Source organism: Microbacterium sp. USTB-Y (assembly GCF_023703415.1).
Classification (GTDB): Bacteria; Actinomycetota; Actinomycetes; order Actinomycetales; family Microbacteriaceae; genus Microbacterium.
Genome location: NZ_JAGMTU010000001.1, coordinates 1 through 56761, shown reverse-complemented (window position 1 = coordinate 56761; position 56761 = coordinate 1). Strand labels below are relative to the sequence as shown.

At 70.8% G+C, this 56761-nt stretch carries 51 protein-coding genes (1 of these 51 cut by a window edge); 29 read left to right on the top strand and 22 right to left on the bottom strand.

The annotated features are described in order from the left end of the window. The 3 genes from sdhA to sdhC form a co-directional block, all read right to left on the bottom strand. A protein-coding gene (gene sdhA, locus J8G10_RS00255; protein ID WP_251438471.1) for a succinate dehydrogenase flavoprotein subunit crosses the window boundary here: on the bottom strand, positions 1 to 1788 show its 5' portion. It extends 39 nt beyond the left edge of the window; the window shows 1788 of its 1827 coding nt (coding positions 1–1788); it begins with the start codon at positions 1786 to 1788; the stop codon falls past the left edge of the window. 156 nt (positions 1789 to 1944) lie between these two features. Next, positions 1945 to 2400, bottom strand: coding sequence for a succinate dehydrogenase hydrophobic membrane anchor subunit (locus J8G10_RS00250; RefSeq protein WP_251438470.1), 456 nt, complete (start codon positions 2398 to 2400; stop codon positions 1945 to 1947). Continuing rightward, complete coding sequence (sdhC, locus tag J8G10_RS00245; protein ID WP_251438469.1) at positions 2400 to 2834, bottom strand: succinate dehydrogenase, cytochrome b556 subunit; 435 nt, start codon at positions 2832 to 2834, stop codon at positions 2400 to 2402. Before sdhC ends, J8G10_RS00250 begins: the two co-directional genes overlap by 1 nt. A gap of 233 nt (positions 2835 to 3067) precedes the next feature. On the opposite strand from sdhC, the gene J8G10_RS00240 reads away from it, so the two are divergent. The 11 genes from J8G10_RS00240 (at position 3068) to J8G10_RS00190 (ending at position 13867) form a co-directional block, all read left to right on the top strand. Continuing rightward, a complete protein-coding gene (locus J8G10_RS00240; protein WP_251438468.1) occupies positions 3068 to 4183 on the top strand; it encodes a mannose-1-phosphate guanylyltransferase in 1116 nt (371 codons plus the stop codon). Between the two features lie 210 nt (positions 4184 to 4393). Then, a complete protein-coding gene (locus J8G10_RS00235; protein ID WP_251438467.1) occupies positions 4394 to 5512 on the top strand; it encodes a BMP family ABC transporter substrate-binding protein in 1119 nt (372 codons plus the stop codon). A gap of 115 nt (positions 5513 to 5627) precedes the next feature. Next, positions 5628 to 7142 carry an ABC transporter ATP-binding protein gene (locus tag J8G10_RS00230; RefSeq protein WP_251438466.1) on the top strand — a complete coding sequence of 505 codons (1515 nt, stop codon included), beginning with the start codon at positions 5628 to 5630 and terminating at the stop codon, positions 7140 to 7142. Further along, complete coding sequence (locus J8G10_RS00225) at positions 7139 to 8446, top strand: ABC transporter permease (protein WP_374208742.1); 1308 nt, start codon at positions 7139 to 7141, stop codon at positions 8444 to 8446. The genes J8G10_RS00230 and J8G10_RS00225 overlap by 4 nt, the downstream gene beginning before the upstream one ends. After that, complete coding sequence (locus J8G10_RS00220; RefSeq protein ID WP_251438465.1) at positions 8443 to 9729, top strand: ABC transporter permease; 1287 nt, start codon at positions 8443 to 8445, stop codon at positions 9727 to 9729. The genes J8G10_RS00225 and J8G10_RS00220 overlap by 4 nt, the downstream gene beginning before the upstream one ends. Before the next feature lie 10 nt (positions 9730 to 9739). After that, the gene (locus J8G10_RS00215; RefSeq protein ID WP_251438464.1) at positions 9740 to 10135 is read left to right on the top strand and encodes a cytidine deaminase; all 396 of its coding nucleotides are present in this window, start codon (positions 9740 to 9742) and stop codon (positions 10133 to 10135) included. Continuing rightward, a complete protein-coding gene (locus J8G10_RS00210) occupies positions 10132 to 11424 on the top strand; it encodes a thymidine phosphorylase (protein WP_251438463.1) in 1293 nt (430 codons plus the stop codon). The genes J8G10_RS00215 and J8G10_RS00210 overlap by 4 nt, the downstream gene beginning before the upstream one ends. Positions 11425 to 11522: 98 nt before the next feature. Further along, positions 11523 to 12638 (top strand): adenosine deaminase, encoded by a 1116-nt coding sequence (locus J8G10_RS00205; protein ID WP_251438462.1) that lies wholly within the window; start codon positions 11523 to 11525, stop codon positions 12636 to 12638. A gap of 38 nt (positions 12639 to 12676) precedes the next feature. Beyond that, positions 12677 to 13063 (top strand): multidrug efflux SMR transporter, encoded by a 387-nt coding sequence (locus J8G10_RS00200; protein WP_251438461.1) that lies wholly within the window; start codon positions 12677 to 12679, stop codon positions 13061 to 13063. After that, the gene (locus tag J8G10_RS00195) at positions 13060 to 13380 is read left to right on the top strand and encodes a multidrug efflux SMR transporter (protein ID WP_251438460.1); all 321 of its coding nucleotides are present in this window, start codon (positions 13060 to 13062) and stop codon (positions 13378 to 13380) included. Before J8G10_RS00200 ends, J8G10_RS00195 begins: the two co-directional genes overlap by 4 nt. A 49-nt stretch (positions 13381 to 13429) precedes the next feature. Next, on the top strand, positions 13430 to 13867 hold the full coding sequence (locus tag J8G10_RS00190) for a VOC family protein (RefSeq protein ID WP_251438459.1): 438 nt from the start codon (positions 13430 to 13432) through the stop codon (positions 13865 to 13867). 15 nt (positions 13868 to 13882) lie between these two features. On the opposite strand, the gene J8G10_RS00185 is transcribed toward J8G10_RS00190, so the two are convergent. From J8G10_RS00185 to J8G10_RS00140, 10 genes are all read right to left on the bottom strand, one after another. After that, entirely contained in the window at positions 13883 to 14836 is a 954-nt protein-coding gene (locus tag J8G10_RS00185; RefSeq protein WP_251438458.1) for an SDR family oxidoreductase, read from the bottom strand. Then, positions 14833 to 15786 (bottom strand): bile acid:sodium symporter family protein, encoded by a 954-nt coding sequence (locus tag J8G10_RS00180; protein WP_251438457.1) that lies wholly within the window; start codon positions 15784 to 15786, stop codon positions 14833 to 14835. The genes J8G10_RS00185 and J8G10_RS00180 overlap by 4 nt, the downstream gene beginning before the upstream one ends. Continuing rightward, complete coding sequence (locus J8G10_RS00175; protein ID WP_251438456.1) at positions 15783 to 17108, bottom strand: NAD(P)/FAD-dependent oxidoreductase; 1326 nt, start codon at positions 17106 to 17108, stop codon at positions 15783 to 15785. Before J8G10_RS00175 ends, J8G10_RS00180 begins: the two co-directional genes overlap by 4 nt. 97 nt (positions 17109 to 17205) lie before the next feature. After that, entirely contained in the window at positions 17206 to 17793 is a 588-nt protein-coding gene (locus J8G10_RS00170) for a GNAT family N-acetyltransferase (protein WP_251438455.1), read from the bottom strand. 50 nt (positions 17794 to 17843) lie between these two features. Further along, positions 17844 to 18995 carry a mannitol-1-phosphate 5-dehydrogenase gene (locus tag J8G10_RS00165; RefSeq protein ID WP_251438454.1) on the bottom strand — a complete coding sequence of 384 codons (1152 nt, stop codon included), beginning with the start codon at positions 18993 to 18995 and terminating at the stop codon, positions 17844 to 17846. After that, a complete protein-coding gene (locus J8G10_RS00160; protein WP_251438453.1) occupies positions 18995 to 19426 on the bottom strand; it encodes a PTS sugar transporter subunit IIA in 432 nt (143 codons plus the stop codon). Before J8G10_RS00160 ends, J8G10_RS00165 begins: the two co-directional genes overlap by 1 nt. Before the next feature lie 24 nt (positions 19427 to 19450). Next, complete coding sequence (locus J8G10_RS00155) at positions 19451 to 21061, bottom strand: PTS mannitol transporter subunit IICB (RefSeq protein WP_251438452.1); 1611 nt, start codon at positions 21059 to 21061, stop codon at positions 19451 to 19453. A 77-nt stretch (positions 21062 to 21138) separates the two neighbouring features. Then, the gene (gene ptsP, locus J8G10_RS00150; protein WP_251438451.1) at positions 21139 to 22791 is read right to left on the bottom strand and encodes a phosphoenolpyruvate--protein phosphotransferase; all 1653 of its coding nucleotides are present in this window, start codon (positions 22789 to 22791) and stop codon (positions 21139 to 21141) included. After that, positions 22791 to 23072, bottom strand: a complete 282-nt coding sequence (locus J8G10_RS00145; RefSeq protein WP_251438450.1) for an HPr family phosphocarrier protein — start codon at positions 23070 to 23072, stop codon at positions 22791 to 22793. The genes ptsP and J8G10_RS00145 overlap by 1 nt, the downstream gene beginning before the upstream one ends. After that, the gene (locus tag J8G10_RS00140; RefSeq protein WP_251438449.1) at positions 23069 to 23380 is read right to left on the bottom strand and encodes a PTS sugar transporter subunit IIB; all 312 of its coding nucleotides are present in this window, start codon (positions 23378 to 23380) and stop codon (positions 23069 to 23071) included. Before J8G10_RS00140 ends, J8G10_RS00145 begins: the two co-directional genes overlap by 4 nt. A 158-nt stretch (positions 23381 to 23538) precedes the next feature. Between J8G10_RS00140 and J8G10_RS00135 the strand changes: the two genes are divergently transcribed. Continuing rightward, entirely contained in the window at positions 23539 to 25473 is a 1935-nt protein-coding gene (locus J8G10_RS00135; RefSeq protein ID WP_251438448.1) for a PRD domain-containing protein, read from the top strand. Positions 25474 to 25480: 7 nt separating this feature from the next. Here J8G10_RS00135 and J8G10_RS00130 read toward each other — a convergent pair whose 3' ends face one another. The 3 genes from J8G10_RS00130 to J8G10_RS00120 are packed head-to-tail and all read right to left on the bottom strand — an operon-like array spanning position 25481 to position 28259. Beyond that, positions 25481 to 25735, bottom strand: coding sequence for an HPr family phosphocarrier protein (locus tag J8G10_RS00130; RefSeq protein ID WP_251438447.1), 255 nt, complete (start codon positions 25733 to 25735; stop codon positions 25481 to 25483). 2 nt (positions 25736 to 25737) lie between these two features. Beyond that, complete coding sequence (locus J8G10_RS00125; protein ID WP_251438446.1) at positions 25738 to 27432, bottom strand: phospho-sugar mutase; 1695 nt, start codon at positions 27430 to 27432, stop codon at positions 25738 to 25740. Then, the gene (locus tag J8G10_RS00120; RefSeq protein WP_251438445.1) at positions 27429 to 28259 is read right to left on the bottom strand and encodes a purine-nucleoside phosphorylase; all 831 of its coding nucleotides are present in this window, start codon (positions 28257 to 28259) and stop codon (positions 27429 to 27431) included. Before J8G10_RS00120 ends, J8G10_RS00125 begins: the two co-directional genes overlap by 4 nt. A gap of 95 nt (positions 28260 to 28354) precedes the next feature. Between J8G10_RS00120 and J8G10_RS00115 the strand changes: the two genes are divergently transcribed. Then, positions 28355 to 29803, top strand: coding sequence for an NAD(P)H-quinone dehydrogenase (locus J8G10_RS00115; RefSeq protein WP_251438444.1), 1449 nt, complete (start codon positions 28355 to 28357; stop codon positions 29801 to 29803). An 85-nt stretch (positions 29804 to 29888) separates the two neighbouring features. Here the strand turns inward: J8G10_RS00115 and J8G10_RS00110 are convergent, their stop codons facing one another. Both J8G10_RS00110 and J8G10_RS00105 read right to left on the bottom strand, forming a co-directional pair. Next, positions 29889 to 31658 carry a biotin carboxylase N-terminal domain-containing protein gene (locus J8G10_RS00110; protein WP_251438443.1) on the bottom strand — a complete coding sequence of 590 codons (1770 nt, stop codon included), beginning with the start codon at positions 31656 to 31658 and terminating at the stop codon, positions 29889 to 29891. A 127-nt stretch (positions 31659 to 31785) separates the two neighbouring features. Further along, positions 31786 to 32445, bottom strand: a complete 660-nt coding sequence (locus J8G10_RS00105; protein ID WP_251438442.1) for a nucleoside triphosphate pyrophosphatase — start codon at positions 32443 to 32445, stop codon at positions 31786 to 31788. A 56-nt stretch (positions 32446 to 32501) separates the two neighbouring features. Here J8G10_RS00105 and J8G10_RS00100 point away from each other — a divergent pair, with 56 nt between their 5' ends. From J8G10_RS00100 to J8G10_RS00085, 4 genes are all read left to right on the top strand, one after another. Next, positions 32502 to 33761, top strand: a complete 1260-nt coding sequence (locus tag J8G10_RS00100; RefSeq protein WP_251438441.1) for a TRAM domain-containing protein — start codon at positions 32502 to 32504, stop codon at positions 33759 to 33761. Positions 33762 to 33834: 73 nt separating this feature from the next. Next, positions 33835 to 34500, top strand: coding sequence for a response regulator transcription factor (locus tag J8G10_RS00095; RefSeq protein ID WP_251438440.1), 666 nt, complete (start codon positions 33835 to 33837; stop codon positions 34498 to 34500). Positions 34501 to 34543: 43 nt separating this feature from the next. Next, the gene (locus tag J8G10_RS00090) at positions 34544 to 35770 is read left to right on the top strand and encodes a sensor histidine kinase (RefSeq protein WP_251438439.1); all 1227 of its coding nucleotides are present in this window, start codon (positions 34544 to 34546) and stop codon (positions 35768 to 35770) included. Then, entirely contained in the window at positions 35767 to 36777 is a 1011-nt protein-coding gene (locus tag J8G10_RS00085) for a hypothetical protein (protein WP_251438438.1), read from the top strand. The genes J8G10_RS00090 and J8G10_RS00085 overlap by 4 nt, the downstream gene beginning before the upstream one ends. A 306-nt stretch (positions 36778 to 37083) precedes the next feature. Here the strand turns inward: J8G10_RS00085 and J8G10_RS00080 are convergent, their stop codons facing one another. Together J8G10_RS00080 and J8G10_RS00075 are read right to left on the bottom strand one after the other, a co-directional pair. Next, the gene (locus J8G10_RS00080; RefSeq protein WP_251438437.1) at positions 37084 to 37308 is read right to left on the bottom strand and encodes an acyl-CoA carboxylase subunit epsilon; all 225 of its coding nucleotides are present in this window, start codon (positions 37306 to 37308) and stop codon (positions 37084 to 37086) included. Beyond that, positions 37305 to 38894 carry an acyl-CoA carboxylase subunit beta gene (locus tag J8G10_RS00075; RefSeq protein WP_251438436.1) on the bottom strand — a complete coding sequence of 530 codons (1590 nt, stop codon included), beginning with the start codon at positions 38892 to 38894 and terminating at the stop codon, positions 37305 to 37307. The genes J8G10_RS00080 and J8G10_RS00075 overlap by 4 nt, the downstream gene beginning before the upstream one ends. Before the next feature lie 169 nt (positions 38895 to 39063). Between J8G10_RS00075 and J8G10_RS00070 the strand changes: the two genes are divergently transcribed. Together J8G10_RS00070 and J8G10_RS00065 are read left to right on the top strand one after the other, a co-directional pair. Then, positions 39064 to 39831 (top strand): biotin--[acetyl-CoA-carboxylase] ligase, encoded by a 768-nt coding sequence (locus tag J8G10_RS00070; protein ID WP_251438435.1) that lies wholly within the window; start codon positions 39064 to 39066, stop codon positions 39829 to 39831. Positions 39832 to 39891: 60 nt separating this feature from the next. Then, entirely contained in the window at positions 39892 to 41715 is a 1824-nt protein-coding gene (locus tag J8G10_RS00065) for an ABC-F family ATP-binding cassette domain-containing protein (RefSeq protein WP_251438434.1), read from the top strand. Here the strand turns inward: J8G10_RS00065 and J8G10_RS00060 are convergent. Then, positions 41696 to 42667: an NAD(P)/FAD-dependent oxidoreductase gene (locus tag J8G10_RS00060; protein ID WP_251438433.1), complete on the bottom strand. Its 972-nt coding sequence runs from the start codon at positions 42665 to 42667 to the stop codon at positions 41696 to 41698. The two genes, J8G10_RS00065 and J8G10_RS00060, sit on opposite strands and share 20 nt — an antisense overlap. A 69-nt stretch (positions 42668 to 42736) precedes the next feature. Between J8G10_RS00060 and J8G10_RS00055 the strand changes: the two genes are divergently transcribed. From J8G10_RS00055 to J8G10_RS00045, 3 genes are all read left to right on the top strand, one after another. After that, complete coding sequence (locus J8G10_RS00055) at positions 42737 to 43297, top strand: helix-turn-helix domain-containing protein (RefSeq protein WP_251438432.1); 561 nt, start codon at positions 42737 to 42739, stop codon at positions 43295 to 43297. 40 nt (positions 43298 to 43337) lie between these two features. Further along, positions 43338 to 43967 carry a TetR/AcrR family transcriptional regulator gene (locus J8G10_RS00050; protein ID WP_251438431.1) on the top strand — a complete coding sequence of 210 codons (630 nt, stop codon included), beginning with the start codon at positions 43338 to 43340 and terminating at the stop codon, positions 43965 to 43967. A gap of 553 nt (positions 43968 to 44520) precedes the next feature. Then, on the top strand, positions 44521 to 45897 hold the full coding sequence (locus J8G10_RS00045) for an NAD-dependent succinate-semialdehyde dehydrogenase (protein WP_251438430.1): 1377 nt from the start codon (positions 44521 to 44523) through the stop codon (positions 45895 to 45897). A gap of 93 nt (positions 45898 to 45990) precedes the next feature. On the opposite strand, the gene J8G10_RS00040 is transcribed toward J8G10_RS00045, so the two are convergent. After that, entirely contained in the window at positions 45991 to 47469 is a 1479-nt protein-coding gene (locus tag J8G10_RS00040) for a CdaR family transcriptional regulator (protein ID WP_251438429.1), read from the bottom strand. Positions 47470 to 47609: 140 nt separating this feature from the next. Here J8G10_RS00040 and J8G10_RS00035 point away from each other — a divergent pair, with 140 nt between their 5' ends. The 7 genes from J8G10_RS00035 to J8G10_RS00005 all read left to right on the top strand — a co-directional run bounded on the left by J8G10_RS00035 (position 47610) and on the right by J8G10_RS00005 (position 56597). Next, positions 47610 to 48722 carry an alcohol dehydrogenase catalytic domain-containing protein gene (locus tag J8G10_RS00035; protein WP_251438428.1) on the top strand — a complete coding sequence of 371 codons (1113 nt, stop codon included), beginning with the start codon at positions 47610 to 47612 and terminating at the stop codon, positions 48720 to 48722. Between the two features lie 61 nt (positions 48723 to 48783). Beyond that, complete coding sequence (locus J8G10_RS00030; protein WP_251438427.1) at positions 48784 to 50214, top strand: APC family permease; 1431 nt, start codon at positions 48784 to 48786, stop codon at positions 50212 to 50214. A gap of 384 nt (positions 50215 to 50598) precedes the next feature. Next, on the top strand, positions 50599 to 51660 hold the full coding sequence (locus J8G10_RS00025) for a hypothetical protein (RefSeq protein ID WP_251438426.1): 1062 nt from the start codon (positions 50599 to 50601) through the stop codon (positions 51658 to 51660). 31 nt (positions 51661 to 51691) lie between these two features. Continuing rightward, entirely contained in the window at positions 51692 to 53233 is a 1542-nt protein-coding gene (locus J8G10_RS00020) for a pyruvate carboxylase subunit B (protein ID WP_251438425.1), read from the top strand. Further along, complete coding sequence (gene accB, locus J8G10_RS00015; protein ID WP_251438424.1) at positions 53223 to 53780, top strand: acetyl-CoA carboxylase biotin carboxyl carrier protein; 558 nt, start codon at positions 53223 to 53225, stop codon at positions 53778 to 53780. The genes J8G10_RS00020 and accB overlap by 11 nt, the downstream gene beginning before the upstream one ends. Positions 53781 to 53850: 70 nt before the next feature. Next, positions 53851 to 55212, top strand: a complete 1362-nt coding sequence (accC, locus tag J8G10_RS00010; protein WP_251438423.1) for an acetyl-CoA carboxylase biotin carboxylase subunit — start codon at positions 53851 to 53853, stop codon at positions 55210 to 55212. After that, positions 55209 to 56597: an aminotransferase class III-fold pyridoxal phosphate-dependent enzyme gene (locus J8G10_RS00005; RefSeq protein WP_251438422.1), complete on the top strand. Its 1389-nt coding sequence runs from the start codon at positions 55209 to 55211 to the stop codon at positions 56595 to 56597. Before accC ends, J8G10_RS00005 begins: the two co-directional genes overlap by 4 nt. Positions 56598 to 56761: the final 164 nt, after the last annotated feature.

The following is a 56761-nucleotide window of genomic DNA, read 5'->3' as shown; positions in this document are numbered from 1 at the left end:
CTGCTCGTTCTTGGTGAACACGACGGGCTTCCAGTCCAGCTTGATGTGGTCGCTGGCGTCGGACGAGTGCGGGTCGCCCACGAGGTACGCCATCGTGTGCTTCATGTACTTCTCGTCGTCGCGCTTCGGGAAGTCGTCGCGCATGTGGCCGCCGCGGCTCTCCTCGCGGTTCTGCGCGGCGTAGACGACGACCTCGGCGATGTCGAGCAGGAAGCCCAGCTCGACGGCCTCGAGCAGGTCGGTGTTGAACCGGCTGCCCTTGTCGTCGACGTGCACGTTCTTGTAGCGCTCGCGCAGCTCCTCGATGACGCCGAGCACGTGCTGGAGGGAGTCGTGCGTGCGGAACACCTGCGCGCCCTTGTCCATCTCCTCCTGCAGCTTCTTGCGGAGGACGGCGATGCGCTCGGTGCCGGTGTTGTTGCGCAGGCCCTCGAGCATCTCCTTGACCGCGGTCTCCGGCGCCTCGGGGAGGGGCAGGAACTCGGCGGTCTTGACGTACTCGACCGCGTTGCGGCCCGAGCGCTTGCCGAACACGTTGATGTCCAGCAGCGAGTTGGTGCCGAGGCGGTTGGCGCCGTGCACCGAGACGCACGCGCACTCGCCCGCCGCGTACAGGCCGGGAACGATCGTGTCGTTGTCGGCGAGCACCTCGCCGCTGTTGTTGGTGGGGATGCCGCCCATCGCGTAGTGCGCGGTCGGCATCACGGGGACCGGCTCGACGACCGGGTCGACGCCCAGGTAGGTGCGCGCGAACTCGGTGATGTCGGGCAGCTTGGTCTCCAGCACCTCGGCGCCGAGGTGCGTGCAGTCCAGCAGCACGTAGTCCTTGTGCGGGCCGGCGCCGCGGCCCTCCGCGACCTCCTGCACCATGCATCGCGCGACGATGTCGCGGGGCGCGAGGTCCTTGATGGTGGGGGCGTAGCGCTCCATGAACCGCTCGCCCGAGGCGTTGCGCAGGATCGCTCCCTCGCCGCGGGCGCCCTCGGTGAGGAGGATGCCGAGGCCGGCGAGGCCGGTCGGGTGGAACTGGAAGAACTCGAGGTCCTCCAGGGGCAGGCCCTTGCGCCACACGATGCCGACGCCGTCGCCCGTGAGGGTGTGCGCGTTCGAGGTGGTCTTGAAGACCTTGCCGAAGCCGCCGGTCGCGAAGATCACGGCCTTGGCGTGGAACACGTGCAGCTCGCCGGTGGCCAGCTCGTAGGCCACCACGCCGGCGATCCCGGTCTTGCCCTCGTCGTTCTTCACGGTGATGAGGTCGAGCACGTAGAACTCGTTGAAGAAGTTGATGCCGAGCTTCACGCAGTTCTGGAACAGCGTCTGCAGGATCATGTGCCCGGTGCGGTCGGCGGCGTAGCAGGCGCGGCGGACCGGGGTCTTGCCGTGCTCGGCCGTGTGGCCGCCGAAACGGCGCTGGTCGATCTTGCCCTCGGGCGTGCGGTTGAACGGCAGGCCCATGTTCTCGAGGTCGATGACCGCGTCGATGGCCTCCTTGGCCAGGATCTCCGCGGCGTCCTGGTCGACGAGGTAGTCACCGCCCTTGACGGTGTCGAAGGTGTGCCACTCCCAGCTGTCCTCCTCGACGTTCGCGAGCGCCGCGGCCATGCCGCCCTGCGCCGCGCCGGTGTGGGAGCGCGTCGGGTAGAGCTTGGAGATCACGGCGGTCTTCGCGCCCGGACCCGCCTCGATGGCCGCGCGCATGCCGGCGCCGCCGGCGCCGACGATCACGATGTCGAACTGGTGGTGGTGCACGCCGTTCTTGACGACGGAATCCTGGGTCTCAGTAGTCACTGGAATCTGCCCTAACTCTCTCTATGATCTCGCCGCTGTCGCCGGAGGCCGATCGCCGCTCGTCCCGGAGGTGTGATCCCGGGGCCGATGGAGCCCGATCTCACCGCCGGTGCCGGAGGGTGGTCGTCTCTGCCACTGATCGTCCGGATCCGCCGGCTACTTGCCCAGCGCCTTGCAGGTGTCCCACATGGCGCCGCTCTCGAACACGCCGTTGCAGGGGTCGAAGGTGAACACCACGAGGGTGCCGAGGAGGATCAGCAGCGCGGTGGCGAGTCCCAGCACGACGAGCAGCGTCTTGCGGACGCCGGCGTGGCCGACGTAGTCGTTGACGACCGTGCGCATGCCGTTCGCGCCGTGGATGAGGGCCAGCCACAGCATCAGCACGTCCCACCACTGCCAGAACGGGGTGGCGTACTTGCCGGAGACGAAGGCGAAGTCGAGGGCGTGGATGCCCTCGCCCAGCATGAGGTTCACGAAGAGGTGGCCGAAGATCAGCACGACGAGCACGACGCCCGACACGCGCATGTAGATCCAGCCCCACTTCTCCAGGTTCACGCCCTTGTTGCGGCGCGGCTCGGCGAGGTGCTGCGTGGTGAAGACGTCGGTGGCCATCAGTGCCCGCCTCCCACGTTCGAGAACACGTTGATCAGGTGGCGCGGCGCGAAGCCGAGCATGAGCACGGCCCACACCCCGATCACGCACCAGAACATCTGCCGCTGGTAGCGCGCGCCCTTCGACCACACGTCGACGAGGATGATCCGCAGTCCGTTCATCGCGTGGAACACGATCGCCGCGACGAGGACCGTCTCGCCGAGGCCCATGATCGGGTTCTTGTACGTGCCGAGGACGGCGTTGTACGCCTCCGGCGAGACCCGGATGAGCGACGTGTCGAGCACGTGCACCAGGAGGAAGAAGAAGATGGCGATACCGGTGATGCGATGCAGAACCCACGACCACATGCCTTCGCGACCCCGGTAGAGGGTGCCGCGCGGTGTCTTGGACGTGGTTTCCGCAGTCGAAGGTGTCAAGCGCGTGCTCGCGGACACAGTCGTCCTCCCTGATCTAAGCGGCGGATCGAGGCGCGCAGGCGTCCGATCTCCCTCATCCTATTCCTGTCAGCTCGCTGGGAGCGACGAAGGGCACCCTTAGCACGATGCGCATCGGCGATCGAGACCATGCGGATTCGCGATCGGCGGGACGCGTCCGCCACGGCCCGGCCCGCGGCGTCCGCCCGGCGCCGCTCGAGATGCGCCGGGGACGGCACCGATAGCCTGAACGCATGCGCGAGCCGATCCCCGACTTCTACGCCGTCATCCCCGCCGGAGGCATCGGGAGCCGACTGTGGCCGCTGTCCCGCGCCGATGCGCCCAAGTTCCTGCACGATCTCACCGGATCCGGGCAGTCCCTGCTGCGCGACACCTGGGACCGGATCGAGCCGCTGACCGGGCCGGACCGGATCGCCGTGGTCACGGGGCGGGCGCATCGCGCCGCGGTCGAGGGGCAGCTTCCCGGAATACACGACGGGAACGTGTTCCTGGAGTCGGAGCCGCGCGAGTCGGCGGCCGCGATCGGGCTCGCCGCGGCGATCCTGCACCGGCGCGATCCGGACGTGATCATCGGCTCCTTCAGCGCCGACCACGTCATCCGCAGCACCCGCAAGTTCGAGTTCGCCGTGCGCGACGCCGTCGAGGTGGCCCGGCAGGGATACATCGTCACGATCGGGATCACGCCGACCGAGCCGGCCGTCGGGTTCGGGTACATCAAGCAGGGCGAGGAGCTCGAGGTGGACGGGGTGCGCGAGGCCTCCCTGGTCGAGCGCTTCGTGGAGAAGCCGGATCTCGCCACCGCGAAGACCTACTACGACGACCGCAGCTACCTCTGGAACGCGGGCATGTTCATCAGCCGGGCCGACGTGCTCCTGGCCGAGCTCGAGCGCCACCAGCCCGAGCTGCACGCGGGTCTGCTCGAGCTGGCCGAGGCCTGGGACGACCGGGAGCGCCGCGGTCCGGTCGTGGACCGGGTCTGGCCCGCGCTCCCGAAGATCGCGATCGACTACGCCGTCGCGGAGCCGGCGGCCGAGAGCGGGCGCCTCGCCGTGGTGCCGGGCCATTTCGACTGGGACGACGTGGGCGACTTCGCGTCGCTGACGAAGCTCATCCTGAACGGCCGCAAGAACGACCTCGCCGTGCTGGGCCCGTCTGCGCGCGTGCTCTCGGACGCCGCGAGCGGGATCCTGGTCAGCCAGACCTCGCGGGTGATCAGCCTGGTCGGCGTGCAGGACATCGTGGTCGTCGACACCCCGGACGCGCTCCTCGTGACGACGACCGAGCACGCGCAGCGGGTGAAGGGCGTCGTGGAGTCGCTCAAGCTCAACGGCCGCGACGACGTCCTCTGACGCCCCGTCGTCGCCCGCAGATGCGCACGGAGGTGCACGAAAGCGGGGAACGCCCGATGGCACTGCTCATATGAGCACGGACGAGCGCATGTGATCTCATGTTTGTAACCATTGACTCCAGCGACACGGACGAGGATGCCCGATCTTCGTCATAGTCGGTAACTTTCAAGTGACCCGCGATGGCCGCGGGCTCGTTTTCTGGAGGCCCGAGTGACCATCTCCCTCACCAAGAAGCTGATCGGCGCGACCGTCGCGGCCGGTGTCATCGTCGCCCTGGCAGGTTGCGGTTCCGCTCCTGCCCCTGCGAGCACGAGCGGCGGGGCGAAGCCCGCGGACGCGAACTTCAAGCCCTGCCTCGTCTCCGACAGCGGCGGCTTCAACGACAAGTCCTTCAACGAGTCCGCCAAGAACGGCATCGAGAAGGCGGGCAAGGACCTCGGCGTCAAGCCGATCACGGTCGAGTCCAAGTCCGACAACGACTACGAGAACAACATCTCGTCGCTCATCAGCGGCAAGTGCACGCTGATCATCGGCGTCGGCTTCAAGCTCGACGCCGCGATCGCGAAGGCCGCGATCGCCAACCCGAAGCTCAACTTCGGCATCATCGACTCGATGGCGGACCCGGACAACACCGGCAAGCCGGCCTCGACCAACATCAAGCCCCTGCTCTTCGACACGGCTCAGGCCGCGTACCTCGGCGGCTACGCCGCGGCCGCATGGTCGGCGCAGTCCGGCGCGAACAAGGTCGGCACCTTCGGCGGCATGAAGATCCCGCCGGTGACGATCTTCATGGACGGCTACGTCGACGGCGTCAAGAAGTACAACGAGGACAAGGGCGCGAACGTCGCGGTCGTCGGCTGGGACAAGGACAAGCAGGACGGATCCTTCACCGGAGCCTTCCAGGCGAACGACGTCGCCAAGCAGACCGCGAACTCGGTTCTCGACCAGGGCGTCGACCCGATCCTCCCCGTCGGCGGTCCGATCTACCTCTCCGCGAGCGCGGCGATCAAGGACAGCGGCAAGAAGACGGTCATGCTCGGCGTCGACTCCGACCTCGCCGTGGCCGACCCGTCGGTCGCCGACCAGATCCTCGTCTCGATCATGAAGCGCATCGACGACGCCGTGTACACGACGGTGACCGAGACGGCCAAGGGCTCGTTCGACGCGACCCCGTACGTCGGCACGCTGGAGAACAACGGCGTGGGCCTGTCGTCCTTCCACGACTTCGAGAGCAAGCTCCCGAAGGGCCTGACGGACGAGCTGAAGGCGCTGCAGGAGAAGATCGTCAAGGGCGAGATCAAGGTCGACTCGCCCAGCTCCCCGAAGTAATCCCTTCGACGCGGGACGTCCCGGTCCGTCCGCCGAGCCCCAGGGCTCAGCGGACGGGCAGGGCGTCCCGCGCTCTTCTTCTTGAGTCACCCCTTCCCGGATAGGGTCAACAGTTATGAAGCTCGAGCTCCGCGGCATCACCAAACGCTTCGGATCCCTGGTCGCCAACGACCACATCGATGTGGTCGTCGAACCCGGCGAGATCCACGCCCTGCTGGGCGAGAACGGGGCCGGCAAGTCGACCCTGATGAACGTGCTCTACGGCCTCTACCAGGCCGATGAGGGCGAGATCCTGCTCGACGGGGTGCCGCAGCACTTCCGCGGCCCCGGCGACGCGATGGCCGCCGGCATCGGCATGGTGCACCAGCACTTCATGCTGATCCCGGTGTTCACGGTCGCCGAGAACGTGATGCTCGGCCACGAGCAGTCCAAGGCGCTCGGCGTGCTCGACATCGCCGCCGCGCGCGAGCACGTCCGCGAGGTCGCCTCGCGGTTCGGGTTCGAGGTCGACCCCGACGCGATCGTCGGCGACCTCCCCGTCGGCGTCCAGCAGCGCGTGGAGATCATCAAGGCGCTGAGCCGCGACGCGAAGGTCCTCGTGTTCGACGAGCCCACCGCGGTGCTCACCCCGCAGGAGACCGACGAGCTCATGGAGATCATGAAGCAGCTGCGCGACGAGGGCACGGCGATCGTGTTCATCACGCACAAGCTGCGGGAGGTGCGGGCGATCGCCGACAAGATCACGGTGATCCGTCTCGGCAAGGTCGTCGGCGAGGCCGACCCCAAGTCCTCCAACACCGAGCTCGCCTCGATGATGGTCGGCCGCGCGGTCGAGCTCACGGTGCACAAGGGCCCGCCCACCATCGGCGAGGGCGGCCTGCGCGTGAAGGATCTGCGCGTCATCGCGCCGGACGGCGTCGTCGTGGTGGACGACATCAGCTTCGAGGTGCGTCCCGGAGAGGTGCTCGCGATCGCGGGCGTGCAGGGCAACGGGCAGACCGAGCTGGCCGAGGCGATCATGGGGCTCGGGGCGCGCAGCACCGGCTCCATCTCGCTGAACGGCGTCGAGCTGATCGGGCGCAACGTGCACCAGGTGCTCGACGCGGGCGTCGGCTTCGTGCCGGAGGACCGCAACGAGGACGGCCTGGTCGGCGCCTTCTCGGTCGCCGAGAACCTCATCCTCGACCGCTCGGACGACCCGGCGTTCAGCCGGTTCGGCACCATCCTGCGGGGCGTGCTCGACACGTTCGCGAAGGAGCGCATCGCCGAGTTCGACATCCGCACGCAGGGCCCGGGCCAGGCCGCGGGATCCCTCTCCGGTGGAAACCAGCAGAAGGTGGTGATCGCGCGCGAGCTCAACCGCGACCTCAAGCTGCTGCTCGCGTCGCAGCCCACCCGCGGCGTGGACGTCGGATCCATCGAGTTCATCCACAAGCGCATCGTCGCGACGCGCGACTCCGGGATCCCGGTGATCGTGGTGTCGACCGAGCTGGACGAGGTCACCGCCCTCGCCGACCGCATCGCGGTCATGTACCGCGGCCGCATCGTCGGGATCGTCCCGGGGAACACCCCCCGCGACGTGCTCGGCCTGATGATGGCCGGCGAGAACCCGACGGAGGCAGCCGCATGAGCACCGCGACCGAACCTCAGGCTCCGGCCCCGGAGCCGCCGATGACCCGCAACATCCAGGAGATCCCGGTCTCGAACCGGGTGCTGCGGGAGATCCTGCGCGGAAGCGCGGTCACCACCGTGCTCGCGATCGTGCTGGCCCTCGTCGTGGGTGGCGTGCTGATCGCCGCCACCAGTCCCGATGTGCAGGCCGCGGCGGGATACTTCTTCGCGCGCCCCGGCGACACCCTGGGTGCGGCGTGGACGGTCGTTTCCGGCGCCTACGCGGCGCTGTTCAACGGATCCGTCATCGACTTCAGCGCCCCCGACTTCTGGTCCGCGGTGAAGCCCCTGGGCAACACGATCGGGTTCGCCGGCCCCCTCATCGCGGCCGGTCTCGGCATCGCCGTCGCCTTCCGCGTGGGACTGTTCAACATCGGCGCGCGCGGCCAGATGCTCATCGCCTGCGCGGCGGCGGCGCTGGTCACGTTCCAGCTGAACCTGCCCCCGATCATCCAGATCCCGCTCACCCTCATCGTCGGCATCGCCGCGGGTGCGCTCTGGGGCGGTCTGGTCGGACTGCTCAAGGCGCGGACCGGCGCCCACGAGGTCATCCTCACGATCATGCTCAACTACGTCGCGTTCTACCTCGTGACGTGGATGGTGCAGGTGCCGCAGCTGCTGCAGCGCCCCGGCCAGATCCAGCCGATCTCGCGGCCGACGCCGCCGAACGCCGTCCTTCCCAAGCTCCCGGGTCTCGACCTGATCGACTGGAGCTTCCCGATCGTGATCGTCGCGACGCTGTTCGTCTGGTGGCTCGTCGAGCGCTCCAGCCTCGGGTTCCGGATGCGCGCCGTGGGGGAGAACCCCAGCGCGGCACGGGCTGCGGGGATCAGCGTGCCGCGGGTCTACATCTACGCGATGCTGTTCGCCGGAGGTCTCGCGGGTCTGGCCGGAATGTTCCAGATCCAGAGCACGATCACGAGCGGGTTCGACGGCGGCATCGACGCCGGCATCGGGTTCACGGCCATCACGGTGGCGCTCCTCGGTCGCAGCCGCGCCTGGGGCACGTTCTGGGCGGGACTCCTGTTCGGCGCCCTCAAGGCCGGGTCGTTCCCGATGCAGGCCCTCCAGTCGATCCCGGTCGACATCGTGCTCGTGGTGCAGTCGCTCATCGTGCTGTTCATCGCGGCGCCCCCGCTGATCCGCACCATCTTCTTCCTGCCCAAGGACGACTCCGAGCGCTCGCAGCGCTCCAAGGCGCGGATCGCGCGCCGGGCGGGCAAGAACACCGATTCCTCCGACACGAAGGCGGCGGCAGCATGAGCACCTCCCTCACCTCCGCCCCGGCGATCGAGGCGCCGACCGTCGTCAAGGTCCGCTCGCTGAAGGTGCCGATCACCCTGCTGGCGATCGTCGTCCTCCTCGGCCTGCTCTTCCTGCTCGCGCCGCGTTACGGGACCACGACGTTCCGCCTCTCCGAGGCGAGCGCCGCGATCCATCTGGGCGACATCGGGATCCCCGCGGGTCCCGTGCTCTGGGTCACCTGGGCCCTCGCCGCGGCGCTGGGCGTTCTGGCGCTGCTCGTCGCCCTGCAGTACCGCCGGATCCCGCTGTGGCTGCCGATCGTGTACGCGGTGCTCGCGATGACCGCGTTCCTCACCTGGGCCGGCGCCGGAGCCGCCGGGGCGATCACGCTGACGGGCTTGCTCGGCGGATCGATCTCGCTCGCGGTCCCTCTCGTGTTCGGCGCCCTCGCCGGCGTCATCGGGGAGCGCGCCGGCGTCGTCAACGTCGCGATCGAGGGCCAGTTCCTGCTCGGCGCGTTCACCGCGACGATCCTCGGATCCCTCACGCACAACCCGTTCGTGGGCCTGATCGGCGCGATGTTCGGAGGCATCCTCATCTCGCTCGTGCTCGGCGCCTTCGCGATCAAGTACCTGGTCGACCAGGTCATCGTCGGCGTCGTGCTGAACGTGTTCGCCTCGGGCCTGACCGGCTTCCTGTACCAGGGCGTGCTCGCCCCGAACGCCCAGGCCCTGAACAGCCCCACCCGGTTCACGCTCATCAAGATCCCGATCCTCGGGGACATCCCGGTGATCGGCCCGGCGCTGTTCAACCAGACCTTCCTCGTCTACCTGATGTACGTGGTGGTCGCGCTCGTCGCCTGGGCGATGTACCGCACCCGCTGGGGACTCCGCGTCCGCGCCGTCGGCGAGCACCCGCACGCCGCCGACACGGTCGGCATCAAGGTCAACCCGACGCGGTTCTGGAACCTGCAGCTCGCGGGCGCGATCGCCGGCATCGGCGGCGCCTACTTCACGCTGGTCTCGGTGCCGCAGTTCACCAAGGACATGACGGCGGGCCTCGGCTTCATCGCGCTGGCCGCGGTGATCTTCGGGCGCTGGGACCCGGTGCGCGCGGCGCTCGCCGCCCTGCTGTTCGGCTTCGCGACGAACCTGCAGAACCTGCTCGTCGTGCTGCGCACGCCGATCCCCGGCGAGTTCATGCTGATGCTGCCGTACGTCGTGACGATCCTCGCGGTCGTGGGCTTCGTCGGACAGATCAAGGCGCCGGCGGCCGACGGCAAGCCCTACATCAAGTCCTAGGAGGGCTGGAGTGGACATCGACTGGGATGAGCTGCGTCGCGTCGCCGACGAGGCTCAGCAGAAGGCGTATGCGCCGTACTCGCACTACCGTGTCGGCGCCGCCGCGCTCGTCGACGACGGCCGGATCGTTTCCGGCTGCAACGTCGAGAACGCGTCCTACGGCGTGACGCTGTGCGCCGAGTGCGCGATGGTGGGCGACCTCTTCATGTCCGGCGGCGGGCGCCTGGTCGCCTTCCTCTGCGTGAACGGCGAGGGGGAGACGATCATGCCGTGCGGCCGCTGCCGGCAGCTGCTCTTCGAGCACTCCGCGCCCGGCATGCTGCTGGAGACCGTGTCCGGGATCAGGACGATCGACGAAGTGCTGCCCGACGCGTTCGGGCCGAGGGATCTGGAGAACGTGCGATGAGTGTGGAACCGTTCGACGCGGTGGACGTGATCCGCGCCAAGCGCGACGGCGGGGTCGTCCCCGAGCCGGCGCTGCGCTGGATGGTGGACGCCTACACCCGCGGCTACGTCACGGATCCGCAGATGGCCTCCTTCGCGATGGCGATCTTCCAGCGCGGCATGGAGCGCGACGAGATCCGCGTGCTCACCGACGCGATGATCGCATCGGGGGAGCGGATGAGCTTCGCGGCCCTCGGCAAGAGGACCGTCGACAAGCACTCCACCGGCGGGGTCGGCGACAAGATCACCCTGCCGCTGGCTCCGCTCGTCGCGAGCTTCGGCGTCGCGGTTCCTCAGCTGAGCGGCCGCGGTCTCGGCCACACCGGCGGCACCCTCGACAAGCTCGAGTCGATCCCCGGCTGGCGCGCCGCGCTGAGCAACGAGGAGATGTTCGCGCAGCTGCAGGGCGACGTGGGCGCGGTGATCTGCGCGGCCGGCTCCGGCCTGGCCCCCGCCGACAAGAAGCTCTACGCGCTGCGCGACGTCACCGGCACGGTCGAGGCGATCCCGCTGATCGCGTCGAGCATCATGTCGAAGAAGATCGCCGAGGGCACCGACGCGCTCGTGCTGGACGTGAAGTTCGGATCCGGTGCCTTCATGCAGGACATCGACCGCGCCCGCGAGCTCGCCCGCACCATGGTCGCGCTCGGCACCGACTCCGGCGTGTCCACGACCGCCCTGCTCACCGACATGAACGTGCCCCTGGGGCTCGCGATCGGGAACGCGAACGAGGTGCGCGAGTCGGTCGAGGTGCTCGCCGGCGGCGGCCCCGCCGACGTGCGCGAGCTCACGCTGGCCCTCGCCCGCGAGATGCTGGCGCTCAGCGGCCAGCCGGATGCGGACGTGGAGAAGGCGCTCGACGACGGGCGCGCGATGGACTCGTGGAAGGCGATGATCCGCGCGCAGGACGGCGACCCGGATGCGGCGCTCCCCGTCGCCCGCGAGACGCACACCGTCACGGCGGCCTCCGACGGCTTCATCACGCGCATGGACGCACTGCCCTTCGGCATCGGCGCCTGGCGTCTGGGAGCGGGCCGCGCCCGCGCCGAGGACGCGGTGGTGTTCGCCGCGGGCATCGACCTGCACGTGAAGCCCGGCGACGCCGTGCGCGCGGGGGATCCCGTGTTCACGCTGTCCGCCGACGACGCGGCGCGCTTCGACCGGGCGCTGGAGGCCGTGGACGGGGCATGGGAGATCGGCGCGACGCGGATCGAGCGCGCGCCCCTCGTGCGCGAGCGCATCACCGCCTAGGCTGAATCCGGGCGCGGCGTCCGCGCGGCGCCCGTGTCCGGTTCCTCTCGGAACATCTCTGACGATTCCATCGATCGACCGCTGAGGAAGGATCTGTCATGCCCATCGACGCGAACGGCGACCTGGAGGTCGAGGGCCTGTCCCTCCGGAGCCTCCCCAAGGTCTCGCTGCACGATCACCTCGACGGCGGGGTGCGTCCGGCCACGATCATCGAGCTCGCCGATGCGGCGGGCATCGAGCTGCCGCACACCGACCCGACCGGGCTCGCGATGTGGTTCCGCACCCAGGCGTCGGCCGGATCCCTGGTCGACTACCTGAAGACCTTCGACGTCTCCCTCTCGGTCATGCAGAGCGCGGAGAACCTCCGGCGCATCGCGCGCGAATTCGTCGAGGACCTGGTGCACGACGGCGTCGTGTACGGCGAGGTGCGCTGGGCGCCCGAGCTGCACCTCACGGGCGGGCTGAGCCTGCAGCAGGCGGTCGAGGCCGTGCAGGACGGCATCGACGAGGCGGAGGACGCCGCGGAGGGCCGGGGCAAGAGCATCCGGGTCGGGCAGCTGCTCTCGGCGATGCGCCAGACCGACCGCGTCCGCGAGATCGCCGAGCTCGCCGTCGCCCATCGCGACCGCGGAGTGGTCGGCTTCGACACCGCCGGTCCCGAGGCGGGCTTCCCGTCGTCGCGCTACCGGGAGACCTTCGACTACCTCGCCCGTCAGATGTTCCCCGCCACCGTGCACGCGGGCGAGGCGGCGGGGCCGGACTCGATCCGCTCCGCCCTCGTCGACGGCCGCGCCCTCCGGCTCGGCCACGGGGTGCGCATCGCGGAGGACCTGGAGATCGTGAACCGCGACGGCGAGGAGGTGCAGGTGCGCTTCGGCGATCTCGCCCGCTGGGTGCGCGACCGGGAGATCCCGCTCGAGCTGTCGCCGTCGTCGAACCTGCAGACCGGAGCGATCGCCGCCTGGGGCACCGAGTTCGCCGACCATCCGTTCGACCTGCTCTACCAGCTCGGCTTCGCGGTGACCGTGAACGTGGACAACCGCACGATGAGCGCCACCTCGCTGACGCGCGAGATGGCGCTGCTCGTGGACGCGTTCGGCTACGACCTCGAGGATCTGGAGTCCTTCCAGTTCAACGCTGCGGCCGGCGCGTTCCTGCCGGTCGAGGAGCGGGAGGAACTCGTCGAGCTGATCGCCGAGGGCTTCGATGAGTGACGCCCCCGCAGTCGGGAAGCGGCACGGGGACGGCGTGGATGCCGGCTGACTCCGGCGCGGCGACGCGCCGGCGCGGCGCGTGGCCGCCCCTGTTGCTCGCCATCGTGCTGGAGGTCAGCGCGACGCTGAGCCTGCGCGCGGTGTCGACGGGCGGATCCTGGTGGTGGCTCTGCGTGGTCGTGATCGGCTACGGCGGGTCGTTCTGGCTGCTCGGGATCGTGCTCACCCGCGGGATGCCGGTGGGCGTCGCGTACGGGATCTGGTCGGCCATCGGGGTTGCGCTCACCGCGCTCGCGGCGGCGGCGCTGTTCGCGGAGGCGCTGAGCCCGCTCTCGCTCCTGGGGCTCGGCGTGATCATCGCCGGGGTGCTGCTCGCCGAGCTCGGGACGCGGCACGTCCGGGGCGAGCGGGGGAGTGCCGGATGACCTGGCTGCTGCTGATCGGCGCGATCGCGTCGGAGGTGACGGCGACGCTGAGCCTGCGCGCCTCGGAGGGCTTCCGGCGCCGCCGGCACATCCCCGCGATCGTCCTCGGGTACCTGGCCTCCTACGTGCTGCTGGGAGCCGTGCTGGCGCTCGGGATGCCGGTCGGCATCGCCTACGCGGTCTGGGCCGCTCTCGGCGTCGCCGCCACCGCGGTGCTCGGGCGCGTGCTGTTCCACGACCGCATCTCGCTCATGACCGCGATCGGGCTCGCCGTCATCGTCGGCGGCGTGATCCTGGTGCAGGCCGGGACGCACTGACGCCGTCGCGCCGCTGGGCGCCCGGGGACGGGCGGCGTAGAGTGCGAACATGGCCATCCGCATGGAAAACGTGGGCATCGCCGTCCGCGACCTCGACGCGACCATCTCCTTCTTCACGGACCTCGGGCTCACGGTGCTCGGCCGGGACACGGTCTCGGGCGAATGGGCGGACACCGCGGTCGGACTCGACGGCAATCACGCCCGCATCGCGATGCTGCAGACCCCCGACGGACAGGGGAGGCTGGAACTCTTCGAGTACATCCATCCCGACGCGATCGAGACCTCGCCGACGCTCCCGCACGAGATCGGCATGCACCGGGTCGCCTTCGCCGTCGACGACATCGACGACGCGCTCGCGATCGCCGCGCGTCACGACTGCTTCCCGCTGCGCGGCGTCGCGAACTACGAGGACGTCTACAAGCTCTCGTACGTGCGCGGGCCGAGCGGCATCATCGTCATGTTCGCCCAGGACCTGCGCGCCAGCTGAGCCGATCCTGTCCGCTCAATCCGAGCCGACGACGTCCGGATGGGTCCGGAGGTACTCCTCGAACGCCTGCGCCGAGGTGAGCCGCGGGACATAGCCGAACCGCTCCTTGAGCCGGTCGTTGCGCAGCACGGGCCGGTAGCGGAGGAAGCGGACCTTCTCGGGGCCGTGCTCCGTGAGCCGCAGCGCGCTGCCGACCGCGAGGGCGATCGTCAGCAGCGGCGCCGGGATCGTCAGCAGCGGCTTGTGCAGCCGTCGCGCGATCTCCGGCACGGTCAGGGCGCCGTCTCCGGCGACGTTGTAGATCCCCGCGGGGCCCTCGCCGAGCGCCGCACGCACCATCGCGGCCGCCACGTCGTCGACCCAGACGAACACGAAGGGGGAGTCGGATCCGGCGATGTGCAGGATCCGCTTGCCGTCCCAGAGCGCGGTGATCTGGTTGTGCACGGTGGGGCCGAGGATCGTGCCGATCCGGAAGACCACCTGCTCGAGGGCGGGGTGGGTGCTGCGCGCCGCCGCGAGCATCTCCTCGACCATCCTCTTGTGGCGGGAGTACGGGAACTCGTCGTTGCCCCGCAACGGATCCGTCTCGACGATCCACTCCGGGTTGTCCGGGTGGTACCCGTAAGCGGCGCCCGAGCTCGAGACCACCAGGCGTCGCACCCCGGCCTCGACGCACGCGGCCAGCACGTGGGAGGAGCCCTGCACATCGACGCGGAACTCGCCCTGCACGTCGCGGCCGGGATTGACGATCGCCGCCAGGTGCACGACGGTGTCGATGCGGTGTCGTCGGAGCACGTCGGGCAGGCCGAGCGGATCCGTGACGTCCACGGGCACCGACACCACGCCGGGAACGTCTGACTCGCGCAGATCGCCGCAGAGGACCACATCGACGTCGGGGTGATCCGACAGCAGAGCGGTGACCCTGCTGCCGAGGAAGCCCGCGCCGCCCGTGACCAGCACCCGCTTCATCGGGCCTGGCCCGATCGCGCGTGACGGGAGGCGTCGGACGTGCGCGAACCGGTGCGGCGCGAGGTGTGCATGCCCCAGAGCGTAGCGACACAGAGCCCGGCGACGATGTCCCACACGCCCCACCAGCCCGCGACGACGGCCATGCCGCCGAGGCCGCCGAAGAACGTGAAGACCAGGCCGAGGCCGAGGCCGGCGTTGCGGATGCCGACCTCGAAGGTCATCGCCTTGCGCTCGCGGGTGCCGAGCCCGCCGACGACGGCGGTGCCGTACCCGATCGCGAGGGCGACCGCGTCGTGGATCGCCACGACGAGCAGGACCGATCCGATGACGCTGACGAACACCGCCCAGTTGCCGGCGAGTGCGCCCACGATGAAGCCGACGAGGGCGAGCAGGCTGAACCAGCGCACGAACGGCTGCACGCGGGCGGCGAGACGCGGCAGCCGGGCGCGCAGCAGCAGGCCGACGGCGAACGGCAGGCCGATGATGAGCAGGATCTCCCAGAGCATCTGCCACGGGTTGAGCGCGACGGCGTGCAGCAGCCGGTGCGCGGTGGGATGCACCGAGCCCCAGAAGGCGATGCTCAGCGGCATCACGACGATGTAGAGGAGGTTGCCCACCGCCGTCATCGACACCGAGAGCGCGGTGTTGCCCCCGGCACGGTGCGTGAGCACCTGCGAGATGTTGCCGGGCGGGCAGCAGGCCACGAGGATCATGCCGAGGGCCATCGACGGCGTCACCGGCAGGATCAGGGTCAGCCCGAACGTGACCGCGGGCAGCACGAGCACCTGCGCGAGGATCGCGACGACGAAGGGCTTGGGGTGCGTCAGGACGACGCGGAAGTCCTTCGGCGCGGTGTCCAGGGCGATCCCGAGCATGATGAGGCCCAGCACGGCGTTGAGGATCGTGAGCATCCCCGGCGCGAAGTGCACGACGACGTCGTCGACGTTCATGAGGCTCCGCTCACGGGCGCCGCGATGCCCTCCTTCTCGAGCCGCACCGCACGCCGGTACGCGTCCTTGTTGACGTAGTACGACATGCGGGCGAGACCGAGGTAGCGGTACCCGCCGGTGAGGTCGGGCCAGGACTGCCGGGAGACGCGCTCGCGGAACCGTCTCGCGCGCGCGGGCTCCGCCTCCTGCGCCGCGAGATACGCCGCGATCAGCTCGGCCTGCTCGTAGCGGCCCTGCCAGCCGATGCCGCTCGCCTCGATCATCCCCATCATGTACAGGCCGTTGAAGGACGGCGGGAAGACGTTCAGGAAGAGTCGCGGCGACGAGCCGGTCCAGTTCAGATGCTCGCGGTCGACGAAGGGGTAGTCGAGCGTGTAGCCGGTGGCGAGCAGGATCAGGTCGTAGTCGCCGCGGGATCCATCACGGAACCGCACGCCCGGTCCGTCGAAGCGATCGACGTCCGCGCGGATGCGCAGGTCGCCCTGGCCGAGGTGGTTGAGCACGAGCGTGTTGACGATCGGGTGCGCCTCGTAGATGCGGTAGTCGGGCTTCGGGAAGCCGAACCGCACCGGGTCGCCGGTGAACGCCCGCAGCACCCGCGAGTCGATCGCCTGCTTGATCCTGGCGGGCAGCGGGCGGCCCTGGTTCAGGGTGTCGCTGGGCCGGCCGAACAGGTAGCGCGGCACGAAGTAGTAGCCGCGGCGCACGCTCATCTCGATGCTCGCGGCGTGGTGGACGGCGTCGACGGCGATGTCGCAGCCCGAGTTGCCCGCGCCGATGATGAGCACCCGCCGGCCCGCGAGCTGCGCCGGATCCTTGTACGCGCTGGTGTGCAGGATCTCCCCGTCGAAGTCGCCGGGGAACGTCGGCACGTTCGGCTCCGCGAGCGTGCCGTTCGCGAGGATGACGCCGTCGTAGCGCTCCTCGACGGAGGTCTCGGTCCCGTCCGCGCCGCGTGCGGTCGCGCGCAGGATCCAGCCCTCGCCGTCGGGCTCCAGGCGATCCACGCGGGTGCCGAAGCGGAACCGCTCGCGCAGCCCGAAGGCGTCGGCGTAGTCGTCGAAGTAGCGCTTGAGCACGCGGTGCCCGGGATAATCCACGTCGCTGTCCATCGGGAACTCGGCGAACTCGGTGGTGGTGCGGGACGAGATGAGGTGGGCGGACGCGTACATCGTGCTGCGCGGGTTCGTGATGTCCCAGAGCCCGCCGACCTCGTGCGAGGCCTCGTACCCGGTGGCCTCGACACGGGCCTTCTGCAGTGCGCGCATGACGGCGAGACCGGAGGGGCCCGCGCCGATCACGGCAAATGACCTCGTCGTCATGCTCTCCTCATCAGATCGCGGTCGGGGCTCGCCGCGCGCGGTGCCCCGATCCTATCCGCAGGCACGGGCGGCGGCGAGGGCCACGCAGGGGCGCACGTCAGCGGCGGCGGTCGAGGCGTGCGTCCAGGCCGTTGCGGACCGCGGGCCACTCGTGCGGGAGGATCGAGTACACGACGGTGTCGCGGTAGGCGCCGTCGGCGCCGATGCGATCGTTGCGCAGGATCCCGTCGAGCCGTGCGCCGAGCCGTTCGATCGCGGCACGGGACTGCCGGTTGTGAAAGTGCGTGCAGAACTGCACGCGGATCGCGTCGCACGTCTCGAAGGCGTGGGCGAGCAGGAGCCGCTTGGCGGACGGGTTCACCGCGGTCCCGTGCACCTCGGGCGACAGCCAGGTGTAGCCGATCTCGACGGTGCGGTTGGGCTGGTCGATGTCGCAGAACGTCGTCATCCCCACCGCGCGCCCCGTGTCGAGACGGACGACGGCGAAGGGGTTCATGGATCCCTCGGCATGCAGCCCCCGCCGCCGCGCGATCTCGGCGGGAACCCCCGCGGCCGCGGGCACCGACGTGTACCAGCGGTCTTCGAGGCCGGCGGTCGCGGCGGCGAGATCCTCGGCGTGCTCGGGCGCGAGCGGTTCCAGCCGCACGAAGTCGTTCTCGAGGGTGACGGGGGCGAGGAAGTCCATGAACCGAGCGTATCGGGACGCGTGGGGCGTCCCGATACGCTCGACGGGGCTCAGAGCGCGGCCTGGCGGGCCGTGACGGCCTCGCGCACGGCCGGGAACAGCGGGTGGTCCGGGTCGAGGCCGGTGACCTCGGTGACCAGCTCCGCCGCGGAGAGCGTGCGCAGCATCCCCTGCAACCGCACGGCCTCCTCATCGGCCGGATCCGCGAACGCCAGCGCGGCGCCCATCGCCCCCACCAGCGCGGCGGTGCCGAGTCCCCTCTCGGCGGCCTCCGCGGCGGGTTCTACGAAGCGCTCGTGGCGCGACAGCTTGCGCAGCGGCTGCCGTCCCACGCGCTGCACGGTGTCGGGCAGCGCGGGGTTGCGGAACCGGTCGAGGATCTTCGCGCGGTAGTCGGCGAGGTCCTGCGGATCCAGGCCGTGGCGTACGACCAGCACCGCAGCGGTCTCGGCGAGGGCGGCGCTCACCGCGGCCTCGATGGCCGGGTCGTCGAGCGACTCCGCGATCGTCGCGTGCCCCGCCGCGGCGCCGAGGTAGGCGGCGGCGGCGTGACCCGTGTTGACCGTGAACAGCTTGCGCTCGATGTACGGCGCCAGCGCATCGACGAAACGGGCACCCGGGATCCGCGGGGGAGTGCCTCCGAACGGGGCGGCCTCGATCACCCACTCGCAGTACGGCTCCACGGTCACGTCGATGCCCGCGGAGGCCTGCGGCGCGGGGACGATGCGATCGACCGCGGTGTTGGCGAACACGGCCCTCGCGAGCAGCTGCGCGGCGCGGTCGCCCGCGGCGGCGGCGATCTCGTCCCGCAGCAGGTCGGTCGCGCCGATCGCGTTCTCGCACGCCATGATCGCGACGGGGGGCGCGTCCGGATCGCGGCGCTCGAGGCCCGCGACGATCACGGGAGCCACGAAACGGAGCACGGTCGGCCCGACCGCCGTGGTGACGACGGCGGCCGAGGCGACCGCATCGGCCGCCGCCTCGGGGTCGCGGCGGCTGTCGACCGCCCGGAATCCCGTCACCACGTGCTCGCGGCCGCCGGGCCCCGCCTCGTGCACGGTGTACTCCGGCGCCGCGTTGATGGCGTCGACGAGGTCGGAGGCGACATCGGAGAACACCAGGTCGTAGCCGGCCTCGTGCAGCAGGAGGCCGACGAACCCGCGTCCGATGTTGCCCGCGCCGAAGTGCACCGCGATGGGCATCAGTCGTTCACCGCCGAGAGCAGCGCGTACAGCTCCTCCGCGGTGGCCGCGGCGGAGAGGCGGGCGACGTCGTCCTCCTCGGAGAACGTGATCGCGATCTGCGACAGGATCTCCAGGTGCTCGTCGCCCCTGCCGGCGATGCCGATCACGAACGTGACGGGGTCGCCCGCCCAGTCGACGCCGCCGTCGTAGCGGATCACGCACAGGGCGGAGGCGAGGATCTCGTCCTTCGCCTCGTTCGTGCCGTGCGGGATCGCCAGGCCGTTGCCCATGAAGGTGGACACGGTCTGCTCGCGCCGGCGCATCGCGTCGAGGTAGGCGGGGGTCACCGCGCCGGCCTCGACGAGGAGGCCCGCCGCCTCCTGCAGCGCCTCGTCCTGCGTGACGGAGCCGGCATGGATGCGGACGCGGTCCGGGGTCAGGATGCTCATCTCGGATTCCTCTCGTGGTTCGGCTCAGGCGTCGCCGTCGCTCTGACGGCGGACCATCTCGACGACCTCGTCGTACTGGGGGGCGTTCATGAAGTTGTCCACCGACACGTGGATCGCGTCGCCGTTGCGCGCCTTCGCGCGGTCGGTGAGCTGCTGCTGCGTGACGATCAGGTCCTCCGTGCCGTCGAGGTTCGCGATCGCGCGGTTGGTGACCTCGATCCCCTCGACGCCGGCCTTCTTGATCTTGTTCCGCAGCACGCTCGCCCCCATCGCGGAGGAGCCCATCCCGGCGTCGCACGCGAAGACGATGCGCGAGATGCGCCGGTCGGTCGCGACGGGCGCCGCGGCGGAGGCGGCGCCGGCGGTCGACGCGCGCAGCGCGTCCATCGCGGCGGAGGACTTGCCCTTGTTGGCCTCGGTCTGCGCGATCGCCGCGCCGAACGTGTCGGCCTCGGCGGCGAGGTCGCGCTTGCGCGAGGCGCGCAGGATCACACCGGCGATGAGGAACGTGACGGTCGCGGCGAGCAGCACGGACAGGTACACGATCAGCAGGTTGCCGATGCCTCCGGCCGCGGGGCTGAGGGCGGCGGCGGTGACGGCGATGATGCTGCCGGGCGCGGCCGGGAAGGCCAGGCCCCCGCCGAGGATCATGTTCGTCGTGACGCCGGTCGCGCCGCCCGCGATGAGAGCGAGGACCGTCATCGGCTTGCTCAGGGCGTAGGGGAAGTAGATCTCGTGGATGCCGCCGAAGAAGTGGATGATGATGGCTCCCGGCGCGGAGGCCTTCGCCTCGCCGATGCCGAAGAAGGTGAAGGCGAGCAGCAGGCCGAGACCGGGTCCGGGGTTCGCCTCGATGAGGAACAGGATCGACTTGCCGACGTTCGTCGCCTGCTCGATGCCGAGCGGGGTGAACACGCCGTGGTTGATCGCGTTGTTCAGGAAGAGCACCTTGGCCGGCTCGACGATGATGGAGACGATGGGGAGCAGGTGGATCGACACGAGCCAGGCGACCACGGTGCCGAGCACGGCGCTGATCCCGAGCATCACGGGGCCGAATCCGAAGAATCCGACGATCGCGAGCAGCATGCCGAGGATGCCGGCCGAGAAGTTGTTCACGAGCATCTCGAAGCCGGGCCTGATCTTCCCGTCCCAGATCCGGTCCATCCACTTGGTGAGCAGACCCGCGAGCGGGCCCATGATCATCGCGCCCAGGAACATCGGGATGTCGGTGCCCACGATGACGCCCATCGTCGCGATGCTGGCGACCACGCCACCGCGCTCGCCGTACACCATGCGACCGCCGGTGTTGGCGATGAGCAGCGGGAGCAGGTACGTCACCATGGGCCCTACGAGGCCGACGTACTGCAGGAAGGTGGTGCCGTCCGGGGCCTTCGCGAGCGCGGTCATCGCGCCCTGCCAGCCGACCGCGTCGGCGTTGCCGAAGCCGCCGAGCAGGTCGGCGACCGGATGCCACTGGCCGAGCCAGCCCACCGCGATGAAGAGCATCGTGATGAAGCCCCAGGCGATGAAGGCGGCGATGTTGGGCATGATCATGCCCGAGAGGAAGGTTCCGAAGCGCTGGACCCCGACTCGGGCCCTGTTCACCCCGGAGGGGGTTGCTGACGTCGTCGTCATGGTGGTTCTCTCCTGATTTTCGGTGTGCGGTGCGGCCGCCGGGGCGGCTCTTTCGGGTGCGGAGTTGAGGGGCGGGACTATCCGGCGGCATCCAGGGCGGCCGCGCGCGCCGCCGCGGCGTCGTCCGCGTCGAGCGCGGCGGCGGCGATGCGCCGGGCGTCGTCGAGGGTGTGCGCGGCGAGGGCGTGGCGCACATCCGCCAGCGCGGCGGGCGCCATCGAGAGCGAGCCGACGCCGAGCCCGGCGAGCACGACGGCCAGCAGCGGGTCGGCGGCGGCCTCTCCGCATACGCCCACGGGCTTGCCGAGCGCGCCGCCGGCCCGCGCCACCTCGGCGACCAGGCGCAGGACCGCCGGGTGCCAGGGATCCTGGAAGGACGCGACGGATCCGAGCAGGCGGTCCGCGGCCATCGTGTACTGGGTGAGGTCGTTCGTCCCGATCGACGCGAAGTCGGCGTGCGCGAGCAGGCGCTCGGCGAGGAGCGCCGACGCGGGGACCTCGACCATGATGCCGGCCGTGCGCAGCCCGTGCTCCCGGGCGAGGGCGGTGAAGTACGCGGTCTCCTCGACCGTGGCGACCATGGGGGCCATGACCCACAGGTCCGCCTCCGTCTCCGCATCCGCCTCGGCGAGCGCGGTGAGCTGCTCGCGCAGGATGTCCTCGCTGGCCCGGAGCGCGCGCAGGCCGCGCAGCCCGAGCGCGGGGTTCTCCTCGTGCGCGTCGTTGAGGAACGGGAGGGGCTTGTCGGCGCCGGCGTCGAGCACGCGGACGACGACCTTCCTGCCGGCGAACGCGGAGAGCAGCTCCCGATACGCCTCGCGCTGCTGGGAGACGGTCGGCGCGTGCGTCGCGGACAGGAACAGGAACTCGGTGCGGAACAGGCCGACGCCCTCGGCGCCGCGGGCGACCGCGTCGGCGGCGTCGCCGGGCTTGCCGAGGTTCGCGAGCAGGGCGACCGGCGTACCGTCCGCCAGCGCGCCGGGGCTCGGCGGGGCGTCGTCGGCGGCGCGGCGTTCGGCGGCGCGCGCGGCGGCCCTCTCGAGCTCCTCCGCGGTCGGCTCCGTCGTCACCGTGCCGCTCGCGGCGTCGACGATCACGGTCTCCCCGTCGGTGAGGACCGTCGCGTCCCCGACTCCGACGAGCGCGATGATGCCCTTCTCTCGCGCCAGGATCGCGGTGTGCGAGGTCGGCCCGCCGTCGGTCGTCACGAGCGCGAGCACCTTGTCGAGGTCCAGCAGCGCGGTGTCCGCCGGCGCGAGGTCGCGCGCGACGAGCACGAACGGGTGGCCCGGGTCGGGGACGCCGGGGGCGGGGACGCCGCGGAGCCGCGCGAGCACGCGCTGCGCGATGTCGTCGAGGTCGGCGGCGCGCTCGCCGAGGTAGCCGCCGACCGCCTCGAGGGAGGCGCGGAAGCCGGCGAAGGCGTCGTGCACGGCCCACTCGGCGGTGGAACCCGCGGCGATCCGCTCCTCGACCTCGTCGGCGAGCGTCGGGTCCTCGGCGATCATGGCCTGCGCCTCGAGCACCTCCGCCGCGGCACCGTCCACGGCCCCGGCGCGCCGGGTGAGATCGGCGGCCACGTGCGAGATCGCCTCCTGCACGCGCACCCGTTCGGCAGCGGCGCCCGCCGTGCTCGGCGCCTGCTCCGGCGCCGGGAGCGCCTCCGACATTCGCTGGACGGGCCCGGTCGCGACGCCCTGGCCGATCCCGACGCCTCTGAGCGCGGCCATCAGGCGGCGCCCTCGTCGTGGTCGGTCGAGAGCAGGTCGGAGAGCAGGTCGAGGGCCGCCTCGGCGGTGTCGCCCTCGGCGGTGAGGGTCGCGTAGTCGCCCTGCTCGAGGCCGAGCGCGATGACGCCGAGGATGCTCGCGGCGTTCACGGCCTTGCCCGAGTCCTTCGCGATCGTCACGGGGATCCCGGTCTCCTTGGCGGCCTGCGCGAAGAGCTTCGCGGGGCGGGCGTGCAGCCCGTGCGAGGAGCCGATGCGGACGGTGCGGGTGAGCGCGGTCATGACGTTCCTTTCGATGCGTTCTCGTCGAGGAGGGCGACGACGAGGGCGAGCGTGCGTGTGCCCCGGAGGTCGGCGAAGGCCTCCTCCGGGAGTACCGCGATGCGGGCGCGCGGTGCGCGCGCGCCGATCTCCTCGCGTCGTCCGGCGATGTGCGGGCCCACGAGGAGCACATCGGCGAAGGGGTCGATGCGGTCCACCGAAGCGGCCGCGACCTCCCAGTCGTGGCCGTCCGCCTGTGCTGCTCTGCGCAGCCGTCCGGCGACGAAGGTGCTGGAGGCACCGGCGCCGCAGATCACCTGGATCCTCATCGATTCATCCCTTCCCGGCCATTCTTCGGAGGGAGGGGGGACCGGGGCCACCAGGATCTCTTCCGCCCCGGCGGAACGACGGTTCCGCCCCTCGGCGTCGCGGATCCTGACATCATGAAGAGGGCCGTGCGGAGCGCGGGGAAGGCGAAGGGACAAGGGTGTCGACTCGACGGCAGGACCGGCTGCTGAGCGCGCTGCTGCGTGAGGACGCGTGGATCGCGGGCCCGCGTTTGGCGGATCTGCTCGGGGTGACCCCGCGCAGCGTCCGTGCCTACGTCACGGCGCTCAACGCGCGGGTGCCCGGAGGAGACGCCGTGCTGTCCGGCGCCTCGGGCTACCGTGCCGGAGCGTCCGCGCGCGCCGCCCTCGCCGCGCGCTCGGGGGATGACGCGACGCCGCGGGCGCGCCTGCACGTCCTGGTCCGCTCACTCCTGGACGAGGCGGACGGCATCGACGTCTTCGACACCGCGGAGCGCCTGCACGTGAGCGAGGCGACCCTCGAGGCGGATCTCGCGAAGGTGCGTTCGCTGCTGGACGGTGCGTCCGCGGACGGCGGGCTCGTGCTGGAGCGCGACCGCGACATCGTGCGCCTGCGCGGCGGCGAACGGGAGCAGCGCCGGCTGCTGAGCCGGCTCGCGCACGACGAGATGGACGCGGCGGAGTTCCCGGTGGATCCGTTCCGGCTGGCCCTCGGCGGCGGGACGATCCCGGCCGAGGCGGTCGGGCCGTTCCGCACGGCGCTCGTCGCGGCGCTGAGCGACCTCGGCTACTACGTCAACGAGCTCGCGATCGCCGACGTCCTCCTGCACATCGCGATCGCCGCCGATCGGGTGGCGGCGGGGCGGGAGCTGGACGGCGGCGACGCGGGCGCGGAGCCCGTCGAGGATCCGGTCGCCGGGGTGATCGGCCGTCTCGCCCGCACCCAGCTCGGGGTCGAGCTCGGCGCGGGCGACCTGGCGCATCTCGCCCGGCTGGTGCTGACGCGGATCGTGACGCCGGGCGGCACGGATCCCGCGACGCTGGCGCGGGCCGGGCTCGATCCCGTCGTCGAGGCCGCGGTGCGCGGGGTCGTCCGGCAGGCGTCGACGGACTATCAGGTGGACCTGGACGACGACGCCTTCGTGCTCCGGCTCGCGCTGCACGTGCAGAATCTGCTGCGGCGCGTGCAGGAGGAGTCCCGCACCCGCAATCCGCTCACGCGCTCGCTGAAGTCGGCATATCCGATGCTCTTCGAGGTCGCGGTGTCGGTGGTGAGCGGCCTGCAGGAGCGACTGGGCCTGCGCGCCGACGACGACGAGATCGCCTACGTCGCGATGCACATCGGGGGACGGCTCGAGCGCAGTCGCCGCGCCGAGACCCTGCTCACCGCGACGATCGTGTGCCCCGGCTACTACGAGCTGCACGAGGTGCTCCGCTCCCGCGTGGACCACTCGCTCGGGCAGGGCATCGAGGTCGTGCGCGTCATCACCGCGATGGATCCGGGCGAGGACGAGATCGACACCGACCTCGTGCTCAGCACGGTCCCTCTGCCGGGGGCCGCAGAGCGGGTCGTGCTCATCCAGCCGTTCCTCACCGAGGCCGACGTCGAGCGGGTGCAGCAGGCGGCGGCCCGGCTGCGGCGCGCCCGCCGGCTCACCCGGCTGCGCGAGGAGCTCTCCCGTTACCTGTCCGCGGACGCCTTCGTATCCCCGCTGCCCGATGCGGGGGAGGAGGAGATCATCCGCCTCCTCGGCGGGCGTCTGCTCCAGGCGGGCCTGATCGGCGAGGACTACATCGAGAACACGATCCAGCGCGAGCGGCTCTCCTCGACGGCGTTCAGCGACGCGCTCGCGGTGCCGCATGCGCTGCAGATGACGGCGCAGCGCACGGCGATCGCCGTGGGGGTCGCGGCGGGCTCGGTGGCCTGGGGGACGGGTCGCGTGCGGGTGGTCGCGCTCGCCGCCTTCAGCGAGCAGGACCGGGACGCGTTCCAGACCGTCTTCGAGCAGCTCGTGGAGGTGTTCGGCGAGGGCGACAGCGTGCAGCGCATCGTCCGCAGGAGCGCGACGTTCGCCGGCTTCCTGGACGAGCTCGTCGCCGTCATCGACGGCTGACGCGCGGTCAGGCCTGCAGCACCCGCGCGAGCGCGTCCAGCAGCCCCTCCGCGTCCGCGCCCTGCGCCGTGAGCACCACCTCGTCGCCCGCGCCGAGGGCCAGATCCATCACCGCGAGGACGCTGCGGAGATCGACGGTGCGGCCCGTGGACGTCGTGAGCTCGACGGCTCCCTCGTGGGCGAGGGCGAGCCGTACGAGCTCCGCGACGGGACGCGCATGCGCGCCGCCCGCTGCGCGGATCACGACCGTACGGCTCGCCATCGTCAGCCGAGCCGGGCCAGCAGGTCCCTGATCGCGGCGTCGAGCGCCGCGACGGCATCGCGTGCGGCCGCGCCGGAGTCGGCCTGCGCGTCGATGTAGACCTTGAGCTTGGGCTCGGTGCCGCTCGGGCGCACGATCACGCGGGACCCGTCGGAGAGGCGGTAGCGCAGCACGTCCCCGGCCGGGGCGCCCGAGGTCGCGACGAGCAGATCCTCGGACGAAGAGATCGCGATCTCGCCGAACGCCATGGGGGGATCCTGCCGCAGCGCGGCCATGATCCGGCCGATCACGGCGACGTCCTCGACGCGGATCGACACCTGTCCGCTCGCGAAGTGCCCGACCTCCGCGGCGATCTCCTCGAGCAGGTCGGCCAGCGTCGCCTCGCGGGCCCGCGCCTGCGCGGCGAGGCCCAGCAGTGCCACCGCGGCGGAGATGCCGTCCTTGTCGCGTACCGTGTCCGGGTTAACGAGGTAGCCCAGGGCCTCCTCGTAGCCGAAGGCGATGCCGGGAGCGCGCGAGATCCACTTGAAGCCGGTCAGGGTCTCGTGGAAGTCCAGTCCGTAGCGCTCCGCGACCGCGCCGAGGGCGGGGGAGGACACGAGCGAGCAGGCGAGCGAGGTGCCGGGGGCGGCGGGGCCGTCCGCGGTCGCGGCGCGTGCGGCGCGCCACCCGAGCAGCAGGCCGACCTCATTGCCGGTGAGCCGGCGCCAGCCTCCTTCGGCCGTCTCGTCGGGGATCCCCACGGCGAGCCGGTCGGCGTCGGGATCGTTCGCGATCACGAGCTCGGCGCCCAGCGTGCGCGCCTTCGCGAAGGCGAGGTCCATCGCGCCCGGCTCCTCCGGATTGGGGAACGAGACCGTGCGGAACGTCGGATCCGGGTCCCGCTGCTCGCTCACGGTCCAGGGCGCGGGGTAGCCGGCCTCGCCGATGATGCGGGAGAACGTCTCCCACCCGACGCCGTGCATGGCGGTGTAGACCCAGCGCAGGCCCGCGGTCCCGACCGGGGCGGGCGCCACGGCGGCGGTCGCGGCGACATACGCGTCCACGACGTCCTCGCCCGCGGTCTCGTAGGACTCCGAGCGCGGGATCGCGAGGGCGTCCCCGCGGTCCGCCACCCGCTGGATGTGCGCGGCGATCTCGGCGTCGGCCGGGGACACGATCTGCGACCCCTGGTCCGCGCCGCCGAGGTACACCTTGTAGCCGTTGTCGTTGGGCGGGTTGTGGCTCGCGGTCACCATGACGCCCGCGTCGGCCCCGAGGTGGCGCACCGCGAAGGCGAGCACGGGCGTCGGCAGCAGGCGCGGCAGCAGGACGGCCCGCAGCCCCGCGCCGGCGAAGATCTCCGCCGAGTCCTTCGCGAACACGCGGGAGTTCTTGCGGCCGTCGTAGCCGATGACGACGGTCGGCGCCGTGCCGGGGGTGGCCTTCTCGTGCAGGTAGGCGGCGAATCCGGCCGCCGCCTGCGCCACGAGCACGCGGTTCATCCGGTTGGATCCCGCCGCGATCTCGCCGCGCAGGCCGGCGGTGCCGAACGCGAGACGGGTGGAGAAGCGGTCGTCGAGGTCGGCGAGGGCCGCCTCGTCCCCGGATCCGGCCCGGGTGATGAGGCCGGCGAGCTCGTCGCGGGTCTCCGGGTCCGGATCCTGCCGCAGCCAGGCCCGCGCCTGCGCGAGCAGGGCCGCCTCCTGGCCGCTCACAGCGCCCCGATCACGCGGGCCAGCAGGCCGGAGATCACCGGCTCGGCCTCGCGTCCCGCCTCGATGACCTCGGCGTGGCTGAGCGGCGTCTTCTGGATGCCGGCGGCGAGGTTCGTGATGAGGGAGAAGCCGAGGACCTCCATGCCGGCCTGACGGGCGGCGATCGCCTCGAGCGCCGTGGACATGCCGACGATGTGGCCCCCCAGGTGCTTCGCCATCTGGACCTCGGCGGGCGTCTCGTAGTGCGGGCCGGTGAACTGGCAGTACACGCCCTCGTCGAGCGTGGGGTCGATGGTGCGGGCCAGGTCCCGCAGGCGGCGGGAGTACAGGTCGGTGAGGTCCACGAAGGTGGCGCCCTCGAGCGGGGAGTCGGCCGTGAGGTTGATGTGGTCGCTGATGAGGACCGGAGTGCCGGCCTTCCAGGTCTCCTTGATCCCGCCCGCGCCGTTCGTGAGCACCATCGTCTTCGCCCCGGCGGCTGCCGCGGTGCGCACGCTGTGCACGACGCGGCGGACGCCGTGCCGCTCGTAGTAGTGCGTGCGGGCGCCGATGACGAGCACGTGCTTCCCGTCCGGGGTGACGATGCTGCGCAGCGTCCCGACGTGGCCCTCGAGGGCGGGCTTGGAGAAGCCCGTGACCTCGGTGGCGGGGATCGTGGCGACGGTCTCTCCGATGAGCTCGGCGGCCTTGCTCCAGCCCGAGCCGAGCGTGACGGCGATGTCGTGGTGCTCGACGCCGGTCAGGCGATGGATGTCGGACGCCGCCTCCGCAGCGATCGCGAAGGGGTCGGCGCTCGGGTCGTCGAGGGGGTTGGTCTGATCAGCCATGAGAACGAGGATACGGCCCCGCGCTCGCGGCGGGGGAGGAGGGCGCGGAAGAGCAGCGCGGGCTCGGATCGTCCCCGCGGTGCGGATGCGGAAGAATGGATCCCATGACCTTGATGTTCGAGCGCTCTCAGCGTGTCGCCGTGCTCGGCGGCGGTCCCGGCGGATACGAGGCGGCGCTCGCCGCCGCACAGCTCGGGGCGGAGGTGACGCTCGTCGAACGGGTCGGCGTGGGCGGATCCGCCGTGCTCACCGACGTGGTGCCCTCGAAGAGCCTGATCGCCACGGCCGACGCCGCGGTGGCGATCAGCGAGGCCAGCGACCTCGGCGTGCAGTTCTACGCGAAGGGCGCCGAGGGCAAGCCGCTCAAGCCGCAGGTCGCGATCAACCTCGCCGCCGTGAACAAGCGGCTGATGGCGCTCGCGGGCCAGCAGTCCGAGGACATGCGCACCACCCTGCTCGACGCGGGGGTGACGATCCTCTCCGGCCACGGCCGCCTGGACGGTCCGAACGCGATCGTCGTGTCCACGTCCGTGGACGGCACCGACTTCGACCGGGTCGAGGCCGACACCCTCATCGTCGCCGTCGGGGCGTCCCCGCGCGAGCTCGACTCCGCCAAGCCGGACGGCGAGCGGATCCTCACCTGGACGCAGCTGTACGACATGAAGACGCTGCCCGAGCACCTCATCGTGGTCGGCTCCGGCGTCACCGGCGCCGAGTTCGCGTCGGCGTACATGAACCTGGGCGCCAAGGTCACCCTGATCTCCAGCCGCGACCAGGTGCTCCCCGGCGAGGACCAGGACGCGGCGCACGTGCTGGAGAAGGTCTTCAAGCGCGGCGGGATGCGGGTGCTGTCCAAGTCCCGCGCCGACAAGGTCGAGCGCACGGCGGACGGCGTCATGGTGACGCTCTCGGACGGGCGCACGGTCGAGGGCAGCCACTGCCTGATGGCGGTCGGATCCATCCCGAACACCGCGGGGATCGGCCTGGAGGACGTCGGCGTCGAGCTGACCGCCTCGGGGCACATCCGCGTCAACCGGGTCGCTCGCACCTCGGTCTCCAACATCTACGCGGTCGGCGACTGCACGAACTTCTTCCCGCTCGCCTCCGTCGCCTCGATGCAGGGCCGCACAGCCGTTTTCCACGCCCTGGGCGACATCGTGATCCCGCTCGAGAAGCTGAAGATCACCGCCAACATCTTCACCGCGCCCGAGATCGCGACCATCGGCTTCTCCGAGAAGGACATCGAGGACGGCGTGGCCGACGGCATCGCCTACAAGCTGCCGCTCGCCGCCAACCCGCGCGCGAAGATGCAGGGGATCCGCGACGGCTTCGTGAAGATCATCGCCCGCAAGGGATCCGGCACGGTCATCGGCGCCGTGATCGTGGCCCCGCGCGCCTCGGAGCTGATCTACCCGCTCGCGATCGCCGTGGAGCGCCGCCTCAACGTCGACCAGGTGTCCCGCGTGTTCGCGGCCTACCCGTCGATCACGAGCAGCATCACCGACGCGACCCGCGCGATGCACCAGGTGTACATCGCCAACTGACGCGGACACGACGAAGCGGCGCCCCCTTCCGGGAGCGCCGCTTCGTCGTATCGCGGTCCTGCGGCCTTCGGGCCTGCGGATCCGGTCAGCTGATCGTGAGGAGCTGGTGGCCGGCCGACACGGTCGCGCCGGCGTCGGCGTTGATGTTGCCGATCACGCCGTCCTTGTGCGCCTGCAGCGGCTGCTCCATCTTCATCGCCTCGAGGACCACGACGAGATCGCCCTTGACGACCTGCTGCCCCTCCTCGACCGCGACCTTGACGACCGTGGCCTGCATCGGCGACTTCACGGCATCGCCGGAGGCGCCGGCGTTCACCGTCTTGGCGTGGCTGCGACGCGACGGCGGCACCGCCGCGGGGCGTCCGCCCGTGCCCACGACGGACGCGGCGACGCGGTCGGGCAGGCTCACCTCGAGGCGCTTGCCGGCGACCTCGACGACGACCGTGTGGCGGCCCTTCGGCTCGGCCGCGGCCTCGAGCTCGCCGTCCCACGCCGGGATGTCGTTGACGAACTCCGTCTCGATCCAGCGCGTGTACACGCCGAAGGTGCCGTCCTCCGCCGTGAAGGCGGGGTCGTTGACGACCTTGCGGTGGAACGGCAGGACGGTCGGCAGGCCGGAGACCTCGAACTCGTCGAGTGCGCGGCGCGAGCGCTCCAGCGCCTCGGCGCGGTCCTTGCCGGTCACGATGATCTTCGCGAGCAGGGAGTCGAACGCGCCGGAGACCACATCGCCTGCGGTGACGCCGGAGTCGAGGCGGATGCCGGGGCCGCCGAACGTCTTGAACACGTGCACGGGACCCGGCTGCGGCAGGAAGCCCCGGCCGGGGTCCTCGCCGTTGATCCGGAACTCGATCGAGTGCCCCTGCGGGGCGGGGTCGTCGTAGTCGATGGTGCCGCCGGCGGCGATGCGGAACTGCTCGCGGACGAGGTCGATCCCGGTGACCTCCTCGGAGACCGGGTGCTCGACCTGCAGGCGGGTGTTCACCTCGAGGAACGAGACGGTGCCGTCGGCGCCGATGAGGAACTCGCAGGTCCCCGCGCCGACGTAGCCGACCTCCTTGAGGATCGCCTTGGACGCGGAGTACAGGAGCGCGTTCTGCTCGTCGGTGAGGAACGGCGCGGGGGCCTCCTCGACGAGCTTCTGGTGACGGCGCTGCAGCGAGCAGTCGCGCGTGGAGATGACGACGACGTTGCCCTCGGCATCGGCGAGACACTGGGTCTCGACGTGGCGCGGCTTGTCGAGGTACTTCTCCACGAAGCATTCGCCGCGGCCGAAGGCGGCGACGGCCTCGCGGGTGGCGGACTCGAACAGCTCGGCGACCTCGTCGAGCTCGCGGGCGACCTTGAGACCGCGACCGCCGCCGCCGTATGCGGCCTTGATCGCGATCGGAAGGCCCACCTGCTCGGCGAAGGCGACCACCTCGGCGGCCGTCTCGACGGGGCCGGGGGTGCCCGGCGCGAGCGGGGCGCCGACCTTCTCGGCGACGTGACGGGCGGTCACCTTGTCGCCGAGCGCCTCGATCGCCTCGGGGGAGGGGCCGATCCAGACCATGCCCGCTCCGATGACGGCACGGGCGAACTCGGCGTTCTCGGCGAGGAAGCCGTAACCGGGATGCACGGCGTCCGCGCCCGCGCGCCGGGCGATCGAGAGGATCTTGTCGATCTGCAGATAGGTCTCCGCACTCGTGGATCCGTCGAGGGCGTAGGCCTCGTCGGCGAGACGGGTGTGCATGGCGTCACGGTCCTGGTCCGCATAGATGGCGACGGAGGAGAGACCGGAGTCGCGCGCAGCGCGGATGATGCGGACGGCGATCTCGCCGCGGTTGGCGACGAGCACCTTGGCGATGTCAGGCATGAGTGTCAGCCTATCGACAGCGCCGCCGATATTTTTGACGACCCTCCACAAGAATCCGGAGGATTCACGTCCTGGATCCTACGAAGGGCCGGGCCGACGTCGGGCGGGCGCGCGGCGGGAGTCGCGCTCAGGAGGCGCCAGGGACGGCGTTCCAGAGGTCGGTCCAGCGGATCCCGAGCCGGCCGGCGAGGCGACGCAGGGTCGACAGCGACATCCCGACGACCGTGGAGGGGTCGCCCTCGACGCGCTCGATGAACGCGCCGCCCAGGCTGTCCACCGTGAAGGCTCCCGCGACGAGCAGCGGTTCCCCCGTGGCGACGTAGGCCTCGATCTCGGCGTCGTCCACGTCGGCGGCGAAGGTGACCGCGGCCTCCGCGACCGCGTGCACCTCCTCGGCGGGGGCATCGGGACGCACGAGGATCACGCTGTGCCCGGAGTGCAGCACGCCGGTGCGGCCCCGCATCGCATGCCAGCGCGCGATCGCGCGCGCGGGCTCGTGGGGCTTGCCGTGCACGGCGCCGTCGATCTCGAACATGGAGTCGCCGCCGATCACGATCCCCGCGAAACCGGGATCCAGCTCGTGGATGCGGCCGGCGACCTCGGCCGCCTTCGCACGTCCGAGGAGCAGCACGACCTCCTCCGGCGCGAGCGGCCGGCCGAGGCGCTCGGCCTCCGCGGCGGCGACCGCGTCCTCGTCGACGTCGGGGCTCACGCAGATCGGCTCGATGCCGCTCTGCCACAGCAGGGCGAGCCGGGCGGGCGAGGTGGAGGCGAGGCACACGCGCATGCACCCACGCTATCGGGTCGGGATCCACGGACCCCGAGGTCTGGGATGATCGAGGGGTGAGCGATTCCGACGCGTCCGAGGGCGCCCTTCTCGACCTCGACGTGACCGCGATCGCGCACGGCGGGGTGTTCATCGCCCGGCACGAGGGCCGCGTCGTGTTCGTCTCCGACGCGATCCCGGGCGAGCGGGTGCGTGCGCGGCTCGCCGCACCGGCCGACGGGGCCGACACGCGCTCGTTCTGGCGCGCCGAGACGGTCGAGGTGCTCGACGCGTCCCCGCACCGGCGACCCCACGTCTGGCCGGAGGCCGACGTGACGCGCGCCCCGGAGCAGCGGCCGGGCGGCGCCGATCTCGGGCACATCGAGATCGGGCACCAGCGCGTCCTGAAGCGCCGGGTGCTGCAGGAGGCGCTGGACCGCTTCGCCGGCGGAGGGCTCGAGGCCGCCGAGGTGGAGGCCACCGGCGTCGACGAGAACTGGCGCACCCGCGTCACCCTGCACGTGGACGATGCCGGGCGGATCGGGCCGTTCGCGGCGCGCAGCCACCGGGTCGTCCCCGTCGCCGAGCACGTGCTCGCGCGTCCCGCGATCGACGCCGCGGCCCGCCGGCTCGGTGGACTGCCCGAGGGGCGGATCGAGCTCATCGAACCCGCCGACGGAGAAGTGCGCCAGGTGCTCCGGCCCGAGTCGGAGCGCCAGGCGCGAGGCCGGAGCGGACGTCGCGGTCCGCGACGGGCCGCGCCGCAGACGATCGTCGAACGGGCGGCCGGGCGTTCGTTCTCCCTCGATGCCGACGGGTTCTGGCAGATCCACCCCGCCGCCGCAGGGCTGCTGGACGGCGCGGTCGCGGATCTGCTCGAAGGGGCGGTCGACGCCGAGGCCGCGCACCTCGATCTCTACGGCGGCGTGGGGCTGTTCTCGGCGACGCTGGCGCGGGCCGGCGCGCGGCGCATCACCACCGTCGAGTCCTCCCCGCGTGCCACCCGGCACGCGGCCGCGAACCTGAGCGACCTGGACGTGCGGGCAGTGACCGCGCGCGTCGACCGGTTCCTGAAGGCGGACGACCCCGGCCTGCGCGACGTCGCCGGCGGTGCGGTCGTGCTGGACCCGCCGCGGTCCGGGGCCGGGCGCGCCGTGGTCGAGGACGTCGCGGCGCTCGACCCCGCCGCGATCGTGTACGTCGCCTGCGATCCGGTCGCACTCGCCCGCGACCTCGCCACGTTCCGGGGGCTCGGCTTCGAACCGCGCCGGATGCGGGCCTTCGATCTGTTCCCGCACTCGCACCACCTCGAGACGGTCGCGCTGCTCACCCGATAGGCCGGTCCGGCACCGCCGGTTCCGCGCTCCGGCGTGGCCGGATCCGCGCGCCCGCACGGGATAGGGTGAGACCGTGAGCAGCGTAGCCCTGATCGACGACCACGAGTCCGTTCGTCTGGGACTCGCCGCCGCGCTCGAGCGGGCCGACTTCGACGTCGTGTTCTCGGGCGCCGGCGTCGCCGAGTACCTCGAAGCGCGCGGACGCACCCTGACGGTGCCGGCCGACGTGGTGCTGCTCGATCTCACCCTCGGCGACGGGACGACGGTGACCGAGAACGTCACGCGACTCGTCATCGACGGATCCAGCGTGGTCATCCACAGCGTCGCCGATCGGCCGGTCGCCGTGCGCGAGGCCCTCGCCGCCGGGGCGGCCGGCGTCATCAGCAAGTCCTCTCCGCTGGACGACGTGATCGCCGCCGTGCGCACGGTCGCCCGCGGGGATGCGCTGAACAACGTGGAGTGGGCCAACGCCGTCGACGGCGACACGGCGTTCGCCGATGCGCAGCTCTCCACGCGGGAGCGCGAGGTGCTGCGCCTGTACGCGACCGGCCTTCCGCTGAAGGTCGTGGCGGAGCGGCTCGGCGTCGCCTACTCGACGGCCAAGGAGAACATCACCCGGATCCGGGTGAAGTACGTGGAGGTGGGGCGCCCCGCGCCCACCAAGGTCGACCTGCTGCGACGCGCCATGGAGGACGGCATCGTGGAGACCGCTCAGGAGGACTCGCAGAGTGTCGGCTGACTCCGGCGTCCCGCGGAGGGCGCCGCGGCGGGAGGGCTAGAGCATGTCGGGCGCTCAGGGACTCAGGGAGGCGTGGGAGAAGATCCCGACGCCGGGCGAGGTCGGGCAGGAGCTGGAGCGCTTCGCCGGACGGCGCATCGAGCGCATCATCGTCATCGTCGTCGGAGTGGGCGCGCTCGCCCTCGGCACCCAGGCGCTGGTCAACGCGATCATCAAGATGCGGCTCGTCGACGGTCCGCACATCGGCATGATGGCGCTCGTCTTCGTGCCGTGGATCGTGATGCTGCTCTGCTGCGCGATCGGACGCGCCGTGCGCATCGCGGCGGGCGTCTTCTTCGTCGCCTACATCATCGACCTCGGGCTCTGGCCGTTCGTCGCGGCCCACAAGGATCTGGACCCGTCGGACCAGCCCTGGATCTTCTTCCTCGTCAACGTCGCCGGGGTGGCCGCCGTCGTCGCGTTCCCCCTCGGCGTACAGGTGGCCTGGGTGCTCATCGGGCCGCTGCTCTACGGCACCGTGCGGCTGATCCAGGGCGACTTCGCCCCCGACTTCTGGATCGTCACCGCGTTCGACGTGTCGTTCACGCTGATCCTGGGTGCGGTGCTGGTCGCCCTCGGCTGGATGTTCCGCTCGGTCGCCAACGGCGTCGACGATGCACGCGGACGCGCGGTCGCGCTGTACACCGAGGCCGCTGCGGCGGAGGCCACCGAGCATGAGCGCGTCGCCGTGGCCGCTCTCATGCACGACAGCGTGCTGGCGGCCCTGATCGCCGCGGAGCGCGCGGAGACGGAACGGGCGCGCGCGCTCGCGGTCGACATGGCGCGGGAGGCGCTCACCCGCCTCGCGAACGCGGAGGCGCCGGCGCAGGAGGGCAGCGAGGAGCCCGTGCAGGTCGAGCTGCTCGCCGAGGATCTCCGCCGCGCGGTGGTGCAGATGGGACTCGCGATCGACGTCGAGCAGTTCGGGCACGGCGCCGTTCCCGATCGCGTGGCGCGGGCGATGGCCCTCGCGGCACGGCAGGCGATCGGCAACGCCGTCACGCACGCCGCCGGGCGCGGGCTCTCCGTGGTCGTGGAGGGGCACGGCGACACCGGGCTCACCGTCAAGGTCAGCGACACCGGAGGCGGATTCGATCCGGCCCAGGTCGGCGCGGATCGCCTCGGCATCCGCGCGTCGATCGTGGCGCGGATGGCGGCGGTGGGCGGGGTCGCCACGATCGACTCGGATCGCCGCGGCACCGTCGTGACGCTGGGGTGGTCGCAGTCATGAGGCTCACCGTCCGCATCGTCGCCACCGGGCTCGCGCTCGTGTTCGCCTGTTACTTCGCCGCCCGCGCCCTGTGGTGGACGGCGCCGCCGCCGCGCCCCCTGCTGGTGCTGCTCGCGGTCGCCATCTACCTGGCCTCCTTCGCGGTGATCGCCCTCGTCGGCGCGGGGCGCTCGGCGCAGATGCCGCGGTGGGCGGCCGCTCTGGCCCTGGTGTCCGCGATCGCGATCCCGCAGCTGAGCAACCTCGGCCTGGATCCGGCCGCGCTGCGCGCGCCTTACGCGACCTGGTACATCGGATCCGTCGGCCTGACCGGCGTCGTCTGCATCGTGCGGCGCCGGCCCCTGGCCGGATGGCTGGTGCTGCTGTTGCTCACGATCGCCTCGACGGCCTGGATCGGGTTCTTCGACGCCCTCGGCCTGGGGCTGGTCGGATCGACCGTGTGGATGGTGATCGCCCAGCTGCTCGTCGCGTTCTGGCGGCGAGCGGTGCGCGACACCGATCGCCTCGCGGGGATCCAGCAGGCGGCCTCCGCCTGGCAGGCGACGCAGATCGTGCGGCAGCGCGAGCGCCGCGAGCGCGTGCAGTACGCCCTCACCGTGGCGGGACCGGTGCTGGCGCGCGTCATCGAGACCCGCGGCGAGCTCTCCGACGAGGAGCGGCGCATCGCGCACCTGGCCGAGGGGCGGCTGCGCGACGAGATCCGCGGCGGCGATCTGCTGAACGAGCGCGCCCGCGCCGCGATCGAGTCGGCGCGCGCACGGGGCGCGTCGGTCACGGTCTTCGACGACGGCGGTCTGGACGGGCTCGACGATCAGGACAAGAGCCGCATCAGGGAGGAGCTGGCCGAGGTGCTCTCCGACGCGTCCTCGGCGCGGCTCATCATCCGCGCGCCCAAGGACGCCCGGATCGCGGTCACCGTGGTCGGGCGCACGGCGGCGGGGGAGTCGTCCGATGAGGACTCGGTCGAGCTCTGGCGCGAGATCCCGCGGGATTCCTCGGCGCACTGACCGGATCCGGGGTCCGCGGGCGCAGAGCCCGAGAGGGGCGCGCGTGCGTCGGAGGGAGCCGGAGAAGAAGAAAGGGCGAGGGGCGGCGAAGCCGCACACCCCTCGCCAGTGCGGAACAGTTACCCGAAAACCGTCCGCAAAGACCGGAGATCGTCTACCTACCCTGTGGCAGAGATCCGGTCGAACGCGAAGCGTTGCAAGAAAGAGTCTTCCGGGTCGTCCCCAGGATGTCTGTAGGTATTTTGGGGGACAAATCCAGACGCAGGCGAAAATCCTGCGCGCGGACCCCCTCCGCGCGGGCTCCGCTCAGCCCGCGAAGCGTCCCCAGGGGATGTCGCGCCGGAGCGGCGCGCGCAGACCGCGCTGCGTGCGCCCCCAGGCGGAGACGGGCTTCTCGGCGGCCACCGCATCGGCCTCCTCGGCCACGAAGGCCTCGGAGAGCACGGCGATGAGCGCCGCGAGCTCCTCCTCGGTGGCGGAGCCGCGGAGCACCTGGATCTCGACCGCGTCGGCCGCGTCCTCGCCGCTCACAGCGGGATGTTCCCGTGCTTCTTCGGGGGCAGCTCGGCGCGCTTTCCGCGCAGGGCGCGCAGCGCCTTCGCGATGGAGACGCGGGTGTTCGCCGGCTCGATGATCCCGTCGATCTCGCCGCGCTCGGCGGCCAGGAACGGGCTGGTGACGTTGTAGGTGTACTCGTTCGCGAGGCGCGTGCGCACGGCGGCGACGTCCTCGCCGGCCTCCTCGGCGCGCTTGATCTCGCCGCGGTAGAGGATGTTCACCGCGCCCTGGCCGCCCATGACGGCGATCTCCGCGGTGGGCCAGGCGAGGTTCACGTCGGCGCCGAGCTGCTTGGATCCCATGACGATGTACGCGCCGCCGTAGGCCTTGCGCAGGATCACGGTCACCAGCGGCACCGTGGCCTCGGCGTAGGCGTAGATGAGCTTCGCGCCACGGCGGATCACGCCCGTCCACTCCTGGTCGGTGCCGGGGAGGTAGCCGGGCACGTCGACCAGCGTGACGATCGGGATGGAGAACGCGTCGCAGAAGCGGACGAAGCGGCTGGCCTTCTCGCCGGCCTCGATGTTCAGCGTTCCCGCCATCTGCGACGGCTGGTTGGCGATGATGCCGACCGAGCGTCCCTCGACCCGGCCGAAGCCGATCACGATGTTGGGCGCGAACAGCGGCTGCACCTCGAGGAACTCCGCGCCGTCGACGACGCGCTCGATGACGGTGTGGATGTCATAGGGCTGGTTCGCCGAGTCCGGGATGAGGGTGTTCAGCGTGCGGTCGGCGTCCGTGGTCTCGAACTCGAAGTCGCTGGAGTAGGTGGGCAGCTCCGCCATGTTGTTGTCCGGCAGGAAGCCGAGCAGGGTGCGGGCATAGTCGATCGCGTCGTCCTCGTCCTCGGCGAGGTAGTGCGCGACGCCCGAGCGGGTGTTGTGCGTGTAGGCGCCGCCGAGCTCCTCCATCCCCACGTCCTCGCCGGTGACGGTCTTGATGACGTCGGGGCCGGTCACGAACATCTGGCTGGTCTTGTCGACCATGATCACGAAGTCGGTGAGCGCCGGGCCGTACACGGCACCGCCGGCAGCCGGCCCCATGATGATCGAGATCTGCGGGATGACGCCCGACGAGCGGGTGTTCGCGCGGAAGATCTCGCCGTACTTGCTGAGCGCGAGCACGCCCTCCTGGATGCGGGCGCCGCCCGAGTCGAGGATTCCGATGATGGGCACGCCGCTGCGCAGGGCGAACTCCATGATCTTGATGATCTTGTCGCCGGAGACCTCGCCGAGCGAGCCTCCGAACGTCGTGAAGTCCTGCGAGTACACGGCGACCGTGCGGCCGTTGATGGTGCCGACGCCCGTGACGACCGAGTCGCCGTAGGGGCGGTTCTTGTCCATCCCGAAGGCGGTGGTGCGGTGACGCACGTACTCGTCGAACTCGACGAAGCTGCCCGGATCCACCAGCAGCTCGATGCGCTCGCGGGCGGTCATCTTGCCCTTGGCGTGCTGCTTCTCCTTGGCCTTCGCCTCGGCCGAGACGACGGCCTCGTCGTAGCGGCGGCGGAGGTCGGCGATCTTGCCGGCGGTCGTGTAGAGGTCAGGCGTGTCCGTCACGGTTCCCACATTAGCGCCGGGGCCTCGGCGCCCGTTGGATGAGAGGCACAACTCCGGGGCGGGATCCTCTGTACGGACCCTCCGATACTCGAGTCGTCTCCCTGAGCACGACCGATAGGCCGTGCTCAGGGAGACGACTCGAGTATCGAGCGCTCGGTAGGGTGACCGCATGAGCTTCCCGCACAGCACGGCCGCCGCGGCGCGGCTCGACGTCGTCGCGTCCACCGGGTCCACGAACGCCGACCTGCGTGCGCACGCGGGCGACGCGGAGGGGTGGCCGCACCTGTCGGCGATCCTCACCGAGGACCAGGTCGCCGGGCGCGGGCGGCTCGACCGGGTCTGGACGGCACCGGCGGGATCCGCGCTGGCGCTGTCGGTGCTGCTGCGGGTGCCGCGGGTCCCCCTCGCGGAGCGCGGCTGGATCCCGCTCGCGGCGGGTCTCGCCATGGCCGATGCGATCGCCGCGCAGCTGCCCGAACGGAGCGTGGGCGTGAAGTGGCCGAACGACGTCCTGGTGGGCGATCGCAAGATCTGCGGCATCCTCGCGGAGGCCACCGGGGCCGACGTCGTGATCGTCGGTTCCGGCGTGAACACGGCGATGACGGCCGAGCAGCTCCCCGTGGAGACCGCCACCTCGTTCGCGGTCGAGGGAGCGGACGTCGACGTCGATCTGCTCGTCGCCGGCTATCTGGCGCGGCTGGACGGATGGATCGAAGCGCTCTCGGAGCACGGCTCCGCCGTCGCGAGCGGTCTGCGCGACGCCGTCGCCGCGCGCTGCGACACGCTCGGCCGCACCGTCCGGGTGATGCTTCCCGGGGGCGCCGAACTGATCGGCGAGGCGACCGGGCTCGGCGCGGACGGCTGCCTGATCGTGTCCGCGGACGGAACGGAGCACCGCATCGCCGCGGGTGACATCGTGCACCTGCGCCTCGCCTGAGCAGAGCGCGCCCGCCGGCTCGGCGGCTTCCGGGGCGGCCCGACTACCCTGGAAGCCGACATGGCACATCTTCTCGGGGCCGAAGGCCTCCACCTCGAGTTCCCCACCCGCATCGTCTTCGACTCCGTGACCCTCGGCATCGAGGAGGGCGACCGGATCGGCATCGTCGGTCGCAACGGCGACGGCAAGTCGAGCCTCCTCGCGATGCTCGCGGGGCGGCTGGACCCCGATGCGGGGCGGGTGACCGTCCGCGGCGGCACCACGATCGGGGTGCTCGACCAGGCCGACGTGCTCGACGACGCGCTCACAGTCGGCGCGGCGATCGTCGGCGACACCCCCGAGCACGAGTGGGCGGGGGATCCGAAGGTTCGCGACGTGATCGACGGCCTCGTGAGCGACCTCGACTGGAACGCCTCCGTCGCCGACCTGTCCGGGGGGCAGCGCCGCCGCGTGGCGCTCGCGAAGCTGCTCGCCGGCGACTGGGACATCATCGCGCTGGACGAGCCCACCAACCACCTCGACGTCGAGGCGATCGGCTGGCTCGCCGAGCACCTGAAGCGGCGCTGGCCGGCGAGTCAGGGCGCGCTCATGGTCGTCACGCACGACCGCTGGTTCCTGGACGAGGTGTGCACAGAGACCTGGGAGGTGCACGACCGGATCGTCGAGCCCTTCGAGGGCGGGTACGCCGCCTACATCCTGCAGCGCGTCGAGCGCGACCGGATGGCGGCGGCGAGCGAGGCGAAGCGCCAGAACCTCGCCCGCAAGGAGCTCGCCTGGCTGCGCCGCGGCGCTCCCGCCCGCACCTCCAAGCCCAAGTTCCGCATCGACGCCGCGAACGAGCTCATCTCCGACGTGCCCGAGATCCGCGACCGCATCGCGCTGCAGTCGCTCGCCGTCTCGCGGCTCGGCAAGGACGTCGTCGACCTCATCGACGCGGGCGTGACCTTCCCGGCGAGCGGATCCGCCCCGGAGCGCGAGGTGCTGCGCGACGTGGAATGGCGGATCGCGCCGGGCGAGCGCACCGGCATCCTCGGCGTCAACGGCGCCGGCAAGTCGACGCTGCTGAGCCTCGTCGCAGGCAGCCTGGCGCCGACGAGCGGCAGGGTCAAGCACGGCAAGACCGTGCAGGTGCGCACGCTGACCCAGCGGCTCGACGAGCTGCAGGACGTCTGGGACGAACCCGTGCGGGTCGTGATCGGGCGCCTGCGCACGACGTACACGTTCGGCACCGGGTCCAAGGCCGCAGAGCTCACCCCGGGACAGCTGCTGGAGCGCCTCGGATTCTCCTCGGCGCAGCTGTCCACCCCGGTCAAGGACCTCTCCGGAGGCCAGCAGCGCCGCCTGCAGCTCCTGCTCGTGCTGCTGGATCAGCCCAACGTGATGATCCTCGACGAGCCCACGAACGACATGGACACCGACATGCTCGCCGCGATCGAGGACCTCCTCGACTCCTGGCCGGGGACGCTCCTCGTGGTGAGCCACGACCGGTACTTCCTGGAGCGCGTCACCGATCAGCAGTACGCGATCCTGGACCGTCGCCTGCGGCACCTGCCCGGCGGCGTGGACGAGTACCTGCGGCTGCGGGCGCTCGAGCAGAGCCACCCGAAGGAGACGGGAGCGGGATCCGGATCCGTCTCCGCTCCGACTGCCGAGCCGGCGCTGAGCGGCGCCGATCGCCGTGCCGCGGAGAAGGAGGTCACCGCGCTCGAACGTCGCATGCAGAAGCTGGCGGCGCAGATCGACACGGCCAAGCACGCCCTCGCCGACCACGACCAGTCCGACTATGCGGGCCTCGGCGAGAAGATGAAGGAGATCTCGGCGCAGGAGGCGGAGGTCGAGGAACTCGAGCTGCGCTGGTTCGAGCTCACCGAGCAGCTGGGCTGAGCCGGGCCTCGTCCGCGAGCCGGAAGTCCTCCTCGACGAGCGCCCCGTTGACTGCGGCCCCGGCCATCGCGCCCGCGCCGATCGCCATCGGGACCGTCGCCATGGGGTTCACGACATTGCCCGCCGCCCAGATGCGCGCGTGCGACGTCCTCCCGGTCGCGTCCACCTCGAGGAAGGATCCGAGCCCCGACGGGAACTCCACGCGGGCGAGCCCGAGGTCGCCCAGGAATCCGTCGTGCGGCACCGGCCGGCCGCCGGTGAACACCGCGTCGACGGAGTGCTCCACGCCGTCGGCGGTGCGGATCGCCGAGACCGCGGTCCCGTCGCCGATCACCTCGACCGCCGGCGACGAGACGATCTCCACGCCGCGGGAGCGCAGCAGGCGCTCCTCCTCGGTGTCGAGCGCGCCGAGCCCGGCCGAGAAGAGGACGACCTGGTCGCTCCATTGCCGCACCATCTTCGCCTGATGCAGGGACGCGGGCGAGCTGGCGAGCACGGCAAGACGACGGTCGCGCACCTCCCAGCCGTGGCAGTACGGGCAGTGCAGCACGCTCGTGCCCCAGCGCTCTGCGAGCCCGGGGATCGCGGCGAGGTCGTCGCTGATCCCGCTGGCGACCACGATCGCGCGGGTGCTCTCCTCGTTGCCGTCGTCGAGGACGACCGCGAGGCGGTCTCCGTCCTCGCTCACCATCGCCACCGCGGCCTCGCGGAACGCGACGCCGTAGGCCCCGGCCTCCGCCCTGCCGCGCCGCACGAGATCCAGCGGGGGAGTCCCCTCGTTGCCGAGGACGCCGTGCATGTGCGCCGCAAAGCGGTTGCGGGGCTCGCCGGCATCGACGACCAGCGTGCGGCGTCTCGCCCGTCCGAGCAGGAGGGCGGCGGAGAGGCCGGCCGCTCCGCCGCCGATGACGATCGCATCCCAGCACGAGGAGGGGGAGTTCAGTGCTTCCATGGGTCCAGTCCATGGGTAGGATCACAGAAGCGCAAGTGACTTTGCAGATTCAGCAAGAGAGGGAACGCCATGGACGACGAGCTCGCGCAGGTGGGACCGCGGCTGCGGGCGGCTCGCCGTGCCCGCGGCTGGACGCTCGACGAGCTGGCGGAGAAGGCCGAGATGTCGGCCAGCACGCTGTCCCGCCTGGAGTCGGGAAAACGCCAGGCGAGTCTGGAGCTGCTGCTGCCGCTGACCCGGCGCCTGGGCATCCGGCTCGACGTCCTCCTGCCCGATGAGACCCCGGACCCTCGCATCCGCCGCTCGGAGATCCGCCGCGACGGACTCGTCATCGTCCCGCTCTCACCGGAGGGGTCTCCCGTGCACACCTACCGGATCACCTACCCGCCGACGGGCCGGCTCCCTGCGCTGCGCGTGCACGACGGCTACGAGTGGTTCTCCGTGATCTCGGGACGGCTGCGTCTCCGGCTCGGCGCGCAGGATCTCATCCTCGGTCGCGGGGAGGCTGCCGAGTTCGACACCCGCACGCCGCATGCGATGTCCGCGGCAGGCGGGCGTCCGGCCCAGATCATCAGCATCTTCAACGACGAAGGCGTCCGGATGCACACGCACGTCGCCGATCCCGCATGATCCCCTCGGCGGCTCGCGCCTCGCTCGGTATCCTGAGGCCATGAACCCGGGAGCGGCGGCGGACGCGACACGGGCGAAGCTCCTGGTCGCCGCAGCCGAGGAGATCGTCGCACGCGGCTACACCGCGGCGTCGCTGTCCCGGACGGCGGAGCGGATCGGACTCACGAAGGGCGCGTTCAGTCGCCACTTCCCGACGAAGGACGATCTCGTCGAGGCGATCATCGCCGAAGCCGTGCGCCGGGGACCCGGAATCCTGCGCGCCGCGCAGGACGCGTTCCCCGCGAGTTCCATCCGCGCCTGCATCTTCGCGATCGGCGGGATCTCCGCGGCCTGGCGCACCGACCCCGTGTTCGCGGCGGCGGTCCTTCTCGCGCAGGACCCGGCGATCGATGCTCGCCGGGTCCTGCCGCTGCGTCGCATGGTCGCGGACGTGCTGCGCGCCCCCCTGACCGCAGCGGTTCGGGAGGAGGGGTGCCCCCTCGTCTGTCCCGTCGAGGAGGCGGTGCAGTTCCTCGTCGTGCTGCTGACGGGGTTCCTCTCCTCGGCACGGTTCACCGAGGATTTCGGACCTCAACGCGAACTTCTCTTCGTGCAGGCCGCGCTCACCGGGATCGGGATCCCGGATTCCGGCGAGGTCGTGGCGGATGTGATCCGGCGTCTCGGAGCCTGAGCCTGCGTCCCCGCTCGATCCGTGCGCGCCGTCGTGCTAGCCTCGCTCGCGGGGAAGTGTAGACGATCGTCTACGCGCTGGGGACTGCAGCCCGTCGCCGTCGATGCGGGTATCGACGGCGACGGGCTCACGGTTCGCGGGTCATCGGACGGGCGGTCCGGGGGCTGTGCTCCTGCCTCGCCGCGCCCCTGGAGTACGCGCGGCTGATCTTCCGGATCCCGCCGAGGTCGGGTCAGGGTATGGCGCGTCGGGCGCGGCGGCGGCCGTCAGGCGCGCGACCGCCTGTCCGGGGACAGGCTGATCGGCCGAAGCGACGCGTGCCCCGCCGGGCCGCACCCGCCGCTCCGCGGACCTGGCGGCCGTGATCCGCGCCACCACCCTCCGCATCGAGTAGCGCTTCCTCTGTCGGTGCACATCGCCTAGACTTCGTGATGCGAAGCAGATTCCGCATAGCGAAGAGTCGATGTCGACGATCGTGCGTCCCTCGGCGCGGAGTCTGCGCCGGGCCCCGAGCCGGCCCGAGAGCGGACCCGAGGAAGACAGGAGCAGAACCATGGCGAAGTACCGAGTTCAGAACCCCGCGACGGGCGAGATCATCGAGTCGTTCGAGTCGGCGAGCGATGGGCAGATCGAGCAGCAGCTCGCCGCTGCCGACGCGGCCTATCGAGAATGGCGTGATCGCAGCGTCCAGGACCGCGCGGGGATCGTGCGGCGCATCGCGGAGATCTTCACCGAGCGGCGGGAGGAGCTGGCGCGTGCGATCTCGCTCGAGATGGGCAAGTCGACGGACCTGGCGCTCGAGGAGGTCGACTTCGCCGCATCGATCATCGACTACTACGGGGTGCACGGGCCCGGGCTCATCACCGATTACGAGATCCCGAGCTCGGTTCCCGGCAAGGCCGTCATCGAGCATCTGCCGATCGGCGCGCTGCTCGGCGTCATGCCGTGGAACTTCCCCTACTACCAGGTGGCCCGCTTCGCAGCGCCGAACCTGGTACTCGGCAATACCATCCTGCTCAAGCACGCGGACATCTGCACCCGGTCCAACCTGCTGATCCAGGAGATCATGGAGGCCGCGGGAGTGCCGATCGGGGGGTATCAGGCGCTGTTCGCCTCGCACGAGCAGATCGCGACGATCATCGCGGATCCCCGTGTGCAGGGCGTTTCCCTGACCGGTTCCGAAGGAGCGGGGGCGATCATCGGCGCCCAGGCGGGCGCGAACCTGAAGAAGTGCGTGCTCGAGCTCGGCGGCATCGACCCGATGGTCGTGCTCGATTCCGACGATGTGCCGGGGATCGCCCGGACGGCGTGGGAGAACCGCATCTACAACGGTGGTCAGGTCTGCAACTCGAACAAGCGGCTCATCGTCATGGACGACATCTACGACGAGTTCGTCGCCGAGCTGATCTCGCTCGCCGAAGGCCTGAAGCCCGGTGACCAGCTGGACCTGGGGGCGGGGGAGTACACGCCGCTGTCCACCCGGGCCGCAGCAGAGACGGTGGACGCCCAGGTGAAGAAGGCGATTTCCGAGGGTGCCCGCCTGCTCGCCGGCGGCGTGCTGTCGGATGGTCCCGGCGCGTACTACTCGCCCGCGGTGCTCGTCGATGTGCCGCGTGACTCCGACTCCTACCGCGAGGAGGTCTTCGGGCCGGTGGCCACCGTGTACCGGGTGCACAGCGACGAGGAGGCACTGGACCTCGCGAACGACTGTGCGCTCGGCCTGGGCGGCTCGGTGTTCTCGACCGACGAGGCCCGTGCCGCCCGCGTGGCCTCGAAACTCGAGGTCGGCATGGCCCACGTCAACATCATCGCGGCGGAGGGGGCCGACATCCCGTTCGGCGGGGTCAAGCGCTCCGGTTTCGGACGAGAGATGGGGCCGGTCGGCATCGGCGAGTTCGCGAACAAGCGGCTCTACTTCGTCGCCGAGTAGCCGTCCCTCCCGGCTCCACGGCCGCTCGCGCACCGGCGGGCCCTGGTGCGCCCCGCACGCATCGGGGCCCGCTGGGGTCCGCCGGTCCCCGGTTCACGGCGTGGAGAGCCCGAGTGCGCGCAGCGCGAGCCAGGCTGCCGCGCGGTCGTCGGCGCGGTCCAGGGACAGCCCGGTCAGCTCCTCGATCCTCCGCACGCGCGAGGTCAGCGTCTGGCGATGGATGCCGAGCCGTGACGCGGTGGCGCGTTGCGCGCCGTGCTCTGCGAGGAAGACGCGCAGCGTGTCGGTCAGGACTCCATGGTCGCCGTCAGGTTCGCGGAGCCCGTCGAGCACGGCCGCCAGCTGTGCCGAGGACTCGTCGCCCATCGCGTCCAGCACGAGCTCGACCGTGGGCAGCTCCGAATAGCGCAGGACCGTCTGTCCGTCCTCGATCGCCGTGTCGAGGGCCTGCTTCGCCTGCAGCGCGCTGCGCCGGAGGAGCTCGACCGACGCGGGGAGCCCGAGCCCCAGGTGCGCGCGGCCGCTTCCGAGCGGGGTGAACGCCTGGACGCGGGCCGCGAGCTCGTCCGCCAGGGCATCCGGGACGAACCCGCGAACCCGGCCGCCGCCGCCGACGAAGATGTGCTCGGCGCCCAGTTCGTCGAGCCAGCGCACGGTGAGACGCTCGAGATCGATCGTGCGGGTCCGGGTCCCCAGGTGGAAGGCGGTGAGGCCCGCCTCGTGCACGCCCCACCGGCGCAGCAGTCGCCCGGCCTCGCTCCCGCCCGCGAGCAGCACTCCCATCAGCGCCTCGCGCCCCAGCCGCTCCGTCAGCGAAGGGTCGCGCGTGCGCAGCACCAGGTCGAAGAGCGCCGCCGACTGCGATGCGAGATCGCGATTGCGGCTGGTCACGCTGGAACGGGAGGCGATGACGAGGTAGCCGGTGAGATCCCGGTCGGATCCGACCTGGTGCACCTGCAGCCCCGGATGCCGCACGCGCACCGGGCGGCCGAGGGCGACCGCCGTCGCATCGTCGATGTGCAGACGGCCCGCTCCTGCGCTCGTGATCATCTGGCCGTGCGCGTCGAGGAGGACCGCCCATCCGTCGATGCGATGCGCGAGCTCGGCGATCACCGCGGGGGCGCCACCGCGTCGGGCGACCTGGGTGAGCACCTTGGTGCCGGCCGTCACCAGCCGGTCGGAAGCGGCCTGGTCCTCGGAGAGGATCGCGGACAGCTGGGCGTGAAGCGCGGCGGGAGGCACCGTCCCCGCAGCGGTCTCGGGCTCGCCGGGGAGCTGCGCGCCCAGGATCGCCGTCATGCGGTTCTCCGTGAGCGCGGCGCGCAGCCGTGCACTGTCGTCGTCGGTGACGAACACACCGCGCACGGTGGTCTCCGATGTCGGCGAGCCGGGGGCGAGGCGATCGTGCAGCTCGTCCGTCCCGCCGGTCAGCAGCGTCGCGAAGTTCCGATTCGCGACGACCACGTACTCGCTCAGTCGGGCCAGGCCGTCGATCGGAATGTGCCCCGGCAACTGCCCGACGATGAGGGTCCCGCGCACCGCACGAGCGACGGTCTGGATGTCGAGCGCCATGACGTGACTGTACCAAGTGTCCGTGAGCGAATCGAGATATCGACGATTGGCACAGTGACAGAGCGGCACGCGGCTCTCTAGCATCGCCGTAGTTCTGATGCGCGCGGCTCTCGTGTGCGGCATTCAAAGGAGAAGAAGCCATGAAGGCAGTCGTGTTCCGTGACACGCAGACCCCGGTCGTGCTCACCGATGTGGAGCTCGCGGCCCCCAAGGCGGGAGAGGTGCGCGTCAAGATCGCCGCCGCCGGCGTGTGCCATTCCGACCTGCACGTGCGTCAGGGCGACTGGGACGCCGCGGTGCCGATGGTGATGGGCCACGAAGGCTCCGGCACGGTCGTGGAGCTGGGCGAGGGCGTGACCTCGCTCGCCGTCGGCGACCACGTCGTGCTCAGCTGGGTGCCGCCGTGCGGCGAGTGCCGCTACTGCCTGCAGGGGCACGAGGCGCGCTGCCAGAAGGTCGCGACCCTGGTCGCCCCGAACGGCGTGCTCTTCGACGGCACGTCGCGGATGAGCCGGACCGACGAGCACGGCGAGAGGGAGACGCTGCACCACTACCTCGGCGTCTCCTCGTTCGCCGAAGAGGTCGTCGTGCCCGCCTCCGGCGCGATCAAGGTGCGCGACGATGCGCCGCTCGACGTGATCTCCGTGGTGGGCTGCGCGGTCGCCACGGGAGTCGGCGCCGTGACCAACACCGCCGCTGTGGAGCCCGGATCCACCGTCGCCGTGATCGGCTGCGGCGGGGTCGGCCTGAACGTGGTGCAGGGCGCGAAGCTCGCCGGTGCCGAGCGCATCATCGCGATCGACGTCGTGCCGGAGAAGACCGCGATGGCCCTGCAGTTCGGTGCGACCGACCGCATCGACGCCTCGAAGGGCGACTCCGTCGAGCAGCTGTTCGCGCTGATCCCGGACGGCGTCGACTACGCCTTCGACGCGATCGGGCGCACCTTCACGACCGAGCAGGCGATCCGCATGCTCGGTCTTGGCGGGGCCGCCGTGATCGTGGGGTTGCCCCCCACGGGTGCCACGGCGTCGTTCGAGCCGCTGGCGCTCGCCGAGGCCGACCAGCGCATCCTCGGCTCGAACTACGGCTCGGTGCGCCCGTCCATCGACATCCCCGCGCTGGTCGACCGCTACATGGACGGCCAGCTCAAGCTCGACCCGCTCATCTCGGGCCGCCGGCCCCTGAGCGAGGCCGCCGAAGCCCTGGACGACCTCGAAGCGGGCGGCGTGCTGCGCACGCTGCTCATCCCCTGATCGCACCCGACGCGATCAGCGTGTACCCGACACACCCGATCTGCTCGAAGGAGAGCGCACGATGACCCTGACAGAGAAGCAATCCACGCACGTCGACGCCGGGCTGCGTCGCGGCGTGATGGGGGGAGCCGAACTCGGCGCCCAGGCCATCGCCAACATCGCCCCGAGCGCGGTCCTCGCCTTCACGGCCGCCGCGATCTTCGTCAGCGCGGGCAACGGCACCCTGCTGTCGCTCCTGCTCGCGACGATCGTGATCCTCAGCGTCGGCTGGTGCGTCGCGGTCTTCGCGCGCAAGAACGCGTCGGCCGGCTCGATCTACACCTATGTGTCGAAGTCCCTCGGACCGACGGCCGCGTACATCGCCGGGCTGGCGCTGATCATCGGCTGCTGGGGCGTCACCGCGGGTTCGCTCAGCGGCGGGGTGTCCTACGCCTCCGACCTGTTGCACGCGTTCGGCATCCCGACCGCCGGGGTGATCGGCTTCATCGTGCTGACCGTGGTGCTCGGCGTCGTCACGACCTTCTTCACCATCCAGGGGATCCAGATCTCCGCACGCGTCTCGTTCGTGCTCGAGATCGCGTCGGTCCTCATCATCCTGACGCTGTTCATCACGTCGCTCGTCGTGAGCGGCCCTGCTGCATGGGATCCGAACCAGTTCACGTTCGACGGCGCACCGCCGCAGGGGGTCGCCGCGGGTATGGTGCTGGGCGTCCTCGGCTTCGCGGGATTCTCGTCGGCCGACGCGCTCGGGCGTGAGGCCAAGAACCCGTACAAGACCATTCCCCGCGTGATCATGTGGAGCGTCGTCGGAATCGGCCTGATCTACCTCTTCGGCGCATACACGCAGATCGCCGTCCTCGGAGACAAGCTCGCGACGTCGGCGAACCCGCTGCAGGACATCGCCGACAAGATCGGGATGCCCGGCTGGTACACGATGTTCCTGCTGTTCGGCGTCGCGGCCTCGTTCTCCGCAGTGTGCATCGCCGCGCTGAACGTGCTCGGACGGATCGTCTACGTGATGGGGAAGGAGGGCGTGGTGCACGAGAGCCTGGGCCGCACGCACAGGAAGCATCTCACCCCGCACCGGGTGCTGATCTTCGGCGGAGCCCTCTCGGTCGTCGTCAACATCATCCTGCTCCTCGCGGGAGGGCACCCGATGGAGATCGTGGTGTGGCTCGACACCTACGGCGTGTACGGCTACATGGTCGCCTATGCGCTCGTGGCCTTCGCCTGTGCGGTGTACGTGCGGAAGATGGGGATGCCGCGCACGCTCGTCACGGTGTGCGCGACGATCTCCGTGCTGGCCATGACCTACATCTTCTTCGCCAACGTCTGGCCGGTGCCGGCGTTCCCGCTGAACCTGCTTCCGTACCTCTTCGCGGCGACGATGCTCGTCGGCATCGGCTGGTTCATCCACGTCCGCAGGACCCGTCCCGAGGTCCTGAGCCGGATCGGCAACACCGAGACCGACTCGCTCAGCGGCATCGGCTGAGTACGGCCGAACGGCGAGCGCCGGGGCATCCGAACAGGGATGCCCCGGCGCTCGCTGCGTTGCGGGCCGGAGCCGCCCGTGATGGTGGGCGAGCAGCGTCGTCTGCACTGATCGCCGAAGATAATTCGGCGTGCGCGTCCGGTGCGGTGCCCGAAGCGAAGAATCTTCGACACCGGGAGCAAGACACAAAGAATCCACGTGATATTGCTGCTTCTGAAGAATTTTCTGACAACTCTCGTAGCATTTAGTCAAGAAAGATTCGACTCACTGCTGAGTGCGGATCCTCGTCGGCCGACCTGAGGCCGGCCCAGTCCCGAACGCCCCGAAGCGGCCTGACAGCGCTGCTCCGCGCCGTCTTCCCGAACCCTCTGCGAAGGAGCATCCGTGTACGCCGAAGACACCCCGAAGGTCCTGCTCGTCGGTCTGGGCGCGGTCGGCCGCGCCGTGGGCGTCCGCCTCGCAGCGGGATCCCGCTGCGAGGTCGTCGGGGCGATCGATCCGGCGCCGGGCCTCGCGGGCACGCGTCTCGACGCGATCATCCCCGGTGCCGTCCCGGAGGCGCGCATCACGGCGGCGATCGCGGATGCCGCGGATGCGGACATCGCGTTCGTGGCGACCACCTCGTTCATCGATCAGGTCGAGCCCCTCATCAACGCCCTCCTGGATCGCGGGATGAACGTCGTCAGCATCTGCGAGGAGCTCGGGTTCGGGTTCTTCGACCACGAGCCCGTCGCCCGCCGGATCGACGAGCGTGCGCGGGACGCCGGTCTCACGGTCCTCGGAACCGGCTGCAACCCCGGCATCCTCCTGGACACGCTCCCACTGCTGCTGAGCAGCCTCACCCTGGACGTGGCCCGGGTGGCGATGCGACGCACGGCCGAGATGTCCGGATACGGCGGCATCCTCTCCAAGTTCGGGTTCGGCCTCACCGCCGAGCAGTTCGCCGCGGAACGCGACGCAGGTCACGTGATCGGACACGTCGGCTTCCGCGAGTCGGTTGCGGCGCTCGCCGACGGGCTCGGCTGGGAGCTGGACGAGATCGTCGTCGACGACCCCGCGCCCGTGCTCCTCGCCGAGAGCGCGCGCGAGGCGACGCACGTGACCCTGGAGGCGGGCACGGTCGCCGTGATCCGGCACGCCGCTCGCGGCGTGATCGACGGCGAGACCGTGATCGAGGCGGTCATCGACTTCGGGATCTTCCGCGACGGGGATCCGTTCCCGGAGGGCGGTGCGTGGCGCATCGAGAGCGCCGGGCAGACGCTCGAGTTCACCGCCGGACAGATCGACAGCTACGCCTCGACCGTGGCGGTCGCCGCCAATGCGATCCCCCGAGTCCCCGGCGCCGCGCCCGGCCTGCTGACCATGGCGGACATCCCGGTGAGGAGGTTCGCGGCCCGTGCGAACGCCGCGGACCACAGCATTCCCGCGCCCGCCGCGGCGCGATGACCGAACAGCACGAGTGGAGAGGAGCGAGCGGATGACCCAGAGTACACCGGTCAACATCGCCGAGCTGATGAGCAGGGGCGGAAGGCCCCCGGGGAGCAGGCGCGAGGTGAAGATCATCGACACCACGCTGCGCGATGGCCACCAGAGCCTGTGGGCGACGCGCATGCGCACCGCGCACATGCTCGAGATGATCGAGGAGTTCGACGCGGCGGGCTTCGAGCACGTGGATCTGGTCGCACCGATCCAGTTCGACGTCTCGGTCCGCTACCTCAAGGAGGATCCCTGGGAGCGCGTCCGGCTCATGCACAAGCACGCGCCGAACACGACGTTCCGCGCACTGATCCGGTCGAAGAACCTCGCCACTTTCGACTTCCTCCCGGACGACGTGATCGCCGCCTGGGTCGACCGCCTCGTCGCGAACGGCTTCCGCGAGATCGGCGCGTTCGACGGGCTCAACGACGTCGACAACATCGCGGCCTCCCTCCTGCGCGCCAAGAGCCTCGGCGCCGAGACCTTCGGTGCGGTGTCGTTCTGCGAGTCGCCCGTGCACACGGACGAGCTGTTCGTCGCCAAGGCGCAGGAGCTGATCGAGAAGGCCGATGTCGATCGCATCATGCTCAAGGACGCGGGAGGGCTGCTGACGCCGGACCGGATCCGCACGCTCGTCCCCGCGCTGAAGGCGGTGATCGGGGACCGCCCCCTCGAGGTGCACACCCACAGCCTCACCGGCCTCGCGCCCCTCGTCTGCCTCGAGGCGGTCGAACTGGGTGCGGACTCGCTGCACACCTCGATCTACCCGCTCGCGACCGGCAACGCGCAGCCCTCCACCCAGGGCACCGTGCGCGATCTGCGCGCGCTCGGCTACACCGTGAACGTCGATGACGAGCGCATCGCTGGGATCAGCAGGACGCTGACCCGGATCGCCGAGGAAGAGGGCAAGCCGATCGGCGCGCCGGCCGAGTACACCGGCATGCACTACATGCATCAGACTCCGGGCGGAATGCTCTCGAACTTCCAGTCGCAGCTCGAGGCGGCGGGTCTCGCCGACCGTTTCGACGAGCTGATGCTCGAGGTCGCGCGGGTGCGGGCCGAGCTGGCCTACCCGATCATGATCACGCCGTTCGCCCAGCACGTGGGCACGCAGGCCGTGATGAACGTGATGAGCGGGGAACGCTACAAGGTCGTGCCGAACGAGGTGAAGAAGTACGCCCTCGGCTACTACGGCAAGCCGCTCGCGCCCCTCGATCCGGAGGCGCTCGAGAAGATCCTGGCGAACGGCGCATCCAACATCGCGGAGGAGCCGGCGCCGATCCCGCCGATGATGCCGTCGCTGCAGGAGCGCTACCCGGACGAGGACATCGACACCTGGCTGCTGCGCGCGCAGTTCGCCGGAACGCAGGTGGACGACATGAAACGCGTGGTCGCGTCCGGCGGCGCGCCGTCGGAGAAGCGGATGCCGACGCTCGACCTCATCACCGCGCTGTACGACAGCACCTCGACGGGACGCCAGGTGCTCAAGAGCGGCGATCTGCGGATCGCCCTGGACAAAGGAGACAACGAAGATGGCCGATAACTCGCCCGACCTGAAAGAGCTCAAGGCGATCCTCGACTGGGTGAACGTCGCGGAGGACGTCCGCGAACTGTCGCTCACGTTCGGCGATGTGGAGCTGCACGTCTCGCGCAACAACGGCGCGAGCGTCCTCGCACCGGCAGCACCCGCCCCGGTCGCTGCTCCCGCGGCGCCGGCAGCACCCGCTGCGACCGCTGCTCCCGTCCCGGTGGCGCCCGCCGTGGCTGCTGCGGCAGCACCCGCGCCGGCCGCTGAGCCGGCGGCCGCGACGCCCGCAGCAGCCGAACCGGCGGCGCTCGCGGCCGACGAGGTGGTCGTCACCGCGCCCATGCTCGGCATGTTCTACGCCGCGCCGCAGCCCGGGGCGCCGGCGTTCGTCACGGCGGGGGACGCCGTCCAGCCCGACACGGTGCTGGGCATCGTCGAGGTGATGAAGCTCATGAACAACATCGAGGCCGGCGTCGCCGGAACGGTCGTCCGCGTGCTCGTGGAGAACGAGTCGCTCGTCGAGTACGGGCAGCCGCTGATCGTGATCCGCAAGAGCGCCTGAACAGGCTCCGACCGCACCCGGGCGGCCCGTCGAGGCCGCCCGGGCCCGAACCGCACGAGGGAGTGACCCCATGACACAGAAGCTTTCGAGCGTCCTGATCGCGAACCGCGGAGAGATCGCGCTGCGCGTGATCCGCGCCTGCAAGGAGCTCGGGATCCGCAGCATCCTCGCGCATTCCGAGGCGGATCGCGACTCGCTGCCCGTCCGGCTCGCCGACCAGGCGATCTGCATCGGACCCGCGTCCGTGAAGCTCAGCTATCGCGATCCGTCCGCGATCATCGCCGCCGCGCAGCTCACCGGTGCGGACGCGATCCATCCCGGCTACGGATTCCTCTCCGAGAACTCCGACTTCGTCGCGCTCTGCGAGGCCGAGGGCGTCGGCTTCGTCGGTCCCTCGGCGGAGGTCATCCGCCGGATGGGCGACAAGATCGAGGCCAAGAAGATCGCCCGCCGCGCCGGCGTCCCGACCGTCCCCGGCTCCGACGGCGCCATCGCCGACCCGGACGAGGCCTTCGCGGTCGCCGAGCAGGTCGGCTTCCCGCTGCTGATCAAGGCGGCGGCCGGCGGCGGCGGACGCGGGCTCCGCGTCGTCCAGACCGCGGACACCCTCGCGAGCGATCTCGCCGAGATCATGGCGGAGGCGGAGGTCGCCTTCGGGGATCCGTCGGTCTACATCGAGCGCTACCTCACCGACATCCGGCACATCGAGATCCAGGTGATCTCGGACGGCACGACCACGCTGCACCTCGGCGAACGCGACTGCACCGCGCAGCGCCGCAATCAGAAGCTCGTCGAGGAGGCTCCGTCGCCGGTGCTCGACGACGCCACCCGCCAAGGACTCGCTCAGGCGGCCGTCGCACTGTGCCGCGAGGTCGGCTACGTCAACGCCGGCACCGTGGAGTTCGTCTACGACAACGGCACCGGCGAGTACTACTTCATCGAGATGAACACCCGGATCCAGGTCGAGCACCCCGTCACGGAGATGATCACCGGGATCGACCTGATCAAGCTGCAGCTCCTCATCGCCGGGGGACAGCCCCTGGAGATCGCTCAGGACGATGTGCAGATCCGAGGACACGCGATCGAGTGCCGTGTGAACGCCGAGGACGCGGACAACGGCTTCGCCCCTCGCCCCGGGACCATCCGCGAGTTCCGCGCCCCGGGCGGCTTCGGCGTCCGGCTGGACACGCATCTGGAGAGCGGTGCCACCATCCCGCCGTTCTACGACTCGATGGTCGGCAAGCTCATCTGCTGGGGCCGGGATCGGGACGAGGCGATCGCCAGGGCCCTGCGCGCCCTGCAGGAGATGCGGATCGAGGGGGTCGTCACGACCGCCCGATTCCACGAGGAGGTCCTGGACAGCCCGAGGTTCCGCAGCGGTGCGTTCAACACCGGCTACATCGCCGAGTTCATGGAGGAGCGACGGGCATGACCACGACGGACACCATTCACGCCGGATACACGCCGGCCGGATCCACGGCGCTTCAGCGCGTTCCGCAGACGCGGCACCTCGCCACAGAGATCCCCGGCCCGCGTTCGCGCGCGCTGATGGAGGAGCGCCGGGCTCAGGTCTCGAACGGGATCGGGGCGCAGCTGCCGGTGTTCATCGAGCGCGCCGACGGGGGGATCCTCCTCGATCTCGACGGCAATCGGATCGTCGACCTCGCGTCGGGGCTGGGGCCGACGGCTCTCGGCGCCTCGAACGCGCGGGTGCGCGAGCGCATACGGACGCAGCTGGACCGTTTCACGCACACGTGCTTCATGACCACCGAGTACGAGAGTTACGTCGAGGTCTGCCGATGGCTCAACGAGCACACCCCCGGCGATCACGAGAAGCGCTCCGCACTGTTCACGACCGGCGCCGAGGCCAACGAGAACGCCGTGAAGATCGCGCGCTACGTGACCGGCCGGCGCAAGGTGCTCGCGTTCACCGGTGCGTATCACGGGCGCACCCACATGACGATGTCGCTGACGTCGAAGTCGCACCCGTACAAGACCGGATTCGGCCCGTTCTCGGAGGACGTGGTGCACGCGCCCGTGCCGACATCGCCGCGTGACGATGCCGGCTCCGTGGACTCGTTCCTGGAGCAGGTGCGCGCCGCTCTGGTCGAGAACGATGCCGCCGCCTTCGCCGCGATCATCATCGAACCGATCCTCGGCGAGGCGGGGTGCCTGATCCCGCTGCCCGGTTTCCTCGCCGGGCTGCGCGAGATCGCCGACGAGTTCGGCATCCTGCTGATCGCGGACGAGGTGCAGAGCGGGATGGGGCGCACCGGGCGGATCTGGGCGATCGAGCACGAGGGCGTCGTGCCCGATCTGCTCGTCGCCGCGAAGGCGCTGGCCAACGGCATGCCGTTGAGCTCCGTGACCGGGCGCGCCGAGGTCATGAACGCCATCCACTCCGCCGGGCTCGGCGGGACGTACATCGGCAACCCGCTCTCGTGCGAGGCGGCGCTCGCCGTCTTCGAGCAGATCGACTCGGACGGCGTCCTGGAGCGGGCGACCGCGCTCGGCGAGATCGCGCTCGAGATGCTGCGTCCCCTCGTGGGCGCGGGCAACGGCGTGATCGACGTGCGCACCCGCGGCGCCATGATCGGCATCGAGTTCGGCGACGAGGACACTCTGGTTCCCTCGTCCGAGCGGGCCAAGGCCGTCACGCGCTACTGCCACGCCCACGGCGTGCTCGCGCTCACCAACGGAGTGCACGAGAACGTCATCCGGCTGCTGCCGCCCATCGTCATCGAGCCCGACCTCTTCCGGGACGGCATCCAGGTGATCATCGACGGGATCCGCAGCCTCGACGGACCCGGGTCCTGACGGACTCCGTGAGCGAGACATCGAGGGAGATGCTCATGAGTGACAGACGGCCTGCGATCAGATTGACCGGACTCACGCGTGCGTTCGGGTCTGTGACTGCTGTGGATGGTGTGGATCTGGAGATCGCGGAGGGGGAGTTCTTCTCGATGCTGGGTCCTTCGGGG

Excerpts from the sequence above, each read along its gene's own strand:
- J8G10_RS00250 (WP_251438470.1), bottom strand. The coding sequence starts at position 2,400 with ATGGCCACCGACGTCTTCACCACGCAGCACCTCGCCGAGCCGCGCCGC.
- J8G10_RS00240 (WP_251438468.1), top strand. The coding sequence starts at position 3,068 with ATGCGCGAGCCGATCCCCGACTTCTACGCCGTCATCCCCGCCGGAGGC.
- J8G10_RS00230 (WP_251438466.1), top strand. The coding sequence starts at position 5,628 with ATGAAGCTCGAGCTCCGCGGCATCACCAAACGCTTCGGATCCCTGGTC.
- J8G10_RS00225 (WP_374208742.1), top strand. The coding sequence starts at position 7,139 with ATGAGCACCGCGACCGAACCTCAGGCTCCGGCCCCGGAGCCGCCGATG.
- J8G10_RS00220 (WP_251438465.1), top strand. The coding sequence starts at position 8,443 with ATGAGCACCTCCCTCACCTCCGCCCCGGCGATCGAGGCGCCGACCGTC.
- J8G10_RS00210 (WP_251438463.1), top strand. The coding sequence starts at position 10,132 with ATGAGTGTGGAACCGTTCGACGCGGTGGACGTGATCCGCGCCAAGCGC.
- J8G10_RS00205 (WP_251438462.1), top strand. The coding sequence starts at position 11,523 with ATGCCCATCGACGCGAACGGCGACCTGGAGGTCGAGGGCCTGTCCCTC.
- J8G10_RS00200 (WP_251438461.1), top strand. The coding sequence starts at position 12,677 with ATGCCGGCTGACTCCGGCGCGGCGACGCGCCGGCGCGGCGCGTGGCCG.
- J8G10_RS00195 (WP_251438460.1), top strand. The coding sequence starts at position 13,060 with ATGACCTGGCTGCTGCTGATCGGCGCGATCGCGTCGGAGGTGACGGCG.
- J8G10_RS00190 (WP_251438459.1), top strand. The coding sequence starts at position 13,430 with ATGGCCATCCGCATGGAAAACGTGGGCATCGCCGTCCGCGACCTCGAC.
- J8G10_RS00185 (WP_251438458.1), bottom strand. The coding sequence starts at position 14,836 with ATGAAGCGGGTGCTGGTCACGGGCGGCGCGGGCTTCCTCGGCAGCAGG.
- J8G10_RS00180 (WP_251438457.1), bottom strand. The coding sequence starts at position 15,786 with ATGAACGTCGACGACGTCGTCGTGCACTTCGCGCCGGGGATGCTCACG.
- J8G10_RS00175 (WP_251438456.1), bottom strand. The coding sequence starts at position 17,108 with ATGACGACGAGGTCATTTGCCGTGATCGGCGCGGGCCCCTCCGGTCTC.
- J8G10_RS00170 (WP_251438455.1), bottom strand. The coding sequence starts at position 17,793 with ATGGACTTCCTCGCCCCCGTCACCCTCGAGAACGACTTCGTGCGGCTG.
- J8G10_RS00165 (WP_251438454.1), bottom strand. The coding sequence starts at position 18,995 with ATGCCCATCGCGGTGCACTTCGGCGCGGGCAACATCGGACGCGGGTTC.
- J8G10_RS00160 (WP_251438453.1), bottom strand. The coding sequence starts at position 19,426 with ATGAGCATCCTGACCCCGGACCGCGTCCGCATCCATGCCGGCTCCGTC.
- J8G10_RS00155 (WP_251438452.1), bottom strand. The coding sequence starts at position 21,061 with ATGACGACGACGTCAGCAACCCCCTCCGGGGTGAACAGGGCCCGAGTC.
- ptsP (WP_251438451.1), bottom strand. The coding sequence starts at position 22,791 with ATGGCCGCGCTCAGAGGCGTCGGGATCGGCCAGGGCGTCGCGACCGGG.
- J8G10_RS00145 (WP_251438450.1), bottom strand. The coding sequence starts at position 23,072 with ATGACCGCGCTCACCCGCACCGTCCGCATCGGCTCCTCGCACGGGCTG.
- J8G10_RS00140 (WP_251438449.1), bottom strand. The coding sequence starts at position 23,380 with ATGAGGATCCAGGTGATCTGCGGCGCCGGTGCCTCCAGCACCTTCGTC.
- J8G10_RS00130 (WP_251438447.1), bottom strand. The coding sequence starts at position 25,735 with ATGGCGAGCCGTACGGTCGTGATCCGCGCAGCGGGCGGCGCGCATGCG.
- J8G10_RS00120 (WP_251438445.1), bottom strand. The coding sequence starts at position 28,259 with ATGGCTGATCAGACCAACCCCCTCGACGACCCGAGCGCCGACCCCTTC.
- J8G10_RS00115 (WP_251438444.1), top strand. The coding sequence starts at position 28,355 with ATGGATCCCATGACCTTGATGTTCGAGCGCTCTCAGCGTGTCGCCGTG.
- J8G10_RS00110 (WP_251438443.1), bottom strand. The coding sequence starts at position 31,658 with ATGCCTGACATCGCCAAGGTGCTCGTCGCCAACCGCGGCGAGATCGCC.
- J8G10_RS00105 (WP_251438442.1), bottom strand. The coding sequence starts at position 32,445 with ATGCGCGTGTGCCTCGCCTCCACCTCGCCCGCCCGGCTCGCCCTGCTG.
- J8G10_RS00090 (WP_251438439.1), top strand. The coding sequence starts at position 34,544 with ATGTCGGGCGCTCAGGGACTCAGGGAGGCGTGGGAGAAGATCCCGACG.
- J8G10_RS00085 (WP_251438438.1), top strand. The coding sequence starts at position 35,767 with ATGAGGCTCACCGTCCGCATCGTCGCCACCGGGCTCGCGCTCGTGTTC.
- J8G10_RS00070 (WP_251438435.1), top strand. The coding sequence starts at position 39,064 with ATGAGCTTCCCGCACAGCACGGCCGCCGCGGCGCGGCTCGACGTCGTC.
- J8G10_RS00065 (WP_251438434.1), top strand. The coding sequence starts at position 39,892 with ATGGCACATCTTCTCGGGGCCGAAGGCCTCCACCTCGAGTTCCCCACC.
- J8G10_RS00060 (WP_251438433.1), bottom strand. The coding sequence starts at position 42,667 with ATGGAAGCACTGAACTCCCCCTCCTCGTGCTGGGATGCGATCGTCATC.
- J8G10_RS00055 (WP_251438432.1), top strand. The coding sequence starts at position 42,737 with ATGGACGACGAGCTCGCGCAGGTGGGACCGCGGCTGCGGGCGGCTCGC.
- J8G10_RS00050 (WP_251438431.1), top strand. The coding sequence starts at position 43,338 with ATGAACCCGGGAGCGGCGGCGGACGCGACACGGGCGAAGCTCCTGGTC.
- J8G10_RS00045 (WP_251438430.1), top strand. The coding sequence starts at position 44,521 with ATGGCGAAGTACCGAGTTCAGAACCCCGCGACGGGCGAGATCATCGAG.
- J8G10_RS00040 (WP_251438429.1), bottom strand. The coding sequence starts at position 47,469 with ATGGCGCTCGACATCCAGACCGTCGCTCGTGCGGTGCGCGGGACCCTC.
- J8G10_RS00035 (WP_251438428.1), top strand. The coding sequence starts at position 47,610 with ATGAAGGCAGTCGTGTTCCGTGACACGCAGACCCCGGTCGTGCTCACC.
- J8G10_RS00030 (WP_251438427.1), top strand. The coding sequence starts at position 48,784 with ATGACCCTGACAGAGAAGCAATCCACGCACGTCGACGCCGGGCTGCGT.
- J8G10_RS00020 (WP_251438425.1), top strand. The coding sequence starts at position 51,692 with ATGACCCAGAGTACACCGGTCAACATCGCCGAGCTGATGAGCAGGGGC.
- accB (WP_251438424.1), top strand. The coding sequence starts at position 53,223 with ATGGCCGATAACTCGCCCGACCTGAAAGAGCTCAAGGCGATCCTCGAC.
- accC (WP_251438423.1), top strand. The coding sequence starts at position 53,851 with ATGACACAGAAGCTTTCGAGCGTCCTGATCGCGAACCGCGGAGAGATC.
- J8G10_RS00005 (WP_251438422.1), top strand. The coding sequence starts at position 55,209 with ATGACCACGACGGACACCATTCACGCCGGATACACGCCGGCCGGATCC.